Genomic DNA, 57,350 nt, shown 5'->3' with positions numbered 1-57,350 from the left:
TTTGCAAACGAATAAAATCGACTTCGTGGCGCATCAGATGGAAGTAAACGATGAGCGGAAGGAGAAGTTTTTATTTAATAAGGAGCCGTATAATGTTTTTCCGTTGCAAGTGGCGGTGAACGAGAAGAATACGGACATAAAATCGGTCGCGGATTTGGCTGGTAAAACGGCAATTGTGAGTGCCACGAGTAATTCGGCGGTGTATTTGGAGAAGTACAACAAGGAACATGGCGACAAAATTAATATCGTGTATTCGGGAACTGGAAACAATGATGCGACGAATCAAATTAGAACTGGTCGCGCGGATGCTACGATTACAACACCGTTCGCGGTGAAATTGCTGAATGAGCAAGCGGACGCCCAGCAAAAAGTAGTTGGGGAACCTGTGCTGAATTCGAAAGTATATTTCTTATTGCGCAAAAATGAGTCGCAGTTATCGGACGATCTTGACGGGGCACTCAAGGAGTTGAAAGAAGAAGGCGTTGTGAGTAAGCTGAGCAAGAAATGGCTTGGTGCGGATTATTCGGTTGATTTTTAAAGTGAGGTGAGGTGCGAATGGGGAAGGCGTTTGATTGGCATTTGATTTTTGATTTCATTCCGACATTGTTGGAATATTTGATGGTAACGTTGCAAGTGTTGGTGTATGCGACGGTGATTGGGCTGATTTTGGGCATGATTTTGGCAGTCATTCGACTGTTTCGGGTGCCTGTGCTTAGCCAGCTCGTCGTCGTGTTCCTTTCGTTCATTCGCGGAACACCGATGTTGATTCAGTTATTTTTAGTATTTTACGGTTTACCGGCGTTGTTACTTGTGTTTGGTGTTGATATTTCGCGGATGGCACCGGCGTATTTCGTGATTATTACGTATGCGTTGCGGGATGGCGCGATTTTTTCAGAGATTTTCCGAAGTGCGATTAAGGGCGTGGATTATGGGCAAACGGAGGCTGCGATGTCGGTTGGCATGAGTCAGGCGCAGGGCTTTTTCCGGATTGTGTTGCCGCAGAGTGCGAGTATTGCTTTTCCGAATGTGGCGAACTCGGTCATTAGTTCATTGAAGGACACGTCGCTTGCGTTTACGATTGGGATTATGGATATGATGGGGCGCGGAGAAGCGTTGATTGCGGCTACAGCTCATGCGCTGGAAGTCTACATCGCGATGTCGATTATTTATTACGCGGTCGTTCTCATCTTGGAACAACTGGCAAAAGTATTTGAAAAACGTGCCAACCGTCATAAGGCGCCAGTCGTTGCGCTAGATTAAGAGAAAAGGAGGCGAAGTACGCGATGCAACTGGATTTTCCGTTTATTTGGGAGGCTTTTAAAGAGATTTTGACGGCGTTACCGCTCACGTTATTGCTCACATTTGTGCCGTTAGTTGTCGGTTTTCTCATTGGGCTTGGCGTTGCTTTGGCGCGAATTTACCGTACGCCGGGCGTGTATCATGTGGCGAATGGCTATGTGTCCTTTGTTCGGGGGACGCCGATTGTGATGCATATTATGCTGATTTATTTTGGTTTACCGCTCTTGCTTGATACGCTTTCAAAACGGTACGACTGGACGTTCAATATTAACAGTGTGCCAATTACTATTTTTGTACTGATTGCGTTGTCGCTTAGCGCGGGAGCTTATCTTTCTGAAATTATCCGTTCTGGCATTGTTGCTGTACCAAGTGGCCAAATGGAGGCAGGTTATTCCGTCGGGATGACGAAATTCCAAGTGATGACGCGGATTATTTTACCGCAGGCGCTAGCGCAGTCGATTCCGAATTTGACGAATATCGTGGTTGGCTTTTTGCAAGCTTCGTCGATTGCTTTTCTCGTCTCGGTCAAAGAAATTACGGGAACGGCGCAAATCGTGGCTTCTAGCAATTTGAAGTTTCTCGAAGCATTTATCGCGGCAGGCTTGCTTTATTGGGGCGTCACCATCATTATCGAGCTCGCCGCGTCACTGATTGACCGCAAAGCCACGGCCTATAATCGAGGAGGGATTGGATGATCCGCTTACAAGGAATAAAAAAACAGTTCGGAAAACAAGAAGTGCTAAAAGGCATTGACTTAACGATAAACAAAGGCGAGGTAATCACGATTCTAGGCCCCAGCGGCTCTGGCAAAACGACCTTACTTCGCTGCCTCAATTACTTAGAAAAACCAAACGGTGGCACAATCGAAATCGGTCATGTGACGGTAGCCACCGAAAAAGCGACTAAAAAAGACATCATTGCGCTACGGAAACAAACAGCGATGGTATTCCAACATTATAATTTATTCGCCCATAAAACGGTCATCCAAAACGTGATGGAAGGCTTAATCGTCGCTCAAAAAGTGAAAAAAGCAGAGGCTAGAGCTAGAAGTGAAGCCATTTTAGCAAAAGTTGGACTTGGTGATAAATTAGATTTTTATCCGAGTCAGCTTTCAGGTGGACAGCAGCAACGCGTTGGTATTGCTCGTGCGTTAGTTTTGAATCCAGAGGTTATTCTTTTTGATGAGCCTACTTCAGCGCTTGATCCCGAGCTTGTCGGTGAGGTTTTGGCGGTTATTAAAGCGATTGCGGAGGAAGGAATGACGATGGTTGTGGTGACACATGAAATGCAATTTGCAAAAGAAGTGTCGGATCATGTGTTGTTTATGGCGGATGGTGTTGTGGTAGAAGAAGGAAGTCCGGCTGAACTATTTGGAGCACCGAAGCAAGAACGAACACGCCAATTTTTGCGTCGGATTTCTGGGGACGTCTCTGTCACGCCAGTTGTTGTTCCAGTACCAGAAGAATGGCCGAAAGCATCGACAGCCTACTAAAAGTCGCTTTTTTACTCTTTACCTTTACTAGGAAATATGCTATCATAAAAGGTAGTCAAAAAGAGGACGGTTTTAGGAGGAAAGAGCATGAATACAGCGTTAACAGTTTTACTTGTTATTGTATCTATATTGTTAATCATCGTAGTTGTTCTTCAGCCAGGTAAGAGTAACGGGTTATCCGGAGCAATCTCTGGTGGAGCAGAAGAGCTATTTGGTAAACAAAAAGCAAGAGGTTTAGAACGTATCTTGCATCGCACAACGATTGTTTTAGCAGTAATATTCTTTGCAATCTTAATTGCTTTAGGATTTTTCTTGTAATTATAAACGTGATGACTCCACCTTAATTCTTTGGGTGGGGTTTTTTTATTTGGAGATAAGCGCTTATTCAAGTATGGTCAGGTGAACTTCAATTCCTTCTTTTTGAAATTTGGGTCTATAGAAGGTACACTAGTAACAATGATATTTTATAGAACGAAGGGGATTTTTGATATGAAGATGAAGGCGCCACAGCCATTTTTATTTGAGACAGGGAAACGGGCGGTATTGTTGCTGCACGGGTTTACGGGAAGTTCGGCGGATGTGCGGATGTTAGGGCGATTTTTGCAGGATAATCATTATACGTGTTACGCGCCGCAGTACAAAGGGCACGGTGTTTCGCCGGATGTATTGTTGACGACGGGGCCGGATGATTGGTGGCAGGATGTGCTCGATGCGTATGACCATTTGAAATCGCTTGGTTATGAGGAGATTGCAGTGGCTGGGTTGTCGCTTGGTGGGTTGTTCTCGCTGAAACTGGGATATAATCGGCCGCTCAAAGGGATTGTGGCGATGAGTACGCCGACGCGGATGGATAGTTCTTCGCCGATTATTCAAGGATTCTTAGACTATGTGCGAAATTATAAGAAGTATGAAGGCAAAACGCCAGAGCAGATTGATGCGGAAATGCTTGCTTATGCGGATGCACCGATGGACACGATTGCGAAGCTAAAAGATGAGATTAATGAGGTTATTCCGCAAATTGATCTGATTTATGCGCCGATTATGGTTGTTCAAGGAAAAAAAGATCAGATGGTAGATGTAAATGGTGCGGAATTGATTTATAATAAGGTAGAGTCAGAACAAAAGGAACTGAATTGGTACGAGAATTCTGGACATGTAATTACGATTGATAAGGAAAAGGCGCAGTTGCAAGATGATATTTTAGCCTTTTTAAATACGCTCGATTGGCATGTTTAAGTTTTTGAAAGAGAGAGGAGGGAAACAATGAAGAAAATTGAAGAGAGATTATTAGATTTTATGAAGGAATCGCCGAAAACGACATTTTCATTAGATGATTTAGAAGCGGAAATGGCGTTGCAAGATGCGGACGATTTTAAGGCGATGGTGAAGTCGCTTGTTGCGATGGAGGATCGTGGGGATGTGATTCGGACGAAGAAGAATCGCTATGCGTTGCCGAAGGAACTGGATTTTGTGAAGGGGACTTTCCGGGCGCATGAGAAGGGATTTGGATTTGTTCTTCCTGAAGAGCAGGATATGGATGATATTTTTATTCCGCCGACGCAAGTGAATAATGCGATGAACGGGGACGTTGTTTTTGCGAATATCACGAAGATTAAGGGTGATAATTTAGCAGAAGGAACGATTCACAAAATTGTGGAACGCAAAACGTCGCAAATTGTTGGTACGTATATGGAGGATTTGATTGGAGAACCGATTGTGATTCCTGATGATAAACGGACATTTGGCGAGGTGGAAATTGATCTTGATAATGGTTTGAAACCTGTCGATGGCCATAAGGTTATCGTTGAATTGACGGACTATCCGAAGAACCATAGCCGTGCGCGTGGTATTGTGAAAATGATTATTGGGCATCGGAATGATCCGGGTGTCGATATTTTATCGATTATTCATAAACATGGGATTCCGATTGCTTTTCCGGATGATGTGATGGAGCAGGCGAATGCGGTTCCAGCGGAGATTGCGGAAAGTGAAATCGGTGAGCGCCGCGACTTGCGTGATGAAGTGATTATTACGATTGATGGCGCGGATGCGAAAGATTTGGATGATGCGGTAACGGTGACGAAATTGCCAAATGGTAATTATAAGCTTGGCGTGCATATTGCGGATGTAAGTTCGTATGTGACGGAGGGCTCGGCGCTGGATCGTGAGGCATTTGAGCGTGGCACGAGTGTGTATTTAGTGGATCGGGTTATTCCGATGATTCCGCATCGTTTGTCGAACGGGATTTGTTCGTTAAATCCGCATGTGGACCGCTTTACGATGTCTTGTGAAATGGAAATTGATGAGACGGGTACTGTTGTTTCGCATGAGATTTTTGAAAGTGTGATTAAAACAACGGAGCGTATGACGTATTCGGATGTTAATGATATTTTAGTGCAGGAAGATGCCGTACTACGTGAGAAATATGCGGCGATTGTGCCGATGTTAGAGGAAATGCATGCGTTGTCGCGGATTTTGCATAAGAAACGGGACGCGCGTGGGGCTATTGATTTTGATTTTAAAGAAGCGCGTATTGTGGTGGATGATGACGGGCATCCGACGGGCGTTGTGACGCGGGAACGGTCTGCTGGTGAGCGCTTGATTGAAGAGTTCATGTTGGCGGCCAATGAGAGCGTTGCGGAGCATTTTTATTGGATGCAAGTGCCGTTTATTTACCGTATCCATGAAAATCCGCGTGAAGAGAAGTTGCAGCGTTTCTTTGAATTTATTACGAATTTTGGCTTGATTGTGAAGGGAACGGCGAATGATGTGCATCCGCGGGCTTTGCAGCAAGTTTTGGATGAGGTAAAAGGTAAACCGGAAGAAATGGTTGTGTCAACGATTATGTTGCGTTCGATGCAACAAGCGAAATATGATACGGCGAACATGGGTCACTTTGGCTTGTCAACGGAGTATTATACGCATTTCACATCTCCGATTCGTCGTTATCCGGATTTGATTGTCCATCGTTTAATTCGTGAGTATTTGATACATGGCAACATTGATGATGCGACGCTTGCGAAATGGGGCGAACGTCTTCCAGAAATCGCCGAGCATACATCAAAAATGGAACGTCGCGCTGTGGAGGCAGAACGTGAAACGGATGAACTGAAGAAAACGGAATACATGGTGCAACATGTGGGTGAAATTTTCAAAGGTATTATTAGTTCGGTGACGAATTTTGGCTTGTTTATTGAATTGCCAAATACGATTGAAGGGCTTGTACATGTGAGCACGATGAAGGGCGACTACTTCCAGTTTCATCAGAACCAGTTAGCGATGATTGGGGAGCGAACAGGGCAGGTTTACCGGATTGGCGATGAAGTCGAAGTTGAGGTAACGAAGGTCGATGTAGACCACCGCGAAATCGATTTTGCTTTGCGCAGTCTTGGTAAAGAATCGCCAGGCTTTAAACGGAACAAGAAAACCGTGGAAGTCTCCAAATCATTTAAGAAAAATAAAGGTCGTCCAGGTGGCGGCGATAAGAAACGAAATGACGGACCATCGCGTAAGAAAGAAAAAGACGAGGGCGAATGGTACGCAAAACCGAAGAAGAAAAAGAAAAAACCATTTTACCAAGGTGTGGCAAAAGGTACGAAATCGAAGAAGCCGCGCCGTTAGAAGGGAAGATGTACGATGCCTAAAGGTGAAGGACGTTTAGTAGCACAAAATAAGAAAGCGCGTCATGACTATGCGATTGAAGAAACGTTTGAAGCAGGAATTGTGCTCCAAGGAACGGAGATTAAATCGGTTCGTAATGCGCGCGTGAACTTGAAAGATGCGTATGCCAGAGTGGATCGTGGCGAAGTTTTTCTGCATAATATGCATATTAGTCCGTATGAGCAGGGCAACCGCTACAATCATGATCCGCTTAGAACGCGCAAATTATTGCTGCACAAGAAGCAGATTAGCAAGCTGATCGGCGAGACAAAAGAGGCAGGTTACTCGATTGTTCCGCTGAAAATGTATATTAAAGACGGCTATGCAAAAGTGCTAATCGGTGTGGCAAAAGGTAAAAAGAAATATGATAAACGTGAAGATTTGAAACGCAAAGAAGCCAAGCGTGATGTGGAACGAGCGTTTAAAGAAAGACAGCGTTAAGAGCGAGAAAGCCAAATAGATATGTGTGGGAAATGCATATTTATTTGGCTTTTTTAACATCAGAAAATGGGAGTGTAGACAATGATTTCAACTAGAGTGATGAAGTTTGAGGCGTTGATGAAACTTGTGGACAATGGGGAGTTGGAAGAAGCAAGGGAAATCGCGCAAAGTTATGTGGAAGCGCAACCACGAAATTTTGTAGGATATTTGTGTTTGGCGTATGTGGCGTTTGCGGGAGATAAAGATAAGGTTGCCGCAGAGGCTTATGTGGAGGAGACGTTACGGCATGATCCGCGCTGTGAAGAAGCGATGCGACTTGGCGTGATGATTTGGACGGGTAGTGACAATGCTGCTAAAGAGAAATATTATATTGAGCAAGGCATGCGCTATGCGTCGCGGGAGGCTTTTTATCCGTATCGGATGGGGATTTTGCTTGAAGCTCAGAGTTTGACAGAAGCCGCACCTTATTTTGAAAAAGCCGCTGGGTTGGACGCGCGCAATGCGGATTATGTCGGGAAGTACAGCAACGTGATGTATCAGCTCGGAAAGAAGAAGGTAGCGCGTGATTACATGCAGCGAGCGCTTGGTCTAGATCCAAATCACACGGAAAATGTGCGGAATTTTGCGCAGTGGAGTTTTGAAGATGGTCATTTTAAAATGGCACGGGATTTATCCGAACGGGCACTACAAACGAAGCATGACGCGGAGTCGGCACGATTAGTTCGCCAAGCCGCTCCAACTAGTAATTGGCTTGTCGCAATGGTTCTGCGGATTGGTCTTCTTTTTATAGCCCCGTTCAAAGGACGCAAAACATCTGCAAAAATGATGCTGGGCTTCGTGTTAGGCCTCTGGATTTTGTGCATACCACTGTTCTTCATTAGCAATTTAGTCGGAATTATTGGCGTCACGGTCGTGCTAGCTCTAGTCGTGGTGGCAGGCCTAATCAGCAATGGAATACGCGCAAAACGACAACTAGGCGTAGAAGCCCCGAAAACCCCAGTAAAACAAGTCGCAAAGCCAGTCATACAAGCACCACCAGCTAAAAAAGTAACGGAAACCAAGCCGCCAAAACCAATAACGCGGGAACAAAATCGGGAAGTAAACCCGCCGCTAGCCAAGAAAGCTACGCAACCAACTAAAATCAATCCTAAAATCTTTATTGTCCCGGCGATTATTTTGGCAGTCATTGGTTTTGGTTTAATGGAAGACAATTCTGCCGATGACTACGATTCGAGTTCGTACAATGACATGTCCGGTGCTGAAGAAGCAGATTATTTTTTTACGATCCGAAATAGTCTCGAAAACGAAGAAGACATCGCGCAAGATGATATCATTGACGACAGCTTCTATCCAGTTTTCGAAAAACTAATGAGTCAGCCTAAATTGAAAGAACAGTTCAGCAGTGCCTACACAACAGGAGAATATCTTGACGATGGCGAGTTGCAATATCTTAAAATCGAGGATTATTCCGGAGATTTACTATTCCTAACCGAATTTAAAGACTATAAACTGCACGGCATTTACGGCACTGGCTGGGACGACACAGAAGCTGGAAAAGCCCGCTATACCGAGTTATTACAAGCATTTGAAGAAGAGTTAGGCATTAGCGACGGCGTTTTAGAAGAAGCACATATGAAGCTTATCCAAGCCAGTTTTGTGTCAAATGATAACAATCATGCGGTAGCACTCACAATGGTTGGCGAAGATTTTCAAGATACCTTCACAGACATGATGAATGACGATGCAGTGAAAAAGCAATTTATCGCCAGCACGAATTTCGTTTTCATAGACGATAGCGACTACCAGTACCTCAAAATGACTGATAATAATGATGGAGAGCCCCTTATCGCGCAATTTGAAGATAAAAATTTGGTCTACATGTATGGCGCAGATTGGAGTGAAGATGCCGAGGATCAAGCAAGATACGAAGAAATACTGAGTGATTTAGATTGGGAAGACTCACTATAACATTTAAAATCACTCGATAATTGGCTTTAACTTGCCATTTGAGAGCAGTTCGTGTATAATATAATTTGCTGTACACGAACCTCGAGGGGACGTTACGGATTCGACAGGGATAGTTCGAGCTTGGATTGCGAGTCGGGGGGATCGGCCTCGTTACAAACGTCAAAGCCAATAATAACTGGCAAAACTAATAACAACCTAGCTTTCGCTGCCTAAGAACAGTCGATAGCTGATCCTCCGTGCATCGCCCATGTGCTACGGTAAGGGTCTCAAATTAAGTGGGATACGATTTTAAGTCTCCGTCTGGGGCTTAAAAGAAGAGCATAATCAGACTAGCTTTGCGAAAGCCTGTTGTCGGGCCGCTGCATATGCGAACCCCTAATACGATGACTACGCTCGTAGAAGTCTAAGTGCCGTTATTTCTGGACGTGGGTTCGACTCCCACCGTCTCCATTAAATAGAGAAAACGCTTGAGAACATTGTCTAACCAATGCTCCCAAGCGTCTTTTTTATCTATCAAAAATGTCCTTTAGTCTTCTTATAGAAATAAATCGGCAATCCAATCAATGTTAAACCAAGCCCAATTCCCGCATTAAGCGGTTGTGTATACAATGTATTTAACACAATAAACACCCCGCCGCAAATCGCGATAATCGGAATCACAGGATACAGTGGCACTTTATACGGCCGTTTCAGTTCTGGTTCTCGTTTTCGTAAAACAAATACGGCGATAAATGTGAGCGTGTAGAAAATCCAAATTACGAATATTAGCATATCTGTTAATTGATTGAATCCTCCGGTAAATATCATGATAACTGAGATGATTAAAATAATGATCCCGCCGTTGTACGGAACGCTGCTCTTTTTACCAAGTTTCTGAAACCAGTTACTAAATGGTAGTTGATTATCTAATGCCATTGCGTAAGGAATACGGATTCCTGTCATTGTATAACCGTTGATTGTCCCGAAAACCGAGATTAAAATACCAATTGTTATTAGCTTCCCGCCGATTGAACCGAAAATGACATTGGCTACATCGGATGCTGGCGTTGCTGTAGCTGCAAGTGACGCGGCTGGCATAACGAAAAGGTACGCGATATTGATAAGTAGGTAAACTAACATAACCCCTGTTAACCCAAATACAATCGCTTTTGGCAAGTCTTTCTTCGGATTTTTCATCTCGCCTGCGATGTTTCCAACGTGAATCCAACCGTCATACGCAAACATCGTTGCAACAAGTCCTGAACCGAGGCTAGTTAAGAATGGGTGCTCTTCTACGCTAATCGGAAATAGCCGAAACGCCACATCACCTTGATGGAACAGGCCAAAAACAATGATTAAAATGAGCGGTATGAGCTTACAAATCGTCGTGATAGCTTGGAATGAACCCGCTACTTTGGCTCCGATAAAATTCATTAACATAACGAATGCTGCTGCCGCAATGGCCACTGGTACGATGATGTCATCGCTTGTTTGAAATAAATTCGCGACTTGTGTGGCAAAGATGATGGACAATGCTGCAATATTAGCCGGGAAGTAAATAACCGTTTGTGCCCAGCCGAGAAGGTAGGCAGTTAGCTTGCCGTATGTTTTTTGTAGATAAATCATCATTCCGCCAGTTTGTGGGATGGCTGCTGAAAGTTCTGCTGCCGTTAATCCACCGCAAATAGTAATGACGCCGCCTAGAATCCAAGCTAAAAGCCCAAGTCCTGCTGTTCCGGTAGCTGAATAAACTGCTTCTGGTTTGAAAAATACCCCTGAACCGATAACAGTTCCCATTACGACGGTGAGCGCGGTGAAAAAACCAATTTCTTTTCTTAGTTTCTGATTTTCCATATGTCTCCCCTTACTTGTCAATTGTGTCATATGAGACTTTAGTCATTGTACTGTGACTGACAATTTTTTTATGCAAAAAAGATTAGTGCCTTACTACTGTATCATTTTTAAGCTTATTTGTCAGCTTTTCCAACATATCTTTTGTCATTTTGTCTAGGTCGTATTGCGGATTGAAATCCCATTCATTTCTAGCGCAAGTTGTATCCAGGGAATCTGGCCACGAGTCCGCAATTTGTTGACGAACTGGGTCAACGTCGTATTTCATTTCAAAATCAGGAATGAACTTGCGAATCGAAGCTGCGATTTGTTCGGGTTCGAAGCTCATTGCGGTAATATTAAAGGCATTGCGATGCACCAACTGACTTGGTTCCGCTTTCATTAATTTGATAATCGCGTCGATTGCGTCAGGCATATACATCATGTCCATATACGTTCCAGGCGCGATGAAAGAGGTGTAGCTTTTGTGTTTGATTGCTTCATAATAAATATCAACGGCATAATCGGTTGTGCCACCGCCAGGCTCGGTCTTGTAGGAAATCAGACCAGGGAAGCGAACACCACGGGTATCTACGCCAAATTTTTGATAGTAGTAGTCGCATAATAATTCGCCGCTTACTTTCGTTACACCGTACATCGTCGTTGGGCGCTGAAGCGTGTCTTGTGGCGTGTTTACAGCAGGTGTGCCAGGACCAAATGATCCGATGGAACTTGGTGTGAAGAATTTCAAATCAAGCTCGCGAGCGACTTCTAGCGCATTTACGAGACCGCCCATATTCAAATCCCACGCCAGTTGTGGTTTTTCCTCGGCAACAGCAGAAAGCAGGGCCGCAAGATGAATAATCGTATCAACTTCATATTTACGCGCCAAAACCATCATCCGTGCTTTATTCGTTACATCTAAAATTTCAAAAGGTCCGCTTTCAATAACTTCGTTTCCAGCAACATGACGAATATCCGTTGCAATGACACTGTCACGCCCATTTTCCTCACGTAGTCGCAGCGTTAATTCAGAACCAATTTGGCCTAAACAACCTGTAATAAGTACTCTTTTCATTTAAAAAACCTCCATTTTAGTCAAAATCATATCTATATATTCAATCAAAATAATGGTATAATTAAGTTTGGTTTATAACTTGAGTTTGGCTGTGCGAGCATTGGGAAGAATGTGAACGCAGCCGCTCTTTTTTTATTTAATAACGTTTAGTTCTTTGCCGACTTTTTCATAAATCGCTAAGACTTCATCGAGCATTTCTTTGGTGTGCGCAGCGGTTGGCATATTACGAACGCGTCCCGTTCCTTTTGGTACCGTAGGGAAGACAATAGATTTTGCATAAACGCCTTCTTCAAGTAAACGACGTGAAAATTGCTGCGTCAAATTCTCATCACCAATGATACAAGGTGTAATCGGTGTTTCAGAATGACCAATATCAAAACCTAGATCGGCAAGTCCTTTTTTTAAATAAGTGCCGTTGTCCCAAAGTTTTGTCATGCGTTCTGGGTCATGTTCCATAATGTCGATTGCTTCGATACAAGCTGCGGCTGTGGCTGGTGTTAGGGAAGTGGAGAATAGGAATGGTCTTGCGCGAACTTTTAGCCAGTCAATCAGTTGTTGGGAGCCTGCAACGTAACCGCCTACAGCGCCAATGGCTTTGGACAGTGTGCCCATTTGCAGGTCGATTTTGTCAGATAGTCCGAAATGTTTGACTGTACCAGCGCCGCCGCCCATTACGCCAGAACCATGCGCATCATCGACATACGTAATGAGGCCGAATTCTTCAGCGATTTCAACGATTTCTGGGATTTTAGCAACATCGCCATCCATTGAGAAAACGCCGTCTGTGATATACATAATTTTTTCGTAGCTGCCGCTTTCGGTGGCTTCTTTTGCGACGCGACGTAAGTCATCCATGTCTTGGTGTTTGGCACGCAAGACTTTGGCGCCTGATAAACGGCAACCGTCAATGATGGACGCGTGATTGAGTTCGTCGGAAATAATCGCGTCGTTTTTCGTCATAATCGCTGAAATTGCGCCCATGTTGCAGTTGAATCCAGATTGGAAAGCGATTGCAGCTTCGGTGTGTTTAAACTCGGCAAGTTTGGTCTCCAGTTCATTGTGGATTGTCATTGTGCCGTTGATGGTACGCACAGCGCCAGCGCCAACACCGTATGTTTCTGTCGCGGCAATGGCTTTTTCTTTTAGGCGAGCGTCGTTGGAAAAGCCTAAGTAATTATTGGACGATAAGTTGATGAGATCCGCGCCGTTGATTTTGACAATCGCGCCGTTTGGACCTTCAATCGTATCAATCGTGTTGTAAAGCCCTTGTTCTCGCAAAGCTTGCAACTGTGGTTCTAAAAATGCGTGTAAAACTTTGTTTGTCATCTGGTATTGCCTCCTATTTTATGATTTATCATTATAGTTATCGCGCTTGCGGTGGGCTCGGATGGGGTTGGAGCATGGCGCAAGCACGGTGTTACCTAAGGTCAGTAGCCAATTGTGCGAATATGTCGGATGTTTTTTTGTTCTAAAAATTCTTGAAGGATTGCAAGAATCATGTTACGCATTTTTTCAAGTTGGCTAGATTCGATTATGGTTGTTGCGGTTTCATCTTCTGCAAGCATTGTTACGAGGTACGTAAAAATCTCGATTTCTTCGCTTGTCAGTGTTGTTGGGAGTAGAAAAACAATGATGTTCGAAATATTGGTTTTGCCTTCGTTCGCAATGTGTAGTTCGATATTGTGCTTCGAGCTGAAAATATGAATCGAAGCCGCTGCAACATCGGTGTTAATGAGGAACATCGCGGTATTGGAACCACAGGCTAACACTTTGCGTTTATGTTCGTGCTGATTTAATTGTTGATAAAGATTGTCCGCAGTGAAATCGGTATGTTGCGCCATTTCCTGACTAAATGCGCGTAAATTATCTTCACGATTCCGCGTCATCACACTACTTGTCGTTAAATACGTCGCCTGAATCAGCGCAATAATCAAGTCATAATACCGTTGCATGGCGGTCAAACTGGATAACGCCGTTTCAAAATCTGTCGTGGATGTGATTTCCGCAGGGAAGGCTTCACTTTGTTTGCGGCTGGCGATGTTTTCAAGCTTTGCGTCAATCGCGTTCACTTCATTATCCGTAAAGAAAATGCTAATAAATTGATAGTCATGCGTGAAATTTTCCAAGTGAGATGTCGAGAGAATCAAGTCGTATTTATCCAAATTGCTCTCTTTCATCAAATCAATCGGTGTAATAAACTTCATCTTATTCAATTTGGGTAAGCGCTTTCTAAATCTCGCTTGTAGCCACGTATTAATACCGCTACTGCGCGAAGTCACAATCAATGCGCTATACGGGCGAATGTTCTCCGAATGAATAATCGCAGCTTCAAAATGAAGAACGATAAAACCAGTTTCTTCTTCCGGAATTTGCGAGAAAGGATAAACCTCACTTGCGGCCCGATGCACGATTTGGAAAAGCTCAGGAAACTCAGCTTTAATCATTTCTAAAAGCGGGTTACTCATCGGCATCTTCTTCTTCAAACGAATAATCGAATATTGAATATGCTCCGTCAAACCTTTTAAAATGGCGATTTGCGATAGCGGCGTATCAATTTCTTTGGCGACACGGGAAATCAGTTTTTTGGCGATCCGAATTGCTTGGACTTTTTCATTGCGATAAAAAACATCTTGGCCAGTACGAATTTCTGATTCCAGCACGAGCATTGTCAGCTCGGTAACTTCACTCTCAGGAATCTCGGGAAGATCAGGCAAACAATCACGCAAAATACGTTCGGCAATATCAAACTCGGGATATTCTTGTAAGAAAATATGATTTCCACTGTTATTTCCGACGATTTTGCCTTTTGAAATTTGTTGCACCGTGATAGTTAGGTAAGTAAGTAGGTTTATGTAGGAGTCGTTGCTGATTTCGTAGGACAGTTTTTTCATCCATTTGCTAATAATCGGGTCGCACATTTGTAACAATGTGATGTCGATAAAATCGGTTAGCTTTTCGTTGATTGTGTCGTATTTCTCGTCAAGGATGTCTCGGAACATGCGGTATAGCTTGACTTTCGGGATGGTCATGAGAAGCAGTTCCCACAACAATTCGCGCTTTTCAAGGATGCTAGCTTCTAAAACAACACCGATTCCGCGTTTGCGAGCAATGTGGATTTTGCCGTTCCAATCTTCTTCTAACCGCGTCAAATCACTGCTCACCGTTGCTACTGTTACCGATAGTTTGTTAGCCAGCGCAATCAGTTTCACCGGTTCAGAGGCATTTAAAAGGACGCGTAACAACGTTTGTTGACGTTCGGCAGGTGTGAAATCGTTTGTTGTCAGTTCTAGGATGTTGCGTTTAATATGTTCGCGGTGTGTCGCTAGCCCTTTGACAGTGAGTCGGCCGCCTTGTTTGACGAGTGTTAATTGGAATTCTTGTAACGTTCCAGCGACTTCTTTCAAATCGCGCCGGACCGTTCGTTCGCTGACGTCAAGTGACGAGGCTAATTGCGCAATCGAGATGTCACCTTGTACCGCCAAGATTTTTTCTAAAATGATTCGTGAACGTGCAGATAGGTACATTATGCTTCTTCCTTTCGCGAAAAATTCCTATGAAAGCAGTGCGCCTTTCCTCTCCTTTATCTTATGACTCGCTCTACATTTAAGCAATATAAACAAATAGCTAATTTGTCCAGATTTAAAAATGGAAAGTTGGACAAAGTTATATCAAGCCACAAAATGAGTGCATCAGTTTTAGGTGATATCGATTGGCAGGCAATGGGTTATAGGTGATTAGGTAATAGAAATATTGTGAAATTAATATCAAACTCGTTATGAGTGTATTCATTAGTACATTCTTTATTCTACTAAAACGGGCAAGAGAGAAGCAAATTTAGGCAGTTATGTATTTTTGTTTTTGGCAGAATCGGGTATACTAGAGAGAAAAGGAGGGACGCATGATGAAAGTTCAATGGCAAGTAATCGTCGGTATTATTATTGCAATTTTAATTATTGTTTTCGGTACGACAAATATGGGAACGGTGGATGTACAACTCATGTTTTGGACTGTGCAGTGGCCGCTAATCATTGTTATTCTAGGCTCGGTTGTGGCAGGTGCGCTACTCGTGATTTGCTTTAATTATTACCGCACACGGAAAAAACGCAAATTGGCAACTGGTGGACAACAAAAAATCTCCAAAAGCCAAAAATAAGCGACTTTCGGAGATTACCGATTATTTTAAAATTTTACGATGGAACTGTTGATGGGAATCGTGTGTTTGTTGATGCGGCTTCCCATGAATGTTCTCCGCGAATGGTTTCTTCTCTTTTTCGTGTGGCAGAGCGTCACTTATTTTCGGGGTGTGAATCGCTTGTGAGGTCTGACTTTTCTTAGAATTGGTCATTTTTTAAAACCTCCTTTCTTGTTCCTTACCCCAAATCGGTAAATTAAAACAAGACTGGGACAAAACTCAAGCTAAAGCAAAACCGCCGAGCCATTTACTTTGGGTAGGATGAAAAGTTTGGCTTTACACAAATCGAGCGAAAGCGTTTGTATTCCGAGAGTTTGGTGGAAGCCGGAAGCGGAGCATACTTGTGTATGTGAGAACCGGAAGTCCGCCAAACTCTCGGAATGCGAGCGCTTGTCGCCGATTTATTTAGGTTATGCCCCAAACACTTTTTATTTGCTCAAATGGCAACATGTTATTGACATCTGATTTTTTATCCTTTAGAATGGATTTATAAACGATAATGAAAATCATTCTCAATTATAAAAGGTGGGTGATTGCTTGAAGAGGGCGATTCTTCTTGTTGTTTTTGTGATACTGGCGCTATTATCGGTATTTGTTGGCGTACAGAAGATTTCTATCATACATATATTTACGTTGACGAGCGAACAATGGGATATTATTTGGATAAGTAGAATCCCGCGGTTAGTGAGTATTATATTAGCAGGTGCTGGCATTAGTATTTGCGGCATGATTATGCAAAGTTTAACGCAAAATAAATTCGTTTCGCCGACGACAGCAGGGACGATGGATGCGGCACGGCTTGGAATATTGGTATCGTTGCTTGTGTTTACGACGGCGAGTCCGTTAGTGAAAATGGGTGTGGCATTTTTATTTGCATTATTGGGAACATTTATTTTTATGCAAATATTAGAACGGATTCCGTTTAAAGATACGATTTTTATTCCGCTTGTTGGTTTGATGTTTGGCGGGATTTTGAGTTCGATTACGACATTTTTTGCGTATAAATTCGATTTGATTCAGAACATTTCTTCTTGGTTGCAAGGCGATTTCTCGATGGTTCTAAAAGGGCGGTATGAGCTGCTTTATGTGGCGGTGCCGTTGCTGGTAATTGCGTATTTGTATGCGAATCAGTTTACGGTTGCTGGTATGGGCGAGACGTTTTCGCGGAATTTAGGACTTTCTTATAAGGCGATTATGCGGATTGGTTTAGTAATTGTGGCGTTTATTACGGCTTCGGTTGTTCTGACGGTTGGTATGATTCCGTTTTTGGGGCTGATTGTGCCGAATATTGTTTCGATTTATCGGGGCGATAACATGAAGAAGACGCTTTTTGATACGGCGGTTTTTGGCGCGACATTTTTGCTTTTTTGCGATGTGCTGGGGCGGGTCATTATTTACCCTTACGAGGTGTCGATTAGCCTGATGGTCGGGATTATCGGGAGCGCGATTTTTATTTATCTGCTAATGAGGAGAAAAGCGTATGCGTAAAAATTGGATTTTAGCAGGTATTGTTGTGATTTTGATGGCTAGTTATTTGTTTTTGTTTATGGGCGGAAATCCCGCGTTCGCGCTTACACTCCGGTCGACGAAACTAGTAGCGATTGTGTTTACAGGTGTGGCGATTGCGGTTTCGACGGTTGTGTTTCAAACTATCACGCAAAATAAGATTTTAACACCGTCGATCATGGGACTGGATTCGCTGTACATGTTGTTGCAAACATCACTTGTTTTTATTTTTGGCTCGCAGGCGTTGATGCGGCTTGGAAGTGGGCGTTGGAATTTCTTTTTGTCAGTACTGCTAATGATGGGTTTTGCATTTGTTTTGTACTGGTTGATGTTTAAGCGGAATGGACGGAACATTTATTTCTTGTTGTTAGTCGGTATTGTTTGTGGGACGTTGTTTTCGAGTTTTGCGTCGTTTATGGAGATGTTGATTGATCCGAATGAATTCCAGATTGTGCAGGATAAGATGTTTGCTAGTTTTAACAATGTGAATACGTCGATTTTAGTTGTGGCGATTGTGATTTTTATAGCAGCGATTGGGTATTTATGGCCGTTCGTGAAGTATTTGGATGTATTGGCGCTGGGCAAGGATCAAGCGGTGAATCTAGGCATTCCGTATAACAAAATGGTGAAGCGACTATTGATGGTGATTGTGGTGCTCGTTTCTGTGGCGACTGCACTCGTTGGACCGATTACGTTTCTCGGTTTGATTGTAGCGAATGTGGCGTATCAGTTCTTGCGGACACATCGGCATGCAGAGTTGTTGATTGGAGCGAGTCTGATTAGCTTAGTGGCGCTCGTGGGTGGGCAGCTTTTGGCGGAGCGGATTTTCCATTTTAATACGCCAATCAGTGTCATTATTAACTTGTGCGGCGGTGTTTATTTCTTGTATTTGCTTTTGAGGGGGGCGAAATTATGATTGAAGTGCGAAATATCGGCAAAAATTACGGGGCAAAAGCGGTGCTTCAAAACATTGATTTGGCGATTCCAGAAAAACAAATTGTGTCTTTCATCGGCGCGAATGGTGCAGGAAAAAGTACACTGCTTTCGATTATGGCGAGGCTGATGAAGGCGGACGGTGGAACGGTGCATGTGGATGGTGTGGCGCTGGATGATTGGAAATCGGATGAGCTGGCAAAACGGTTGTCGATCCTGAAGCAAAGCAATCATGTGACAATGCGCTTAACGGTGCGGGATTTGGTGGCATTTGGTCGTTTTCCGCATTCGAAGGGACGTCTTCAGAAAGAAGATGAGGCGTTTATTGAGATGGCGCTGGAATACATGGAACTCACTAGTTTAGCTGGACGATATATTGATGAACTAAGTGGTGGTCAGCAACAGCGCGCTTATATTGCGATGGTTATTGCGCAGAATACAGATTATATTTTGCTAGATGAGCCGCTTAATAATTTAGATATGAAACATTCCGTGCAGATTATGCAACTTTTGCGGCGGTTGGTCGATGAGTTAGATAAAACGGTGTTGCTTGTTTTGCACGATATTAATTTTGCTTCGTGTTATTCCGATTCCATTGTGGCGCTTAAAAATGGTGAAGTCATTGCGCACGGTGCGACTACAGAGATGATTCAAGAAGAGGTATTGCAGGAAGTTTTTGATATGCCGATTCCGATTGCGCTTATAAACGATAATCGAATTGGCGTGTATTTCAAATAAAGGAGGTGAAATTAGCACAGTAAGGGGTTAAAAAATAGATAAGGGTGGTTAAAGTAGATGAAGAAATTACTAATGGCAGCAATGTTGATGCTTTTAGCGGTATTTGCCGTTGCATGTGGCACGGATGAGAAAACAAAGGCGGACGAGGAAACGACAGCGAAGGAACTAACAATTAAACACGAGCTTGGCGAAACGAAAGTCAAACAAAATCCAGAAAAAGTCGTTGTTTTTGACTTTGGAACATTGGATACGTTGCAAGCACTAGGTTTATCTAACAACGTAGCAGGCTTGCCGAAACAATCTTTACCGAAATACCTCAATGATTTTGCGGCGGATAAATACGCAGATCTTGGCGGTTTAAAAGAACCTGACTTTGAAAAAATAAACGAGGCGGCACCAGACTTAAACATTATTTCCGGTCGCCAATCCGATTCTTACGATAAATTTTCCGATATTGCACCAACGATTTATCAAGGCGTGGACGCAAAAGATTACATGAAGTCTTTCCAAACGAACGTCAACACTATCGCGAGCATTTTTGGAAAAGAAGACGAGGCGAAGAAGCAATTAGATGCGATTGATAAACAAGTCGCTGACGTCAAAGCAAGCGTTCCAGAAGGCAAAACAGGTCTTATCCTACTAGCCAATGATGGCAAAATGAGTGCTTACGGTCCTGGATCGCGCTTCGGCCTGATTCACGATGTACTTGGCGTTACACCAGCAGATCCTAATATCGAAGCATCAACACATGGTCAAAGCGTTTCGTCTGAATACATCGCAGAAAAAAATCCAGATTATATCTACGTTGTTGATCGCGGCGCGGCAGTAGGCGGCGAATCCTCAGCGAAATCTGTAGTAGAAAATGAACTTGTGAAGAAGACAAATGCGTATAAAAACGATCATATTGTGTATTTAAATCCGGAATACTGGTATTTGTCAGGTGGCGGATTAGAATCTGTTGCTGAAATGGTGAAAGAAGTTGGCGATAGTTTGAAATAAAAAAAGAGCTGTAGCGCGAAGCTATGGCTCTTTTATTTGGCTATATATTCCTCTTTTAAAATGGAATAATACGCATCGTCCACCAGTACTTTTTTCGCTAATCGGCTCTTCCGCAATGTTCCTTCGTATGTCATACCAAGGCGTTGCATCACTTTTCCAGACGCTGGATTGCAAACATCATGTGTCGCAAAAACGCGTTCTAATTCTAGCTTGTTAAAAGACAAGTCCAGCAACGCGAATCCTGCTTCGGTCATGTAGCCGTTGCCCCAAAATGCTTTATTTAGCGCATAGCCTAGGCAGCCACTTTTTGCTGTTGTATCAATTCGCAAGTCAATGGTGCCAATAAGTTTGCCCGTTTCAGCGAGCGTAATACCGTATTTTCCAAGCGGTGTAGCTACGAAGTATTCGGCGATTTGCTTGCGCGTATGATCAATATCAGGATGTGTATCAAAAACAAATTTCGTATTATCTTCATCCGAGGCGTATTCAAAAATATCTCGTGCATCGGTTAAAGTAATTGGACGCAAAATAAGGCGTTCCGTTTGAATCGTTTGGTGCTCTGCTAACACGTATGAGTAGCTTTCCATAAATCCTCACTCCTTCTTGGTTTGTTGCTCATTTTAGCATAGATGTAAGGGCTTTTAAACCCTATTTTGAAAATTTTCTGCAATATGCTATGATGAGCTTATAAAATAAGGGTGGAGGGCTTTGAAATGTTGAGAGATGAACTGGAGAAACTAGTAACGCCTGAAATTGTGAAACAGATTCTTGCGACGGAACAAGAACGGATATCGCTTACGGTTGAGAAAGAGGCTGGGCTTGGTTTGACGGTGAGTAAAGCTGGTGGCCGTGGCTATTTACCGAAAACGATGGATTATCCGCGGAATAAGGATGGCGGGCCATTGTCGCTTTTGGCACAGGTGAATTTCGCGGAGATGCCGGACTTGGCTGATTTTCCGACGACGGGATTGTTAGCGTTTTATATTGATTATTTGGATGATTTGACGGGGCTTGATTTTGATGATCAGACGAAGCAGAATGGTTTTCGCGTGTTGTATTTTGAGACGATGGATGCGGATAGTTATTCTGAGGAGGAGCAGGATGCTTTGTTTGAAGCGGTGAGCGATGAATTTTATCCGGTTGTAGACGGCGTGTTTCGTTTGCGCGGGGAGATCACGAAGCAGGTGATTTTGGAGGAAAGTTATGATTTTGAACGGGCGTATGGCGCGACTTTTTATGAGGTGACGGATAAATGGACAAATGAGGACTCGGCGAAATTCGATAAATTATATGAATTGGTCAGTAGTTCAAGTAGTCAGCTCGGTGGCTCGCCGTTTTTCACGCAGGAAGATCCGCGACTTGGTGAGGAGACGGCGCATCATGATACATTGTTGTTTCAATTGGATTCGGGAGATGAGATTATGTGGGGCGACATGGGCGTCGGTAATTTCTTTATTCATCGCGAGGATTTGAAGCAAAGAGATTTCACGAATGTGATGTATAATTGGGACTGTTATTGATTTTTGAAGAGCTTAGAGACTTTTTGATGGGTTTCTAAGCTTTTTTGATATGCGAAAACTTAACATTTCTTTAAAAAGTATTTAGTAAGCCTTGATTCTTGGATGGTATGCTATAAAAAACGAAATGGAGGAGATAGAAATGAAAAAGCTAACGATTTGGACGGTGTTACCTGTGCTATCTCTTTGTATAGCAGTCATGATGTATTATTTCTGGTTTCAAGGATGGTTACAATTTTATTTAGCAGATGTGATGGCGACAGTGAATCACATGGGATATATAACAGTTGGTGTGACGGCGTTATTGCTTTACTTTACAGCAGTGCAACTTGTCAACTGGAAACTTAATAAAGGATTATTAGTACTTACTTACGCGATTTATTTTGCGATAATGCTTGTTTTACTTTTTGGAAAAGCGTCTGGTGCGCAAGGTTTTTCGAGTGACACATTCGGGTTTATCGATACGTTTATGGCTGGAAACTTGCGGGTGATTACGATTGGGAATGTGCTAGCTTTTGCGCCAATTGGATTCTTGTTATTTAGAAAATCACCACTTACTGCACTATTTTTAGCAGGGATGATGATTTTTGCAGTAGAAAGTTTGCAATTTATCATGCATGTAGGGTATTTTGATACTGGAGATGTATTTTTGAACGTATCAGGAATTATGTTTGGCTACGCAATCATGCGGATTTTTACGGTGAAACAAACGACCACAGAACAGAAATGAGTGGATGAGTCATGCGGATATGGAAGAAGATAATACTTGCGATAATTGGAATTGGAATCGTGTATGTTGGCGTTGTGCTCGGCTTTATATACAGCGGCACGCAATCCGAACCCGCAGCAAATCCAGATACGATATTAATCTTAGGTGCAAAAGTAAAAGGCGATCCCGCAACACCAATGCCAGTTTTGCAAGAACGATTGGACGCGGCGATACCTTTTATTCAAAAAAATAAAGAGGCGCAAGTTGTTGTTTCTGGCGGGCAAGGAACGGATGAAACGGCAACAGAAGCCAGTGTGATGAAGGAATATCTAATTGATAAGGGTGTCGAAGCGTCGCGAATCAAAGTCGAAGATAAGTCGATGCGCACCGAAGAAAATCTGCAATATAGCAAAGAAAAATTCGATTTAGGCAAAACCGTCATTGTGACAAGTGAATATCACGTATACCGCGCGCTCATGCTGGCAGGACGCCAAAATATTGACGCTACCGGCTTACCTTCACAGACGGATAAATTCGCCCTTTTAAAAGGAGTACCACGCGAAATTCTATCCGTCACGTATGCTTGGATTTTTGATTGGTAAAAAAATTTTTATAAAAGTTATTGACATTCACGTTACGTCAAGGTGTAAAGTGTAGTTATCAAGGAGGTGGCGCACATGGAATACACGGTGCAAAAATTAGCAAAGCTTGCAGGAGTCAGTACACGAACGTTGCGATATTATGATGAGATTGAGATTCTCAAGCCGGCACGAATCAACTCGTCGGGATACCGCATTTATGGACAAAACGAAGTGGACCGCTTGCAGCAAATTTTATTTTATCGTGAAATGAATGTGGGTTTGGACAAAATCAAGGCGATTCTAGAACAACCTGATTTTGACGAGACAGAAGCGCTGAAAACGCATCGCGCGCAACTGCTTGATAAACGCAAACAATTAGACGAACTGATTCGCAATGTGGAGAAATCCATCGCGCATTCAGAAAGGAGAATAACAATGACGAACCAAGAAAAATTCGAAGGCTTCAAGCAGAAAATGATAGATGAGAACGAAGAAAAGTATGGCACGGAAATTCGTGAGAAGTACGGCGATGACAAGATAAACAAGTCTAACGCGAAATTAAAAGGCATGAGTGAGGCCGAGATGGAGCGCGTCAATCGTTTAGCAGAAACTATTTTAGTGGAATTGGCTGAGGCGTTTGAGACGGGAGACCCAGCTGGTGAAAAAGCGCAGGAAGTCGCGGCGATGCACAAAGAATGGCTGTCCACTTATTGGGACACGTACAGCAAAGAAGCGCACGCAGGACTAGCACAAATGTTTGTGGACGACGAGCGCTTCACGGCATACTACGACAAAGATCAACCAGGACTTGCCGCCTTTTTACGAGATGCTATCGTGATTTTCACTAGCAAGTAAGCACTAGAAAAGTTATAATAGAAAAGTAGCCTCCAAACATTGATGCGGAGGCCTTTTTGTAGTTTGGAGGGATTTTAATTGATAGAGACAGAACGACTTATTTTCCGCGAGTTAGATCAGCAGGATTATGCGGATTTATGCGACATATTGCAAGATGAAGAGACAATGACGGCGTACGAAGGTGTTTTCTCGGATGCGCAAGTACAAGAGTGGCTCAATAAGCAACAAGATAATTACGAACGTTGGGGATTTGGCTTGTGGGCGGTAATCGAGAAGGCAACTGGGGATTTTGTCGGGCAAGTTGGCTTAACAATGCAGCGCGTGGAAGACGAAGAAGTCCTTGAAATCGGCTATTTATTAAAGCGTAAGTTTTGGCATCAAGGTTTTGCCACAGAAGCAGCGCTTGCCTGTAAGAAGTATGCGTTAGAAACGATGAAAGCAGAGCAGGTCACATGCACGATTCGCGACACGAATATAGCTTCACAAAAAGTCGCAGAACGCCTTGGTATGACTAGACATAAGCGCTATGTGAAATACTATCGCTGTGTCGACATGCCACACTATCTTTATTACTAAAAAAGCAAGACATTCCTATGTATCTTTAGTACAATAGAGGTAGCGCAAAAAAGGAGGAAAGCATGAAAAAGATTATTTTTATAAGCATGATGTCGTTACTTCTTGTTCTCGTAACTGCTTGCGGCCCAAAAGATGTCGCTTCTTCTAACACCACAAATGAAACAAGTAACAAACAAAAAGTCGCAAAAGAAGACGCCGTGTTAAGCTTAACCGACATGGCTGGCAGAACGGTTCATTTTACGAAGAAACCAGAAAGAATCATTACACTTACCAATTCCGATATGGGGATTGTTTATGCACTTGGCGGGTCCGTTGTTGGACGCCAAACGATGGATGCGAGTGGCGTGGAACCAAGCGCTGCGCTAAAAGCAACCGAAGTCGGCAATACCCACGATCTTAACCTAGAAAAAATCGCATCATTAACTCCGGACGTCATTGTCGCAAGCTCAGAGCAGAACTTAAAAGATGTCCCAGCGTTAGAAAGCATCGGCGCCCAAGTCGTTTTAACAGGCGCCAACTCGATTGCGGATATAAAAAAACAAGAAGCCATTTTGGCTCAGTTACTCGGAAAAGATGCAACGAAATTACAACAAGAAATCGATACGAAAGTTGCTGAAATAAAGCAAGAACAAAAAGGAAAGGCAGTTCGCGCGCTACTCATACTTGGCGCACCAGGAAGTAATTATGCAGCATTACCGAATTCTTTAAGCGGAGATATCCTCGAAAAAGCAGGCGGAGTCAATGTTGCCAAGGATTTTAAAGGCGTCGAGAATTTCCCACAATACGCATCACTCAATATCGAGAAAATCGTGCAAGCAGACCCAGAAGTCATTTTCTTGATGATCCACGGTGGTGACGAGAAGGAAACCGAAATCGCTTTTCAAAAAGAAATGAAACAAAATGACGCATGGAATTCCACAACCGCTGTGAAGAATAACAACATTGTGGTGCTTCCCGCAGATCTTTTTGGTACGAATCCTGGAATTAGAATTACAAAAGCCTTGGACTTCATGGCGAATGAACTGAATCAGGTTCAGAAGTAATGCACGATCCACGAAAAAAAAGAAGAATCATCACATTTAGCGTCACGATTTTGCTATTAATCGTTGTCTTTTTCTACGGCCTAACAACCGGCTCGGTCAAAGTAAGCTATAGCGAAGTCTGGCAAACATTGACGGGTGGCGGAAATGACATGGCGATTCAACTCGTCTGGAATTTGCGCTTACCACGAATGCTCATTGCCTTTCTCGTCGGAGCAGCACTAGCCATCGCAGGTTGCCTATTACAAGGCGTCATGCGCAATCCACTCGCAGACCCCGGCGTTATCGGCGTTTCAGCAGGTGGCGGACTTGTAGCCATTATCTTAACTATCGTCTTACCATCGCTCAGCCAATTTGTCCCGTTAGGCGCGTTCCTTGGGGCATTCGGCACAGCATTACTTATTTATTTGGTCGCTTGGGACAAAGGCGTAGCGCCACTTCGCGTTATTTTATCCGGTGTCGCCATCAATGCCTTTATCGGCGCGATGACATCAGGAATCATGGTCCTCTACAGCAACCGCGTGCAGAGTATCATCTCATGGATGACAGGAACGCTATCCGGAAAAAGCTGGTACCATCTAAATCTTATTTTGCCATACATGCTTGTCGGTTTCGTTCTCAGCATTTTCGCGATTCGCTCATCCAACGTACTACTACTAGGAGACGATGCCGCAAAACTACTCGGTTATTCCGTTGAAAAACATCGCTTTTTCATCATCATGTTAGCCGCGTTTCTAAGCGGTGTCGCCGTCAGCGTCGCAGGCCTCATTGGCTTTGTTGGCCTTGTCGTGCCACACATTTTCCGACTTATCATCGGCAATGACTACCGGTTCTTACTACCAATGTCAGCAATCGGTGGCGCACTTCTCGTTGGCTTCGCGGACACAGCTGCACGTAGCTGGTTTGGCTCCATCGAATTACCCGTCGGCATCCTACTCGCCATGATTGGCGCACCGTTCTTCCTATTCCTACTACAACGAGGGAGGGTTGCCTCATGACCGCGATCACATCACTAACCAATGTCAGTTTCACCCGCCGCCGCTCGTTCGCCATTAACAACCTAGACCTAGAAATCCCCGAAGGCAAAATTACAACCATCATTGGCCCGAACGGTTCAGGGAAGTCAACCATACTGCGCCTCATCATGCGCTTACTCGCACCAAATGACGGCAAAATCATGCTTCACGGCACAGACATCCACACTATTAGCGCCAAAAAACTAGCTCGCGAAATGACGATGCTATCCCAATCACCAGACGGCCTCATCGATGTTGTCGTCCGCGACCTAGTCAGCTATGGCCGCATGCCTTACAAATCATGGCTCGGCACAATGGAAAAAGAAGACGAAGAAGCAGTCGACTGGGCAATGGAAGTTTGTAACCTAGAAGCCTTAGCGTACAGGCCACTCCACACCTTATCTGGCGGCGAGAAACAACGCGCATGGTTAGCCATGGCTCTAGCACAAAAAACACCGATTCTCTTACTTGACGAGCCAACAACATACCTCGATATCTCGCATCAACTAGAATTACTCGACCTGCTTCGCAAATTAAATCGTGATTTCAACATGTCAATCATCCTTGTCCTCCACGACTTAAACCAAGCGGCAGGCTACAGCGATCACGTCGTGGTATGCGAAGACGGCACCATTCAAAAAGTCGGCACACCAGAAGAAGTTTTCACACACACACTATTACGCGACATTTTCAAAATCGAAGCAGAAATTCACCAAACCCAAAATGGTTTGCGTGTTTTGCCGATTGCTTCAACGAAATTTCACACGCAAAGTTAAAGATAATTTAAAGATTTATAAAGACGGTTTTGGATAAGTGAGACAGTACCTTGTTTTGCTAGCCAAAGCCGTTTTTTGCTAGATTAGAATTCGCTAAAAAAGCTTCCTAAATAACACAAAATTTTATATAATAAAACAGCTGACATAACTTAGAATGACAGGGGGAAAGCGCATGAATCAGGAAGAGACAAAAATAGATTATTCGATTATACTTTTAGTGATGTGTTTATGTCTTATCGGTATTGCGGCGATTTATATCGCGAGTTTAACTAATAATCAATATGCGTCAAACTTTCTTATTCGGCAACTTATTTGGCTAGGTGCTGGAGCAGGATTAATTGTTATTATTATGAAGTATTTCGACTACGATAGACTCCAGTATTTTGCCTATTATTTATATGCAGCAGGCCTGTTCCTACTAGTATTAGTTTTTGCGCCAGTCATTGGAATTGAGCGAAATGGTGCACACAGTTGGCTTGGCACGCAAAGTATCAATATCCAACCGTCAGAGCTGATGAAAAGCTTCCTCATCGTGGCACTTGCAAAGCTGATCTGGGACAATATAAAAAAGCAACAAGTTCGAACTTTAAAAAGCGACTTTATCTTGTTTATAAAAATCGGTCTCATGGCCTTAGCGCCGATAGCTTTAATTATGTTACAATCGGATTTGGGAACTGCACTTGTGCTAGTCTCGATTACCGTCGGGATGATTTTCATATCAGGGATTACTTGGCGTTTATTATTACCTATATTCGGCTCTATTGCCGTGCTTGGAACGAGTCTCGTCTTATTAGTTATTTATAATCCAGCCATCCTAACATCACTTGGCTTTGAGAAATATCAATTTAACCGCATTACTTCTTGGCTCCAACCAGAAAAAGACCCGCTAAACACAGGCATGCAATTACTGTATTCCATACGGGCAATAGGTTCTGGAGAGTTGACAGGAAGTGGCATTGGATACGAAGCAATTCAAATTCCGGAAAACCATAATGATTTTATTTTTACCGTTATTGGCGGCGATTTTGGCTTTGTTGGTGCATGCGCCTTACTTGTGGTATACTTCTTATTAGTCTATCAAATTATTCGAGTTGCACTGGATATCGGCATGCCTTTTTATTCGTATATTTGTACGGGTGTGGTGTCGATGATTTTTTTCCATGTGTTGCAAAATATCGGGATGACCATTGGGATGTTACCGATTACGGGGATTCCGCTACTATTTATTAGTTATGGCGGGAGTGCGATGCTCGGAAGTTTAATGGCGATTGGACTTGTCTTATCTGCACGATACAATGCGCCTAAGATGGCTGCTAGTCTTGTGTAAATTTTTTATAACTGTATGGGGAAACAGTGGGAGTATTGCTGAAGGCTTATTCGAAATAGAACCGTTATTCCATCCAGTAAGGAGCGTAAAGAATGAATTCGCGAAATAAAATATCTGCGAGAATTGATTATGGCATCGTCTTATCTTTGATGCTATTATGTTTGATTAGTATGATTTCGATCTACAGCGCGCAATTGACGAATGAGCAATACACTGCCAACTTCGTAGTGAAGCAAGCCGTTTGGTTTGTGGTGAGTGGCTTTGCGATTTTTGTTATCATGCAGCTGGATTACGAACGACTAACGAAATGGGCCTACTATTTTTATGGTTTAGGTTTATTGATGTTGGTTTTCGTATTGTTTTTTGGGAAAGTAGTAAATGGGGCGAGAAGTTGGATTATCATTCCGTTTTTAGGAAATCTGCAACCTTCTGAGGTCGTGAAAGTAATCCTAATTGTCGTACTTGCAAAAGTTATTTGGGATCACAATCGGAAATTCCGAACGCATACCGTCAAATATGATTTTTGGCTACTCGTTAAAATGGGGATGTTCACACTCGTACCGATTGGATTGATTATGTTGCAACCCGATTTAGGTACTGGACTTGTATTTATCGCGATAATGTCTGGGATGATTTTGGTTTCAGGGATTACGTGGAAGTTGATTGTGCCGATTTATGGTTCGATTGTAGCGATTGGCGGATCTTTGCTATATCTCGTGTTGTATCATGAGAGTTGGCTTGTGAAACTGGGCTTTAAATCGTATCAGTTTGAGCGGATTCATACGTGGATTAATCCAGAGTCTGATCCTCAAGGCGGCGGTTATCAGGTGCTTCGAGCGATGACGGCGATTGGTTCTGGTCAAATTAGCGGAAACGGTGCTGGTTATAATGCCATCGCGATTCCTGAAAACCATAATGACTTTATTTTTACGGTTATCGGTGGTGATTTTGGTTTTGTCGGTGCTAGTATTTTGCTGGCGATTTATTTCTTGTTGATTTACCAAATTATTCGTGTGGCGCTGGATGTCGGTATTCCGTTTTATTCGTATATTTGTACGGGCGTTGTCATGATGATTATGTTCCACGTTCTTGAAAATGTTGGTATGAACATCGGCTTGCTACCGATTACGGGTATTCCGTTGCCGTTTATTAGTTACGGAGGGAGTGCGCTCCTGGGGAACATGATGGCAATTGGTCTGGTCCTCGGAATCAGGTACAATTACCAGAAATCGATGTTTACGGTGAAAGAAGAGAAACTCGCAGAATAATAGAAGAATCGCCTTGTCTGACTGGATGGGGTGATTTTTTTTACGTTTTTTTTAGGGAACTATTTGTGATTACATTGGAAATCTATTATGATAGAGATAGCATTACATGAATTGGAGGGGAAATAACGGGATGATAACTTTTTACTGGTATCCGAAATGTTCGACGTGTAAGAAAGCAAAACAGTGGCTTGATGACAACAAGGTGGACTATAATCAAATTGACATGATTGAAACGCCACCAACGAAAGAAGAATTGCAGCAGTGGTGGAAAAACAGTGGACTAGGAATTCGCCGTTTCTTTAATACAAGTGGCATTAAATACCGCGAATTGGGCTTGAAAGATAAAGTGGACCAAATGACAGAGGATGAAGCGTTTACATTACTCGCAACAGATGGTAAACTAATAAAGAGACCAATCGTTACAAATGGTGAAAAAGTGACGCTGGGCTTCAAAGAAAGTGAATTTGTAGAAAACTGGAAGTAAATACTGACTTGAAGGGGGATTAGTAAAATGAGTTTACCAAAGGATTTACGTTATTCAGAAGAGCATGAATGGGTGAAAGATGACAGTGGCAAATTCGTGATTGGCATTACGGATTTTGCGCAAGATCAATTAGGTGATATCGTTTTCGTTGAATTACCAGAAGTTGGCGATACGATTACACAAGGCGATTCTATCGGAAGCATTGAGTCTGTTAAAACAGTATCTGATTTCTACGCACCAATCACTGGGAAAGTCGTAGCAATCAATGAAGAGCTAGAAGACGCGCCAGAATTGATTAACTCAGCACCATATGAAGGCGGCTGGTTACTAAAAGTAGAAGACGTGGATGCAGCACAAATCGATGCATTACTTTCTGCGGATGATTACGAGAAAACATTAGACTAATACGTTGTACATAGAAGACCCTCTTCGTTTGGCAAGAGGGTTTTCTTTTCTTATGAAGTGAGGAGTATATAGAATGGTAGCAATTTGGAATAAAGAACAATTAACGCAAAACTTGGCAGAACAAGCTGATTTTGCGCTTTATTTTTTCACGCCAATGTGTTTAGGTTGTCAGCAAGCGATGAAACTTGTTGATTTGGCGGACGAGACGCTGGAAAACACGTTGATTGGAAAAATGGATTTGAATTATGTGCCAGAGTTGGCGGAGCAGTGGGAAATTACGAATGTGCCTGTTTTGCTGTCTTTTAAAGACGGTGAACTTGCGGAAGTCAGTTATAAATTAGGAAATTTGATAGACGTTTATGAGTTTTTGAAAAAATGACATGTCTCGATTTTTGACTTTTTATGTAGTATAATGAGGACGAGGACGGATGAGGAGGTGTAATAATTGGGAATACGAGATGTTTTGCTACGAGAGTTTGGTTATGAAGAGCCGATAGTAGCAAACAACATGGGGGAGCAAGCATTTGGGATGTCTAGAGATAGTTTGAGACGTAGCATGAATCGACTGGTAGCCAGAAAAGAGTTGGCACGTTTTGCAGAAGGTATTTACTATTTTCCGAAGTGGAGTGAGTTGCTTCAGCAGGAGACATTGCTTAGTGAACGTGTTGTGATTGAGCGTAAGTATGTCAAGGACAAGAATAAGCGATACGGCTATTTCTCGGGTGGCACATTTGCTAATCAGATTCAGCTGACGACGCAAGTGCCGTACGTACAAGAAATTGTGACGATGAAATGTGCGAGTAAGAAGCGAAATGTGACGCTTAAAGTAACACAATTGTTGTTGCGCAAACCACGTGTCCCAGTTACGCCAGGTAACTATAAAGTGTTGCAGGTTCTTGATTTGTTAACTGAACACCTTGCTTTTGTAGAGGTGGGTCGTAAAGAAATGAACGAGAAGGTGCGCAAGTATCTAGCCGATGTAACACTATCTAACGATGAAGTGATACGAATTATTTCAGAATATCCCAGTAAGACATCAAAAGAACTATTAGAATCGGGGTTATTGGATGCACTTATACGAAAATAAGGAAGTTTTTAACCAGCTTATTGTTGCGACTAGTCAAGTGAAGCATTTGCCGGAAGCTGTTGTCGAGAAGGATTATTATGTATCGTTACTTCTGAGGTGCTTACGTGATGAGTTGCCTAATTTAGTTTTTAAAGGCGGGACATCGTTGTCAAAAGCGTATCATGTGATTCAACGTTTTTCGGAAGATATTGATTTAACTTTTTCTGTTAGGTTGCAGAATACGGAGTTGAAGAAGGCAAAGAACACGATTTTAGAAACAATCACGTTATTAGATTTGCGAATAGAGAATCTGGATAAAATTATGTCTAGAAGGCGTTTTAATCGGTATGAGGTAGCTTTTGATCCTATGTATGTTAGTACTACGTTGAAGAATCATCTGTTAGTGGAAACTTTTGCACATTATACACCATATCCGGTTGAAGAGCGGGCCATCTCGAACTATATTTATGAGTATTTGGAGTCGATTCAAAGGGAGGATGTCATTGTGCAGTTCCCGGAATTGGCTCCTTTTTTGATGCGGGTACAGTCGCTTGAACGGACGTTTGTGGATAAAATTTTTGCGGTGCTGGATCGATATTTGGAAGGGGAAAGTGAGGGCTTTTCCAGGCATTTGTATGATCTTTATAAGATGAGTAGTGGGTCTGCGTTGGCTTTGGATGGGGTGAGAGCGCTGTTTGAAGAGGTGCGACGGGAATTGGCTGGTGATTTAAAGCAGAATCCATCGGCGATACTTGGTTTTCCTGTGAGGGCGCGATTGTTACAGTTGTTAACGACGGATTTCTATCGGAAAGATTATGAGCGAATTACGGAACAGCTTGTGCAAGAGGATGTGCCGTATGCGGTGGTGAAGGAAAAACTAATTGGATTGCTAGAGGACCAGTTGCCAGTTGGTTAATTTTTTGGTGCTGACCAACTTTGTTTCGCGTCCGATATAGAAATGAGTACTCCTAACAAGATTGCTATAGACCCACACGAATGTGTTGTGGTACTATACTTGAGGTACTTATTTATGTTTTTAACGGGGGTTTATGATGAGCAGTTCGAATTTGACGATTCTGTCGGTAATTAGTAATTTTGTGATTGTGGTTTTAAAATTTATTGTTGGGTTTTTGACGGGATCGGTGGCGGTTATTTCAGAGGCGGTGCATTCGTCGATGGACTTGTTTGCGTCGGTGATTACGTTTTTCTCGGTTCGAATTTCGAATAAACCTGCGGACGCGGATCATCCTTATGGGCATGGGAAGGCGGAGAATATTGCGGGGACGATTGAGACGTTGCTGATTTTTGTGGCCGGGATTTGGATTATTATCGAGTCGATGAACAAGTTTTTTAATCCACATGAAATTAGGTTTCCTGCGCTTGGAATTGCGGTGATGCTGTTTGGGGCTGCGGTGAATATTATTGTGTCGCGTGTCATTAAGAAGGCGGCGGATAAAGAGAATTCGGTAGCTATGAAGTCGAACGCGCTGCATTTATATACAGATGTTTTTACGTCGCTTGGTATTGCGTTTAGTTTGTTGCTTGTTTATTTGACTGGTTGGCTGTGGCTTGATCCGGTGATTGCGATTTTGACGGCGTTTTATATTATGTATGAGGCGTGGAAGTTGTTGAAAGAATCGTTTCCACCACTTATGGATAAGCGTTTATCGCCTAGTGAAGAGGCAGAAATTAAGCGGATTATTTTGACGCATAAGGCGAATTTTATTGAGTTTCATGATTTTCGTTCGCGTCGTGCTGGAGCGGAGGAGTATATTGATTTTCACTTAGTTGTGGCCAATGATTTGACGATTGAGAAGGCGCATTCGCTTTGTGATGATATAGAGAAAGAGATTTATGATTTTTATTCGAAGGCGCAAGTGTTGATTCATTTAGAGCCAGAGGAAGAACGGATATTGACGAGAGAATCATAAGTTTTGTGATACAATAGGGGCAATAACTTGAAGTGAGGTGCCGGAAAATGACATCGATATTAATTGCGGATGATGAGAAAGAAATTGTAGATTTAGTGAAATTATATCTTCAGAATGAGGGCTATACGATTCTTCAGGCTTATGATGGTGCGCAAGTATGGGAAATGGTGCAGAAAGAGGCGCTTGATTTAGTCGTGTTGGATATTATGATGCCAGAAATGGATGGCTTGGAAGTATGTCGCTTGATGCGTCAGGAGGGCATTACGACGCCGATTTTGATGCTGAGTGCGAAGGCGGAGGATAATGATAAGATTATGGGCTTGTTAACGGGCGCGGATGATTATATGGTGAAGCCGTTTAATCCGTTAGAGTTGTCGGTGCGTGTGAAGGCGATTTTGCGTCGGGTGCAGATGATGAACAAGGAACAGCTTGGAAGTACGCAGGGAAATCAGCTTGTGCTTGGGCCCATCGTGGTTGACCGGGAACTGCATACCGTGATGGTTCACGAGAAGGAACTGCATTTGACGACGTCTGAATTCGATATTTTATTTTTACTTGCAAATGAGCCTGGACGGGTATTTAGTTCGGAGCTTATTTTTGAACGTATTTGGCAGGAGAAAGCGCTTGGTGCGAGCAAGACGGTGATGGTGCATATTAGTAATTTACGCGATAAATTGAAGGATGCGATGGATGGCGAGAATGTAATCAAAACCATTTGGGGAGTAGGTTATAAAATTGAAATTTAAGCAGTTTCTATGGCGGATTTGGCGGCAAATGCATCCACTACAAATTATTGTTTTAGCCGGTTTGTCATGGTTTGCAAGCTTTGTTACGCTTCGTAGTATTGGCTTGTGGCTTGTTTCGTTGACGAGTAATTCGATTGTGTTGACGGGGACGACGAGCCGTTTTATCGATTTGTTCGGATATGGTCGTTATGACAAATTGCTGAACTCGCCGTGGCTCATCACATTGAAATACCTCGGTATTTTGGCGGTTGCGTTTGTTTTTTTCCTATTTTTCTATTGGCTTTTTAAACAAAATTTATTGCGAAAACAGTTGCGGCAAGTCAATTTAGCGATTGTTCAAGATCAGCCGATGGAGCAGGAGAGCTTGATTCCTGAGATTGTGCAGTTGGAAGAAAGTATTGACAAAATGCGGGCGCACCAAGCGGAGTTAATTGAGCAAGAGCAAGAAGCGCAGCAGGCCAAAAACGACTTGATTACGAATGTGTCGCATGATTTGCGGACTCCGCTGACATCGATTTTAGGGTATTTGAGTTATATTCACGAAGATCGTTATCGTGATGAGGTGGAATTGCGTCATTATACGGAATTGGTATACGGGAAGGCACGCCGATTGCATAAACTAATAGATGATTTGTTTGATTATACACGTCTAGAAAGCGCTGAATTTCACATTAAGGAAGACGCTCTTGATATGGTAGAACTGCTTCGCCAGCTTGTTTCGGAGTATGAACGTTCAGCTTCTGAGAAGGACGTACAAATTATTGAAATGTATACGGTCGACGATTTGAAAGTAACGGGTGACGGCATGCAAATTATGCGTTTATTCGAGAATTTGTTTTCCAATGCCTTGCGCTATGGCGCTAGTGGTAAAAAAATCGAAATTAGTGCCAAAAAAGAAGCAGGAATGGCGATTATTGAAGTATCCAATTATGGTGCCGAAATTCCAGCCAGCGACATCCCGCAACTTTTCGATCGGTTTTATAAAGTGGACAAAAATCGGACAACAACAGGGACAGGACTAGGTCTAGCTATTGCCAAATCGATTGTAGAACGCCATGGCGGGCAGGTTTTTGCAACAAGCCGCAAAGGAAAAACAACGTTCACTGTACAACTGCCGCTAATCGTGCGTTAATCTTTAAGATTTCTTTCTGTTTTCTTACTTCCTAGTTAATTATTTTACTATAAAGTGATTACTAGGAGGGGAGAGCATGAAGAAACAGAGTGTTATTTTGCTTGTAGCTATGTTGACGATTATTGCTATTTTAGTGTTAGTTTTTTGGAATAAAGGGATGAATGCGGCGCCGACGGTGAACGCCAATAGTGCGCTACTTGTTAGTTTGAAACATGACAAGACGTTATTTGAAGAAAATACAGATCAGAAAGTACCCATTGCAAGTTTGACAAAGTTGATGACGGCGTACTTAGTTCTGGAATCGATACATAATAAACAGCTTTCTTGGGACGAAGGCTTAACTTTAAAAAGATTAGATGACCCGCGGGCAGTGAGTTTACAAGCCAGGACGGGGAAGACTTATTATTCGGTACAAGATTTATTTGCAACAATGATGATTATGTCTGCAAATGATGCGGCGGAAGCACTTGCCGAAAGGGTGAATGCGACTGATTTTGTAGGAGAAATGAACGCGAAAGCAAAAGAATTAGGCTTGAAAAAAACGAAATACGTGAATGCGACTGGTCTAGACAGTAACGGTGAAGAATCGATGTCGACGGCGGGCGATTTGCTGATTTTGGCGAAAGAGTTAATATCTGATTATCCTGAAATTTTAGAAACGACTTCGCGGACAAGTTATGTTACGAAGGATGGCAATACAGTCCACACAACAAACGACCTGTTGCAAGAAAATGAAGTTGACGGCTTGGATGGCCTCAAAACAGGATTTACTGATCAAGCGGGTTATTGCCTTATCGCGACGGCTGTGCAGAATGGTGACCGACTGATTGCGGTAGTTCTTGGTAGCCGGACGGACAATAATCGAATGAAAAGCGCGGAAACATTGCTTGATTATGGTTTTTCAAAATAAATTTCGGCTGTATCTTGACAAATCCGACTAAAAACATGTAATATTAATAAAACACGAGGCGCAAGGGATGCGCCACAATATAATCTTATCAAGAGTGGTGGAGGGATATGCCCGAAGAAACCCGGCAACCTAAGTGGATGAACGTGTCCATTGCAAGGTGCTAAATCATACAGAGCGACAAAGCTTTGAGAGATGAGAGAAAAGCGTAAATTATGTATGTAATTACACCTTTTCTGCTCTTGGGCGGAAGAGGTTTTTTGTTTCATAAAAACAGCAGTAACGAGGGTGGAGTTTATTTTGATAAGGCTTAAAAGTGTTGTGAAAGACTACAAAACACGTAAAAACAATGTACGAGCAGTCGATGATGTCAACCTATCCATTGAAAAAGGTGAAATATTTGGCGTCGTAGGGTATTCTGGCGCAGGAAAAAGTACGCTAATCCGAATGTTTAATGGCTTAGAATTGCCGACAGAAGGTAGCGTCGAAGTCGATGAACTATTTATTTCTGAAATTAGAGGTAGCAAGCTACGCAAAGCTCGTCAGCAAATCGGTATGATTTTTCAGCATTTTAATTTGTTGTGGTCGCGTACGGTGTATGACAATATTGCGTTCCCGTTAGAAATTGCCGGTGTACGCGGAGAAAAGCGCCGTTTTCGAGTGAATGAGTTGATTCGACTTGTTGGCTTGGAAGGTAAAGAAGATGCTTACCCATCTGAATTGAGTGGTGGACAGAAGCAGCGTGTTGGGATTGCGCGTGCTTTAGCGAATAACCCGAAAGTATTGCTTTGTGATGAAGCAACATCTGCACTTGATCCACAAACGACCGATGAAGTATTGGAATTATTGCTAGACATCAATCGCCGACTAAACCTCACGATTATCGTTATCACCCACGAAATGCATGTCATCCGCAAAATTTGTAACCGCGTGGCCGTGATGGAAGCAGGACGCGTAGTCGAGCTAGGCGACGTTATCGACGTTTTCCAACATCCGCAAGAATGCGTAACGAAGCGCTTTGTTCGCCAAGTGACCGAATCGGACGAAACAGAAGAGTTGATTCACATGTTGCTTGAGAATTATTCGGACGGCAAACTTGTCAAATTACTTTTTGTTGGTGGAAAAGCAACGCAGCCGATTATTTCACAAGTGGCACAAGAAAATCATGTGTTACTGAATATACTCCACGGGAACTTGACACAAACGCAAAACGGCGCCTACGGGACGCTATATATTCAAATTCAAGGAGAAGTTGCGCAAGTGGATGCAACAATCACACGGTTACGCGAGCTTGAAATAGAAACGGAAGTGATTGAAGCATGAACGAATCTACAGGATATTTCGCAAATGTCGATTGGGACATGATGAAAACAGCGACCGAAGAAACGCTTTATATGACGATCGTCTCTTTATTCGCCGTCTTTTTCTTAGGTTTAGCGCTAGGTCTGATTCTTTTTCTAACCAACCGCAAAAAAGATAGTGGTTCGCGAATCGCTTACTGGATTACGGCGATATTAGTCAACGTTTTCCGCTCGATTCCGTTTATCATATTGATTGTGTTACTCTTGCCAATGACAAAAACGCTCGTCGGAACTATTATTGGGCCGAAAGCCGCGTTACCTGCTTTAATCATCTCCGCTGCACCATTTTATGCACGGATGGTTGAAATTGCGTTCCGCGAAGTAGATAAAGGCGTTATCGAAGCTGCAAAAGCGATGGGGGCAAATCTTTTCACGATTATTGGGAAAGTATTGATTCCCGAAGCATTGCCAGCGATTATTTCAGGAATTACCGTGACAGCAATCTCACTTGTTGGTTTTACCGCAATGGCCGGAGTTATTGGTGCAGGCGGACTTGGAAATGCCGCGTATCTAGAAGGCTTCCAACGAAATCAACCAGCAGTCACATTAGTAGCGACTATTATTATTTTAATTATAGTATTTGTTTTCCAATTTATTGGAGACATCTTGACCAAATGGGTCGACAAACGATAAAGAAGGGGAGATGTTAGATGAAAAAGGTTTTACTTGGATTATTTACACTGACTTTAGTATTAGTTTTAGCGGCTTGTGGCGGAGGTTCAAAAGATGACGCGAGCGGAGATAAAGGAACGACGCTTGTTATTGGGGCGTCCAACTCACCTCACGCAGTCATTTTAGAGAAAGCCAAACCGATTTTAGCGAAAAAAGGTATTAACTTAGATATTAAGAAATATACAGATTACGTAATGCCAAACGTGGCGCTTGATGAAGGCGATTTGGACGCGAACTATTTCCAAACGATTCCTTACATGGAGCTTGAAATGAAAGAAAAAGGCTATAAATTTGTCAACATGGGCGGTATTCATATCGAACCGATGGGCATCTATTCGAAGAAATACAAATCATTAGACGACCTACCAAAAAATGCAGAGGTTATCATGTCTAACAGTAAATCTGACTGGCCACGTGTGCTTGGAATTCTAGCGGATGCCGGCGTAATTAAATTGAAAGACGGCGTGAAACGTCAAGACGTGACATTTGATGACATCACAGAGAATCCAAAAAACATTAAATTCAAATACGATGTGGACGCAGGTTACTTGATGACTGCTTACAATAACGAAGAAGGCGATGTTGTTGCAATCAACTCGAACTTCGTAGTAGATCAAGGCATGAACCCGAAAAAAGACGCAATCGCTATTGAAAAAACGGATTCACCATACGTAAATATCGTGGCAGCACAAGAGAAAAATAAAGATAACAAAGATATCAAAGAACTTGTAAAAGTGCTACAATCTAAAGAAATCCAAGACTTCATTACAAAAGAATGGAAAGGTGCAGTAGTTCCTGTATCTAACTAAAAACAAAAAATGCACGGTGCCAAGAAAGCAGGCGCCGTGCATTTTGCTGTAATAGCAGGTAATTTATTGTTTTCGTTGTTCGCGAATCACGTCTGTCATTAACTTATCGATTTCCCGTTTCGAAATGATTTTGTCATTGCTAGGTGCTGCGGGAATTTTTTCAACAGGAAGTAGTTCCATGGTGAAGTCGAAGTCCAGTTGTTGTTTTGTCGCTTTGTTTTGGTAGTGGAAGGTCATGAGTAGCTGCTTCATGCCTTTATCCGCATCGGGATGAACGGTTATCTTTGTATTTAAGTCAATAGCTTTATTTTGTTGTATGTCAGAAAGCCATTGTTGTGTTTTCTTCAAGTTCTGTGACCACGATTTTTTAGCCCCATCTGCCGTAAGCCCCATTACTTCACTGTACAAATTCAAAAAATCTTCATCGCTTTGAAATTCGTCAAGGAGCGCATCGCCGAGATGAACGAGTTCCTGCTTGTCCAATGTTAGTGTAATCGCATCGTCTTTCGTTTGGTAGTGCGTTTTGTCTAGGTCGTTTAGTTCTTTGTAGAGACGGAATGCGGTTTTCTTCTCAATCGCGCTTAGTTGTTCGGATTGATCGTCAACCATTTTCTGATCGATGACTTGGTTTGTTGCGTTTTGTAATGTTTGCAATACGTCGAAATGCTTCTCTTTCAGATTCTTGTTACTAGCAAGAACGCTAGAATATACGGAATTTGTCGTTAAATCCAAGATATTTCGAACTGGAGCTTGCATCTGGAAAAAATCAGCTGCTGGGACGAAAATTTTCCCGGTATTGCCGTTTTCATAGGAGTGAGCAGTGATGTCCATAGCCGGAGCGCCACCAATGTGTAGCCCGTAAGTGTTATACGTTAAATCACGTGGTGTATCACGCGATGTTTTGACGGTTAAGTAACTTTCTTTTAGTGCGTCTGGATTGAGCATCGCAAGTTCAGAAAAACCAGAAATCACCGTTGGGTTTAACTTAAATTCTGCGGTATATTGCTCGTTTTTAATAATATCTCGGAAAGACGACATGAACGCTGATTTTGGCGAACTGCAAGCCGTTAGAAATAATATAATCGCGATTACAATCATCGTAAGTATTAATATTGCCTTCTTCATAAAAAGGTTCCTCCATAAATGTTTCGAAAATATTACGCTATTATAACAGTAACATATCTCACCAAATTCGACAATGCTTCTCTTGCCTAAAAATAAAATCGTATTGAGTGTTTCAAAGCGTGTATTTTGGTACAATGGAGGGGAACGCATCATGCTTGTTTTCTCAACTATGAAATGACTAGTGATAATTAAAAAGGGAGTGAAATACGGGGCTATACTTCACAAATCGGTAATCTTAAAAATTAGTTCATTTCGGATAGTTGTAATTAGATTAGAATTATACTAAACTAGAAACATGCGTAGTGAAAATAATGCGAAAAACTTAGGAGGTAATTTTTAATGTCAACGTTGAAAATTCAAGATTTACATGTTGAAATAGAAGGCAAAGAGATTTTAAAAGGGGTAAACCTAGAAATTTCTACAGGGGAAATCCATGCAATTATGGGACCTAATGGAACTGGTAAATCGACACTATCCTCAGCAATTATGGGGCATCCTAAATATGAAGTAACACAAGGAACAATCGAGTTTGATGGCGAAGACGTTCTAGAAATGGAAGTGGATGAACGCGCTCGTATCGGACTTTTCTTGGCAATGCAATATCCGAGTGAAATTAGTGGGGTAACGAATGCGGAATTCATGCGTGCTGCGATTAACAGCCGTCGTGAAGAAGGTAAAGAAATCCCATTGATGCAATTCATTCGTAAATTAGATGAAAAAATGGCTATTTTGGAAATGGATGAAGAAATGGCTGAGCGTTACCTAAATGAAGGCTTCTCTGGTGGGGAGAAGAAACGTAATGAAATCTTGCAATTACTAATGATCGAACCTAAAATCGCGATTCTTGATGAAATCGATTCTGGTTTGGACATTGATGCGCTTAAAGTTGTATCTAAAGGGATTAACGAAATGCGCGGCGAAGGATTCGGTTGCTTGATTATCACCCATTACCAACGCCTGCTTAACTACATCGAACCTGATTTCGTACACGTGATGATGCAAGGTAAAGTTGTGAAAAGCGGTGGTTCTGAACTTGCGAAACGTCTAGAGCTTGAAGGTTATGACTGGATTAAGCAAGAACTTGGAATTGAATTGGAAGAAGAAGAAACAGTTGACCAACAATAAGAAAGTGAGGAATTAAATCATGACAGAAAATTTAGCTGTAAAAGATGATTTTATCCGTGCTTTTTCAGGCGATTTAGGTGAGCCTAGCTGGTTAACAGAGCTACGGATAAACGCATGGCAACAAGCTTCAGAATTAGCTTTGCCATTTGTAGATAAAACGAAAATTGATCGTTGGAATTTCACGAAGTTTGAGAAGTATGAAGCGTTTCAAGCTGGTGTGACGAACGAAGCATTACCAGAGAGCGTGCAAGCGTTAATTAATGAAGATGCGAATGTGTATGTTCAGATTGATAATCGCCCGGCACGACTTCATTTAAGTCAAGATTTAATCGATGCAGGCGTGATTTTTACAGATATTATTACGGCGGCTGTGAAGCATCCTGAATTGGTTCAGAAGTATTTCATGAAAGAAGCGGTGAAAGTGGATGAAAGTCGCTTAACTGCTTTCCATACAGCGCTTGTAAACGGTGGGCTTTTCTTGTATGTTCCGAAGAATGTAGAAGTAAAAGAGCCAATGCAAGCTGTGTTTGCTCATAAAAACGCGGCGTCTCCATTGGTGAATCATGTGTTAATCGTGGCGGATGATAATAGCGCGGTGACTTATGTGGAGAACTATGTGACGCTTGACGCGGACAATAAAGGCATTGTGAACATTGTGGCGGAAGTTATCGCAGAAAACAATGCACAAATTAAATTCGGTGCGGTGGACAACTTAGGAAGCGGTGCGGTAGCTTATGTGAACCGTCGCGGGCATGTTGGCAACGACAGCCGTTTGGAGTGGGCGCTTGGTTTGATGAATGACGGCGACACGATTAATGAGAATACGACGAACTTGATGGGTAACGGCTCTGTAAGTGACGTGAAAACTGTGACGGTTGGTCGTGGCAAACAAACGCAAAATATTACGACGCGCGTGACGCATTATGGCCTAGCTTCTTTAGGTACGATTTTGTCACACGGTGTTATGAAAGATAGCGCAACAACGATTTTTAACGGTATTGGGCATATTAAGCACGGTGCGTCGAAATCGGATGCGCAACAAGAATCTCGCGTGTTAATGCTTAGTCCAAAAGCGCGTGGGGATGCGAATCCAATTCTTTTGATTGACGAGAACGATGTAGTGGCAGGACATGCGGCGTCTGTTGGTCGTGTTGATCCGCTACAACTGTTTTACTTGATGAGTCGCGGGGTTTCTAAAGAAGAAGCTGAACGCCTTGTTATTCATGGTTTCTTAGACCCAGTTGTGCGCCAACTACCAATCGAAAGCGTGAAACTTCAACTAAAAGAAGTTATCGAAGGGAAAGTGCGCTAAATGATCGATACGCCAAAATTGCAAGCTGATTTTCCGATTTTAAAGCAAGAGGTCAATGAAAAACCGCTCGCTTATCTGGATAATGCGGCTACTTCCCAAAAACCGAAGCAAGTCTTGGATGCTGTCATGAAATATTATGAATGGGATAATGCGAATGTTCATCGGGGCGTGCATACATTGGCGGCTCGTGCGACGGATGCGTATGAAGGAAGCCGTGAGAAGGTTGCCCGCTTTATTGGGGCACGTGCGACGGCGGAAGTTATTTTTACGCGGGGGACGACGACGGCGATTAATATCGTGGCAAATAGTTACGGTACGGCGAACTTAGAACCTGGCGATGAGATTGTGATTTCTTATTTGGAACATCATAGTAATTTGATTCCGTGGCAACAACTAGCGAAGCGGACGGGAGCCAAGTTGGTATATATCGATTTGGACGCGGACGCGACGGTTACGGTGGAAGCTGCGCGCAAAGTTATCAATACCAAAACGAAGATTGTGGCGATTGCCCATGTGTCAAACGTGATTGGCTCAATTGCACCGGTTCGCGAGATTGCGGACTTGGCGCATGCGGTAGGCGCGGTGATTCTTGTGGACGGTGCGCAGGCTGTGCCTCACATGAAAGTTGACGTCGTTGCGCTGGATGCTGATTTCTATGCGTTTTCGGGGCATAAGATGATGGCTCCGACGGGAATTGGTGTGTTGTACGGGAAGCAAGAAGTGCTTGATGCGATGGCACCTAGCGAATTTGGCGGGGAAATGATTGATTTTGTGGAACTGTACGATTCGACTTGGAAGCCGTTGCCGTGGAAATTCGAAGCGGGGACGCCAAATATTGCGGGAGCGATTGGTTTAGGCGTTGCGGTAGATTATTTGGAGTCGCTTGGTTTGGATGCGGTACATGCGCATGAGCAAGTTTTGACGGCGTATGCGTTGGAAGAGATGCAGAAGCTAGATGGCATTACGATATATGGTCCACTTGATGCAGCTAAGCGTTGCGGATTGATTACATTTAACTTAGAAGGCGCGCATCCGCATGATATTGCGACCGTTTTGGATGAGGAAGGCGTAGCTATTCGTGCAGGACATCACTGTGCGCAACCGCTAATGAAATGGCTAGATGTTTCTTCAACGGCGCGCGTCAGTTTTTACGTCTATAATACAAAGCAAGAGGTTGACCAATTCATTGAAGGCCTCAAGCTAACAAAGGAGTATTTCGGATTATGAGTAGTCGCAAATTAGACCAATTGTATCGCCAAGTCATAATGGATCATTACAAAAATCCGCGTAACAACGGCACATTAGACGACGAAAGTGTGACGATTGACCTCAACAACCCAACATGCGGTGACGAAATTCATCTCCATCTCAAAATGGAAGACCAAATTATCACCGATGCAAAATTTACAGGTAGCGGATGCTCGATTTCGATGGCCAGTGCTTCGATGATGACTGAAAGCATTATTGGCAAATCTGAAAAAGAGGCACTCAAAATGTCGCGTGATTTTTCCGAAATGGTACAAGGTCACGAACACGATATCGTGGATGAAAATGGCGATGTCGAGGCATTAGCTGGTGTTGCTAAATTTCCAGCCCGAATCAAATGCGCCACACTTTCTTGGAAAGCAATGGAGCGCGCGATTTTTGAATTCGAAGGATCGAAATAAGCTTTAAGGAGGAATGAACAATGACTGAAATTCCAGAAATTGGAGAATACCAGTATGGTTTTCACGATAAAGATACATCTGTTTTCCGTACAGAACGCGGCCTAACAGAAGATATAGTAAGAGAAATTTCCGGCATTAAAGAAGAACCAGAATGGATGTTAGATTTCCGTTTGAAGTCTTTAGAACAATTTTACAAAATGCCGATGCCGCAATGGGGTGGCGACCTGTCCGAACTGAAATTTGAAGACATTCGTTATTACGTGAAGCCTTCAGATCACACCGTTCGCGATTGGGACGAGGTTCCTGAAGAAATCAAGCGTACGTTTGATAAACTAGGAATTCCTGAAGCCGAGCAGAAATATTTAGCCGGTGCTTCCGCGCAGTACGAATCCGAAGTTGTGTATCACAACATGAAGCAAGACCTAGAAGACATGGGAATTGTTTTTAAAGATACAGACTCTGCTTTAAAAGAAAACGAAGACTTGTTCCGCGAATATTTTTCAAAAGTTATCCCGCCAAGTGATAACAAATTCGCAGCGCTAAACTCAGCAGTATGGTCCGGTGGTTCATTCATTTACGTTCCAAAAGGAATCAAAGTGGATACGCCGCTTCAAGCTTACTTCCGTATTAACTCCGAGAACATGGGGCAATTCGAGCGTACACTAATCATAGTTGACGAAGGCGGCAGTGTAAACTACGTAGAAGGCTGTACAGCACCGGTTTACACGACAAACTCGCTTCACTCAGCAGTTGTTGAAATCATTGTTAAACGCGATGCTTATTGCCGTTACACAACGATTCAAAACTGGGCAAACAACGTCTACAATCTCGTAACAAAACGTACTTTCTGTGATGAAAATGCGACAATGGAATGGATTGACGGAAATATCGGTTCGAAATTAACGATGAAATACCCAGCCGTTCATTTACGCGGTGAAGGTGCTCGTGGTATGACACTATCCATCGCGATTGCTGGTAAAGGACAACGCCAAGACGCCGGAGCAAAAATGCTTCACTTAGCGCCAAACACGTCGTCTACCATCGTTTCTAAATCGATTTCCAAACAAGGCGGTAACGTAACCTATCGCGGTATCGTGCACTTTGGCCGTAATTCAGCAGGATCGCGCTCTAACATTGAGTGTGACACGCTAATTATGGACAACGCGTCGACATCAGATACTATTCCATACAACGAAATTTTAAATAGCGACATCTCATTAGAGCATGAAGCAAAAGTTTCGAAAGTATCCGAAGAGCAATTGTTCTACTTGATGAGCCGTGGTGTTAGTGAAGAAGAAGCGACAGAAATGATTGTTATGGGCTTCATTGAGCCATTTACAAAAGAATTACCAATGGAATATGCAGTAGAAATGAACCGCTTGATTAAGTTTGAGATGGAAGGTTCTATTGGTTAATAAAATATCAGACAGGGATTCCTATTATTGGAGTTCCTGTTTTTCTTTACAAATCTTGTTGTAGAGATTAAAATAAAAGACGAACATATGTTTTTTGGAGGGCTTGATCGTGGAAACTGAGCTGAAGCAGAAATTAAAAACGTTGCCAGAGCGGCCGGGATGTTATATTTACCGGGATAGAAAAGGCGAGATTTTATATATTGGCAAGTCCAAAAATCTTAAAAAGCGTGTAAAGTCTTATTTCACCAAAACGCAGGTTGGAAAGACGGCACGCTTAGTTCGTCATATTTATGATTATGAGTTGATTATTACGGATTCGGAGCAAGAGGCGTTGTTGCTTGAAATGACGCTGATTATGAAGTATCAGCCTCCGTATAATGTGATGTTGAAAGATGAAATTCGTTATTCGTATTTGAAGATTACGAACGAAGAAAATCCGCATTTGGAAGTGACGAAAGATATTGAAAAGGACGGAGCGCTTTATTTTGGCCCGTATGCTAGCCGTTATCTTGTCGCGGAAACGCAGGAATTTTTGCAGAAGATTTATCCGCTTTGTCATTGTTCGGGGAAGAAGGGGCGGCCTTGTTTTTACTATCATTTGGGGATGTGTATTGGTCCTTGTGCGCGCGATGTGACGAAAGGGGAGTATGATGCGCAGATTAAGCGGATTAGCAGTTTCTTGAATGGTGGGCAGAAAGATGTGAAGCGCGATCTTGAAAAACGGATGCAGCTACAGATGGATAATCTAGAATTTGAGCGTGCGAAAGAAACGCATGAGCTGATGCATGTGTTAGATCGCGTGACGGAGAAGCAAAAAGTGATTATGCGTGATTCAGGGCATCGTGATGTTGTTCATTTTGCGGTAAGCGGGCAGTTTTGTGCGATTCAGGTTTTCTTTGTGCGGAATGGAGCGATTGTCGGTAGGAGCGCCAATGTGTTCGAATTTGTGAGTGATGTGAACAATATGATTGAGAGTTTTTTACTGACTTTTTATCATCATCCGAATCATTTATTGCCGAAAGAATTGCTCGTTCCGGAGCAGCTGGACACGAAATTGTTGGCGAATGCGCTTGGTATTAAAGTGCGGGTGCCAAGAAAAGGCGAGAAGAAGGCATTGCTTGAACTCGTACATGAGAATGCGAAAAGTGCGCTGGCGGCTCATTTTAAAATGTTGGATTATGCGGATGAGCTGGAGGATTAGGCTGTTTTGTTTCGCTTGACTTTCGGTAGCGTCATCGGCTATAATTCAGAGCTGGGCTGATTTTTAGAGAAATCGGTCTAAACGTATCTAATAAGGAGGAGTTTCATGGAACAGGAATACATCGAATTAGTAGGTGCAAGAGAAAATAACTTGAAAAATGTCTCATTACGCATCCCAAAACGCAAAATCACAATCTTTACAGGGGTGTCAGGTTCTGGTAAGTCATCGATTGTGTTCGGCACGATTGCCACAGAATCACAAAGACAACTGAATGAAACATATAGTAGCTTTATTCGAACTTTTCTACCAAAGTATCGGCAACCAGATGCAGACAAAATTGAAAATCTTTCGACATCTGTAATTATCGATCAAAAACGACTTGGCGGGAATTCCCGTTCGACATTAGGAACGATTACTGATATTAATCCGATTATTCGCTTATTATTCTCACGTATCGGCAAGCCTGAAATCGGCGGCTCTAACTTGTTTTCTTTCAATGATCCAGGCGGTATGTGTCCGGATTGTCATGGTGTTGGTCGCAAAATTGCTTTAGATTTGGATAAAGTTTTAGATAAAACGAAGTCACTGAATGAAGGTGCGATTCTTTTTCCGACTTTTTCGGTAGGTTCTTGGTATTGGAATCTGTATGCGTTGTCAGGGTTCTTTGATAATGATAAGAAGCTTGAGGATTATACGGAAGATGAGTGGGAGAAGTTTTTGTATGGAAAAGATATTAAGATTATGATGGAACTACCAACGGGTCAGATGAACACGGCGTATGAGGGTTTGGTGGAGAAGTTTGATCGATTATATATTAATAAAGATGGCGACATGGCGGAATCTACGAAGAAGCGAGTAGCTTTGTTTACGTCTGATGTGCATTGTCCGACTTGTGATGGAACGCGTCTGTCGCAACAAGCCCTTTCTTGCAAAATTGATGGTCAAAATATCGCGGATTATACGGCGATGCAAATTGATGAATTGATTCCAGTTGTGAAAGCGATTAAAGATGTAGAGGCGCAATCGATGACTACTAGTATTGCAGAGCGTTTGCAGCATCTCGTTGATATCGGGCTTGATTATGTAAGCTTGGATCGTGAGACGACGACGCTTTCTGGTGGGGAATCGCAACGTGTGAAGATGGTTCGCCATTTGACCAGTAGTTTGACAGACTTGCTCTATATTTTTGATGAGCCGAGTGTTGGCTTGCATCCGCGCGATGTCCATCGATTAAACGAACTTTTGCAGAAGTTGCGAGACAAGGGGAATACGGTTATTGTCGTGGAGCATGATCCGGACGTGATTAAGATTGCTGACCATATTGTTGATGTTGGCCCGCATGCTGGGAAACAGGGCGGCGAAATCATGTTTGAAGGCACATTTGAGGATCTTTTGAAGTCTGATACGCTAACTGGAAATCATATGAACAACAAGATTGAGCTAAAAGATAAAGTGCGCCAAGCAAGTGGAAAACTGCCTGAGGTGCATACTTCTTTGCATAATTTGAAAGACGTTCGGGTGGAAATCCCAGAAGGAATTTTGTCGGTAGTGACTGGTGTTGCAGGTTCTGGGAAAAGTACGCTAATTAATCAAGTGTTCTTAAAGCAAAATCCAGATGCGATTGTGATTGATCAGTCGGCTGCTCATGCCAATGTTCGCTCCAACTCGGCGACGTATACAGGCATTATGGACACCGTTCGTAAACTGTTTGGGGATGCCAATGGTGTTAGCCCGTCGATGTTTAGTTACAATTCAAAAGGTGCTTGCCCAGAATGTAAAGGGCTAGGCGTGATTTCGATGGATTTAGCATTCATGGAAGCGATTCGAACACCTTGTGAAGCCTGTGGCGGCAAACGATTCCAAGAAGAAGTTTTGCAATATACGTTAAGTGATAAGTCGATTAGCGATGTTTTGGAAATGAATGTTACGGAAGCTTTGGCGTTTTTCGAAAATAAGAAAATTACGAAGAAGCTGCAGGCGATGGAGGACGTGGGACTTGGCTATATTGCGCTAGGTCAGTCGCTAAATACATTGTCTGGCGGGGAATGCCAACGCTTGAAGCTGGCAAACGAGCTGCATAAAAAGGGCAGTATTTATGTGATGGACGAGCCAACGACAGGACTGCACATGTCTGATATTACGCACATTCTTGAAATCATGAATCGTCTGGTGGACAAAGGAAATACAGTCATCATCATCGAGCATAATTTGGACATCATCCGCAACGCCGACTGGATTATCGATCTCGGCCCTGAAGGCGGAAGTAAAGGCGGCCAAATCCTCTTTGAAGGAACGCCGGCCGATCTAAAAGCAAACAAGGTTTCATTAACAGCACAGTATATATAATGCAAGAACTTGAGGGCTAACGCGAGCTCTCAAGTTTTTTTATACTATATAATTCGTGTAAAGTGCTTCACTTTGGGGAAAGGGTTATAATAGTGGTGTAGCAACCGTTTCCACTCAAGGTAGGCATCGGATTGACGGAAGCCTTCTGTGTGGGCTTCGAGCGTTTCCCAACGAACAAGCAATAAATAATCTGTCTCGTTTTCTAGGCATTTATGCAATTCGTGGTCGATATAGCCGGGAATCGAGGTAATATATGCAGAAGCTACCTTGAAATCTTGTTCAAAGGAATCTGTATCACCTTGCGTTACTTGCAACATAGCGCTTTCCAAAATCATTGTTAGCCCTCATTTCTAAAAATTAAAAGTAGGTGTAAAAAATGAATTTAAACTACTATAATACATTTATTCTTGTAGCAGAAGATAGCTCAGCGAATTATGGCGAAATTCCAAATATAAAACGAGCGAAAAAAACAATAGGTGAGATTCAATTTGAGCTTTTGTATCGAAATGATTATAAATATACGCAAGAAGAGGTTCTTTTTGAGACACATATGCGGCATAAAGAAATTCCAGAGAGTGAACGAGCGGCGGAAAAAGAGGCGTTTTTTGCGAAGAGTCAAGCGTGTATGCGGACTTCGCCACTTGGGAAAAAATATGGTTGGGGACTACATTTTAATGAAGACGGGTATGTGAAATTGGTTGCGGTGGAAAGTGATGAATATCAAGATTTTGCTAATCAAAAAGACTTAACGATTACGCGTGCTATGAAATCTAAAAGATAGAGAGGAGTCGGTTTTTGATGATAACAATCGGATTAACGGGTTGGAGTGACCATGATACGTTATATGCGAGTGCAAGTAAACACAAATTAGAGGACTATGCGGGGAATTTTCCGATGGTTGAGGTGGATACGAGTTTTTATGCGATTCCATCTCCTTCGACAACGGAGCGTTGGGTAGAGCGGACACCAGAAGAGTTTTCTTTTGTTGTGAAGGCTTTTCAAGCGATGACCAAACATAAGGAATGGCAACAATATTATGATTCAGAAACAGAGATGTACCGCCGTTTTATGGATGCTATTGCGCCGATGAGTGAGCAGGGTCGGTTGAAAGCTATCTTGTTTCAGTTTCCGCCTTATTTCGGTTGCACCCGAGAAAATGTGAACTATTTACGGATGCTTCGTGAAAAAATGGGAGACTTACCGCTTTCTATCGAATTTCGTAACAAAACGTGGTATACCGAAAATACAACGACAAAAACGCTCGAATTATTGCGGGAGTTAGGATTTATTCACACGGTTGTCGATGAGCCACAAGTGGGGAATGGAAGTGTCCCTATCGTGTTGAAAGCGACGAATGATGCGATGACATTAATTAGACTGCATGGAAGAAATAGTGCGGGTTGGATGAAAGCGAACAGTCCAGAATGGCGCGAAGTCCGAACTTTGTATCGATATAATGAAGAAGAAATTAATTACTGGGCGGAAAATATTCGTTACTTGCAAAAACAATCAAAAGAAATTATTGTGATTTTCAATAATAATTCTGGTGGGGATGCTGCAGATAATGCGAAACATTTGCAGCAGGCATTGAATATTTCCTATGAAGGATTAGCGCCGATGCAGATGAATTTGTTTGATATATGATTTTTAGGCGGGTGGGAATGGATTTCCTGCCCTTATTTTGATTTCTTTAAGAGCTTTTTGGATAGAATAACACGAATTGGTTTCTAGTTTGCTTTTATTGGTGTTTAAAGTTGAAAAAAATACTTAATGTGTTATAATAGATAAAAATGAACGAAGGAGAGATTCAGATGACAAGAAATAATACAACATTACCCGTTCCCCCAAGCCTCGAAAGAATTACAGTTACAAACGAAGCAGAAATAATGGAGAAACTCCGAGAGTCCGAATTAGATAAACAACAAGGACGTGTGATGTCTTCAAACGATGGATGGGCGATGCTCGGGATGCCTGCCGTTAAGCGAGTATAAGCCTATGAGAAGCACACCACAGATTGAATGGACAATGGCTTTTCAAGAAGATGTAGCAGAAGTTTTTCATTTTTTAGAGTATCAGTATTGTAGTGAGAGTCAGAAGAATAAATTGTGGGAGAAGCTGAACCGGACGCAAGAGAAGCTCGCTTTATTTCCTGGAGTGGGAATTCTTTTAGATGATCGCGAGTATACAAGAGCGTATCGGCGAGTTCGGATGGGCTCCACATACTATATTTTTTATGAAGTCGATGCGTTCGCCGAGAAGGTGATTTTGCATCGGCTTTTAGCACAAGCGCGGAATTATGAGGTGCTTATACGTGAAGCAGTAGCGGAATATGTTGATGTAGATTAAAAAACAGTAGGTTCTCCTCGTGAAATAGGAGGAAAATACCTACTGTTGTTTTTTAACCTGTTGTTCCAATTAAGAAACTGATTGTTAAGATGATAAGAACAATGGCGGTAATAGCTACGTACAAATAATCTTTTTCTTTTAGGAAGGTGACGAAGGATACGAGTACGCGCAGGACTGGTGTTAGAATTAAGCAGAACAGGCCGAACATGACAATCGCGTATGGTTTGAATTGGGCGATGCCGTCAAAGATAGCGGTGAGCGTTGTTGGATAGGTTGTTCCTGGGTAGCCGCTTGTTCCTGTGAACATGAGGAGTAATAAGCCGATGAGAATGATTGCTGCGCTTAGTAAGACACCGATGCGAAGTAAGGTACTGACAATGGCTTCGACGCGGTGCATTTCTTCGTCTGTCGTTGATTTGTTATCTACCATCTATATCCACCCCAATCCTTCTAAAATCATTTGCAACGCGACATAAATCAGTACCGGAATGAAGACGAGACGGATGACTTTGCTTTTTAGTCGTTGCATAATGCGAGTGCCTATTGTCGCGCCGATTAGGACGCCGATTGCGACGGGGCCTGCGATCATTGGATCAATGTCCCCTCTGAACAGGTAGACCATGGCACTGGCTGCTGCTGTTACGCCCATCATTAAATTACTTGTTGCGCTGGACACTTTTAGTGGCATTTTCATGAAGACGTCAAGTGCCATTACTTTGAACGCGCCGCTACCGATGCCGAGCAATCCACTGGCAATACCCGCGCCGTACATAACGCCGAATCCAGCTGGGACATTAGCTACTTGATAGTCGATGTTTTTTCGAAGTGCTTTGTCATAATAGGAATCGTGTAGCCGTAATTTTGTCGCAATTGGGTCGGGTTTCACGTTTGTTGGGAATTCTGAGCCGACTTTTTTAATCATGGTAATCGCAGAATAAAGTAGAAGTAGACCGAAAATCATGTAGAGTGCGGTGGCTGAGAGTAGTCCGCCGACGAAAGCCCCTGTAATTGCTCCGAGCGTGGTGGCGATTTCTAAAAACATGCCAACACGTAGGTTTGTAATTCGATCTTTTATGTATGCGATAGCTGAGCCGCTACTTGTCGCAATGACAGAGATGATACTTGCGCCAATCGCGTACTTGATATCAATGCCAAAAAGCAAGGTAAGTGCTGGCGTTACAATGATTCCCCCGCCTAATCCAAGGACGGAACCCAATATCCCTGCAAAAATAGCAATCAATAATAACGCAAAAATTTGATAGATATCCACGAAGTTATCCCTCCTTTATTTCGTATACTTTCCATCATACGCTTTTTTTTAGTTGTTGAAAAGGTAAACAGTGGACAAATCCCAGCTTTGTTACGTGTCAAAATGCACGGATTAGGCTACAATAGAAGAAGACAAAGGAAGGGGATGTTACCATGGAACGCTTAACAATTTGGCATACGAACGATATTCATAGCCATCTCGATAAATGGCCGCGGATTTTTACATTTTTACGGGAAAAGCGATTGGCGGCAAAAGATGATTTATTTTTTGATATTGGTGATTTTATTGATCGGGTACATCCTTTTACGGAAGGTTCGATGGGGCAAGGAAATGTGGATTTGCTCAATGCGCTTCCTTTTGATGCGGTGACGATTGGGAATAATGAGGGGGCGGCGTTAGGGCATGAGGAGTTAGAGCATTTGTATGACCGCGCAGAGTTTCCGGTTGTTTGTTGTAATATTTACGAAGATAAGGCGCAAACAGAGCTAGCAAAGTTCGCGAAGTCCTCGATTTATATAACGAAAGCTAATAAAAAAATTGCAGTGATCGGCGCTACGGCGTGTTTTACAGAATATTATGAAGCGCTTGGTTGGGGAATTGAAGAACCAATTCGTGCGATAAAACGGGAAGTTGCGAAGATTTCGGCGGATGTGATTATTTTGCTAAGTCATCTGGGCTTGCCTACGGACGAAAAAATAGCCGAGGAAATCCCAGAAATTGATTTGATTCTTGGCGGGCATACGCATCATTTATTGGAAGAAGGCAAAGTCGTGAATAATACGTTGCTTGCAGCGGCTGGGCGTTGGGGTGAGTATGTTGGCGAAGTGACGGTCGAATTTGATGAAAATACGGGACATATTACGGCAAAACAGGCGCGTGTGTATAAAACAGAGGATTTACCGGCGCCTCCAAATGAGGAGGATCAAGTAGAAGCCTTTTTAGCGCAAGGCAAGGCCGAACTTAGTCAAAAAGTGGTTGCACTTCCGCATCAATTAGAGCATAATTGGTTTAAACGTTCTGCGGTTTCGGATTTGTTTCACGAGGCGGCTTGTGAGTGGACGAAAGCTGATACTTTTTTGACGAATGCAGGAATTTATATGACGGATTTGCCACGCGGTGTTGTGACGGCGTATGATATTCACCAGTTGTTGCCGCATCCGCTTAATTTTATTGTGTTGTCGATGACGGGGATTGAGCTGGATGTTCTGATTCGCGAAATTGCGCAGAAAGAGGCAGAGTTACGAGATATTCCATTACGGGGATTTGGTTTCCGCGGGGAGATTTTTGGCGCTATTTTAACGTCTAGGATGTCTTTTGATGCGGATAATGACATCGCTTTGTGGGATGAAAAGGCGATTAATCCTGAGAAAATTTATCGGATCGCGACACATGATACGTTTGTGTATGCACCGTTTTTCCCAATTATAAAACGGGTAACGCAAAAGGAAGTATACACGCCAGAGTTATTGCGTGATGTGATGACTTGGAAGTTAAAAGAAAAATATGGTGGGGGGCAAGACCAATGATTACGATTCAAAACCAGACATACGAATTAATTGAAGACAACCGTGAAGCTTTTGATGAGGAGGCTTTTACAGAACGGTATAGCGATATTTTGTCGCGTTATGATTATATTGTGGGCGATTGGGGCTACGACCAGCTTCGATTAAAAGGTTTTTTTGATGATGATAATCGCAAGGCCACATACGACACGAAAATCAGTACGTTAAAGGAATACTTGTATGAGTATTGCAATTTTGGTTGTAAGTATTTTGTGATTAAAAAAGTAGCGAAATAGAAAGAGGTTAGGATTTTGAAATATGATGGCTATTTGATTGATTTAGATGGAACGATGTATCTTGGAAGTGAGCCGATTAAAGAGGCGCAGGGCTTTATTGAGAAATTGGATCAGGCGCATATTCCGTATTTATATGTGACGAATAATTCTTCGAAGACGCCAGAACAAGTGGCGGCAACCTTGCGGAAATTCGATATTCCTGCGACGACGAACCAAGTGTTTACAACATCGCAAGCGACAGTAGCTTTCATGGAGAAACAAGAGGGGCGCGATAAAACGGTATTTCTTATTGGCGAGGAAGGTGTGCGGCACGAGATTGAAAAAGCGGGATTCACGATTACTTCTGAAAATCCGGATTTTGTCGTGATGGGAATTGATCGCGATATTAACTATGAGAAGCTAGCGACGGCGACGATGGCTGTTCGTGCGGGCGCGATGTTTATTTCGACAAATGGGGATGCGGCAATTCCGACGGAGCGTGGTTTGTTACCTGGAAATGGCTCGATTACGTCTGTTGTGACGGTGGCTACGGGTGTGCAACCGATTTTTATTGGAAAGCCAGAAGCGATAATTATGGAGCAGGCAATTGTGCGTTTAGGCGTGGATAAATCGCGAGTGATTATGGTTGGCGATAATTATGAGACGGATATTTTAGCGGGGATTCGTTTTGGTATCGATACGCTGATTGTGCATACTGGTTTTACTTCTCCGGAACAATTGGCAACGAAGGAAATTCAACCGATACACCGTGTGATGAATTTGGCGGAATGGGAATTATAAAGCAGTGGCTGTGAGTGGGAAGGGATGACGTAGATGGCTGTATTTAATGATTTTTTTGTTGTTTTTTTGATTGTCATGACGGCGTTTTTTGTGGCGAGTGAATTTGCGATTGTGGCCATTCGGAAACCTACTGTATTGCAGCTACTGGAGAGCGGGAAACCTGGTGCCAAGTATGTGGCGCAAGTAACATCAAATATGAATGATTATTTGGCGGCGTGCCAACTCGGAAACACGCTCGCGGCACTTGCCATGGGGTGGGTCGGCGAGGCGACGATGCGGAGTTGGTTACAGCCTTTATTTGATTTGTTACCGATTCCTGCATCAATTGAAGGACCGATTGCGGTTTTTGTTGCCTTTATTTTGGTCACGTTTTTGAATGTGGTACTGGGAGAGCTTGCTCCGAAGACATTTACGATTCATAGCACGGAAAAAGTAGCGATGTTTATTGCGCGACCACTTGTTTGGTGGTATTACATAACTTTTCCGCTTAATTGGTTGCTCAATCATTCGGCGAACTTGATTACGCGGATGTTTGGTGTGAAGTCGGACGCGGACTTGGACCGGATGACGCCAACGGAACTCAAAATTATATTTGAAGATAGTTACCGTCAAGGTCTGCTAAATCCGCAAGAGTTTCGCTATATGCAGAATATTTTCAAATTAGACGATGTTCCAGCGCAGGAAGTGATGATTCCACGAACGAAGATGGTGACGATTAGTAAGGCTAGCACAGTGCAGGATTTACTGGCATTGACGGCCGATGAGACGTATCATATTTTTCCAGTGACGGAAGAGCGCGATAAGGATCATATCGTTGGGATGCTTCAAGTTAGTGCGGTGATGGCGGGGCTAGGACGCGATTTAGCGATTTTAGATCAGCCGATAGAGAAATTTATGACGCCGATTATGCAAGTTTTTGAAGGGATGAAATTGCAGGAGTTGCTTTTTAGAATGCAGCAGGAAGGGCAGACTTTTGTTATTTTAATGGACGAATATGGTGGCACTTCGGGGCTTGTGACGCTGGAAGATGTGATGGAAGTCATTGTCGGGGATATGGAAGAGGTGAACGGGGCACAAGGGATTCGTAAGGTCGCTGACGGGCATTTTATTGTGCAGGGTCATGAACCGCTCGTTTCTGTAGAGGAAGCGCTTGGCATTGAACTAAGCAGTCCAGGCGTCCACACGCTTTCCGGCTGGCTTCTTTATCAAAAATTCAACCTTGAGGCAGGCGATTATTTGGAAGAGGAGAATTGGCGTTTTGTGGTTCGTAGCATGAATAAGAATTCGATTCGCCAAGTGGAAATTATACGTCAACATACAAAAGAAACATCGCAACCGTAATCATGGGAGCGATGTTTTCGTATTATTGGACAATATCATCGTGGTAACTATGTGCTAAACGACTGGCAGCTGCTGCGGCAATAGCCCCAACGATATCATCAAGAAATGTATGCACTTGTATGCCGTCATGCTCGTTCAACTTAGCCAGAATGCCGGGTTTCACTTTATCAATATAACCATAATTCGTAAATCCGATAGAACCGTACACGTTTACAATCGAAAGCGCCAAAATTTCATCAACGCCATATAGCCCCTCGTCTGCGCCAATAATGTTTTGTAACGGTTGCACTAATTTTCCTTCTTCGGCTAACACATCCAACTGAATCCCCGT

At 42.9% G+C, this 57,350-nt stretch carries 62 protein-coding genes, 1 other RNA gene and 1 riboswitch (2 of these 64 running past the window's edge); of the genes, 52 read left to right on the top strand and 11 right to left on the bottom strand.

Features of this window, described 5'->3' with window-relative positions:
- The 10 genes from EP57_RS12590 to ssrA form a co-directional block, all read left to right on the top strand.
- Positions 1-538, top strand: the 3' portion of a protein-coding gene (locus EP57_RS12590) for an amino acid ABC transporter substrate-binding protein (RefSeq protein WP_036087219.1). 290 nt of this gene lie to the left of the window's left edge; 538 of the gene's 828 nt are visible here — the last part of the coding sequence; its start codon lies beyond the left edge, outside the window; it ends in the stop codon at positions 536-538.
- Between the two features lie 17 nt (positions 539-555).
- Positions 556-1,260: an amino acid ABC transporter permease gene (locus tag EP57_RS12585; RefSeq protein ID WP_036087218.1), complete on the top strand. Its 705-nt coding sequence runs from the start codon at positions 556-558 to the stop codon at positions 1,258-1,260.
- 23 nt (positions 1,261-1,283) lie between these two features.
- A complete protein-coding gene (locus EP57_RS12580; RefSeq protein ID WP_036087217.1) occupies positions 1,284-1,994 on the top strand; it encodes an amino acid ABC transporter permease in 711 nt (236 codons plus the stop codon).
- The gene (locus EP57_RS12575; RefSeq protein ID WP_052167681.1) at positions 1,991-2,791 is read left to right on the top strand and encodes an amino acid ABC transporter ATP-binding protein; all 801 of its coding nucleotides are present in this window, start codon (positions 1,991-1,993) and stop codon (positions 2,789-2,791) included. Before EP57_RS12580 ends, EP57_RS12575 begins: the two co-directional genes overlap by 4 nt.
- A gap of 87 nt (positions 2,792-2,878) precedes the next feature.
- A complete protein-coding gene (gene secG, locus EP57_RS12570; protein WP_036087216.1) occupies positions 2,879-3,109 on the top strand; it encodes a preprotein translocase subunit SecG in 231 nt (76 codons plus the stop codon).
- Between the two features lie 171 nt (positions 3,110-3,280).
- Positions 3,281-4,027 carry an alpha/beta hydrolase gene (locus tag EP57_RS12565; protein WP_036087215.1) on the top strand — a complete coding sequence of 249 codons (747 nt, stop codon included), beginning with the start codon at positions 3,281-3,283 and terminating at the stop codon, positions 4,025-4,027.
- A 27-nt stretch (positions 4,028-4,054) separates the two neighbouring features.
- Positions 4,055-6,412 (top strand): ribonuclease R, encoded by a 2,358-nt coding sequence (gene rnr / locus EP57_RS12560; RefSeq protein WP_036087214.1) that lies wholly within the window; start codon positions 4,055-4,057, stop codon positions 6,410-6,412.
- 15 nt (positions 6,413-6,427) lie between these two features.
- Complete coding sequence (smpB, locus tag EP57_RS12555; RefSeq protein ID WP_036087213.1) at positions 6,428-6,892, top strand: SsrA-binding protein SmpB; 465 nt, start codon at positions 6,428-6,430, stop codon at positions 6,890-6,892.
- An 81-nt stretch (positions 6,893-6,973) separates the two neighbouring features.
- Positions 6,974-8,860 (top strand): tetratricopeptide repeat protein, encoded by a 1,887-nt coding sequence (locus tag EP57_RS12550; protein WP_036087212.1) that lies wholly within the window; start codon positions 6,974-6,976, stop codon positions 8,858-8,860.
- Between the two features lie 85 nt (positions 8,861-8,945).
- Positions 8,946-9,313, top strand: a transfer-messenger RNA (tmRNA) gene (gene ssrA / locus EP57_RS16710).
- A 60-nt stretch (positions 9,314-9,373) separates the two neighbouring features.
- Here the strand turns inward: ssrA and EP57_RS12545 are convergent.
- The 4 genes from EP57_RS12545 to EP57_RS12530 form a co-directional block, all read right to left on the bottom strand.
- Positions 9,374-10,693, bottom strand: coding sequence for an APC family permease (locus EP57_RS12545; protein WP_036087211.1), 1,320 nt, complete (start codon positions 10,691-10,693; stop codon positions 9,374-9,376).
- An 82-nt stretch (positions 10,694-10,775) separates the two neighbouring features.
- Positions 10,776-11,747: an L-threonine 3-dehydrogenase gene (locus EP57_RS12540; protein WP_036087210.1), complete on the bottom strand. Its 972-nt coding sequence runs from the start codon at positions 11,745-11,747 to the stop codon at positions 10,776-10,778.
- Positions 11,748-11,879: 132 nt separating this feature from the next.
- Complete coding sequence (locus EP57_RS12535) at positions 11,880-13,073, bottom strand: glycine C-acetyltransferase (RefSeq protein ID WP_036087209.1); 1,194 nt, start codon at positions 13,071-13,073, stop codon at positions 11,880-11,882.
- Between the two features lie 101 nt (positions 13,074-13,174).
- Complete coding sequence (locus EP57_RS12530) at positions 13,175-15,271, bottom strand: BglG family transcription antiterminator (protein WP_036087208.1); 2,097 nt, start codon at positions 15,269-15,271, stop codon at positions 13,175-13,177.
- A 374-nt stretch (positions 15,272-15,645) separates the two neighbouring features.
- Here EP57_RS12530 and EP57_RS12525 point away from each other — a divergent pair, with 374 nt between their 5' ends.
- Positions 15,646-15,900: a lipopolysaccharide assembly protein LapA domain-containing protein gene (locus EP57_RS12525; protein WP_077916861.1), complete on the top strand. Its 255-nt coding sequence runs from the start codon at positions 15,646-15,648 to the stop codon at positions 15,898-15,900.
- 21 nt (positions 15,901-15,921) lie between these two features.
- Here the strand turns inward: EP57_RS12525 and EP57_RS16995 are convergent, their stop codons facing one another.
- Positions 15,922-16,092 carry a hypothetical protein gene (locus tag EP57_RS16995; protein WP_159101533.1) on the bottom strand — a complete coding sequence of 57 codons (171 nt, stop codon included), beginning with the start codon at positions 16,090-16,092 and terminating at the stop codon, positions 15,922-15,924.
- Positions 16,093-16,476: 384 nt separating this feature from the next.
- Between EP57_RS16995 and EP57_RS12520 the strand changes: the two genes are divergently transcribed.
- From EP57_RS12520 to EP57_RS12505, 4 genes are read left to right on the top strand one after another with little or no spacing between them, the layout of a single operon-like run.
- Positions 16,477-17,427 carry an ABC transporter permease gene (locus tag EP57_RS12520; RefSeq protein ID WP_036087207.1) on the top strand — a complete coding sequence of 317 codons (951 nt, stop codon included), beginning with the start codon at positions 16,477-16,479 and terminating at the stop codon, positions 17,425-17,427.
- Entirely contained in the window at positions 17,420-18,361 is a 942-nt protein-coding gene (locus EP57_RS12515) for an iron chelate uptake ABC transporter family permease subunit (RefSeq protein WP_036087206.1), read from the top strand. Before EP57_RS12520 ends, EP57_RS12515 begins: the two co-directional genes overlap by 8 nt.
- Positions 18,358-19,116, top strand: a complete 759-nt coding sequence (locus tag EP57_RS12510; RefSeq protein WP_036087205.1) for an iron ABC transporter ATP-binding protein — start codon at positions 18,358-18,360, stop codon at positions 19,114-19,116. Before EP57_RS12515 ends, EP57_RS12510 begins: the two co-directional genes overlap by 4 nt.
- A 57-nt stretch (positions 19,117-19,173) precedes the next feature.
- Positions 19,174-20,115, top strand: a complete 942-nt coding sequence (locus EP57_RS12505) for a siderophore ABC transporter substrate-binding protein (RefSeq protein ID WP_052167679.1) — start codon at positions 19,174-19,176, stop codon at positions 20,113-20,115.
- 32 nt (positions 20,116-20,147) lie between these two features.
- Here EP57_RS12505 and EP57_RS12500 read toward each other — a convergent pair whose 3' ends face one another.
- Positions 20,148-20,702 (bottom strand): GNAT family N-acetyltransferase, encoded by a 555-nt coding sequence (locus EP57_RS12500; RefSeq protein ID WP_036087204.1) that lies wholly within the window; start codon positions 20,700-20,702, stop codon positions 20,148-20,150.
- A gap of 126 nt (positions 20,703-20,828) precedes the next feature.
- On the opposite strand from EP57_RS12500, the gene EP57_RS12495 reads away from it, so the two are divergent.
- The 22 genes from EP57_RS12495 (at position 20,829) to EP57_RS12390 (ending at position 39,293) form a co-directional block, all read left to right on the top strand.
- Positions 20,829-21,635: a YwqG family protein gene (locus EP57_RS12495; RefSeq protein WP_052167678.1), complete on the top strand. Its 807-nt coding sequence runs from the start codon at positions 20,829-20,831 to the stop codon at positions 21,633-21,635.
- 139 nt (positions 21,636-21,774) lie between these two features.
- Positions 21,775-22,362 carry a VanZ family protein gene (locus tag EP57_RS12490; RefSeq protein ID WP_052167677.1) on the top strand — a complete coding sequence of 196 codons (588 nt, stop codon included), beginning with the start codon at positions 21,775-21,777 and terminating at the stop codon, positions 22,360-22,362.
- Positions 22,363-22,373: 11 nt separating this feature from the next.
- Positions 22,374-22,943 (top strand): YdcF family protein, encoded by a 570-nt coding sequence (locus EP57_RS12485; RefSeq protein WP_036087203.1) that lies wholly within the window; start codon positions 22,374-22,376, stop codon positions 22,941-22,943.
- A gap of 75 nt (positions 22,944-23,018) precedes the next feature.
- Positions 23,019-23,777: a MerR family transcriptional regulator gene (locus EP57_RS12480; RefSeq protein ID WP_036087202.1), complete on the top strand. Its 759-nt coding sequence runs from the start codon at positions 23,019-23,021 to the stop codon at positions 23,775-23,777.
- A gap of 78 nt (positions 23,778-23,855) precedes the next feature.
- Positions 23,856-24,353 (top strand): GNAT family N-acetyltransferase, encoded by a 498-nt coding sequence (locus EP57_RS12475; protein ID WP_036087201.1) that lies wholly within the window; start codon positions 23,856-23,858, stop codon positions 24,351-24,353.
- Positions 24,354-24,415: 62 nt separating this feature from the next.
- Positions 24,416-25,396, top strand: a complete 981-nt coding sequence (locus EP57_RS12470; protein WP_036087200.1) for an ABC transporter substrate-binding protein — start codon at positions 24,416-24,418, stop codon at positions 25,394-25,396.
- Positions 25,396-26,391, top strand: a complete 996-nt coding sequence (locus EP57_RS12465; protein WP_036087199.1) for a FecCD family ABC transporter permease — start codon at positions 25,396-25,398, stop codon at positions 26,389-26,391. The genes EP57_RS12470 and EP57_RS12465 overlap by 1 nt, the downstream gene beginning before the upstream one ends.
- Positions 26,388-27,185, top strand: coding sequence for an ABC transporter ATP-binding protein (locus tag EP57_RS12460; RefSeq protein ID WP_036087196.1), 798 nt, complete (start codon positions 26,388-26,390; stop codon positions 27,183-27,185). The genes EP57_RS12465 and EP57_RS12460 overlap by 4 nt, the downstream gene beginning before the upstream one ends.
- A gap of 172 nt (positions 27,186-27,357) precedes the next feature.
- Positions 27,358-28,512, top strand: a complete 1,155-nt coding sequence (locus tag EP57_RS12455; RefSeq protein ID WP_036087194.1) for an FtsW/RodA/SpoVE family cell cycle protein — start codon at positions 27,358-27,360, stop codon at positions 28,510-28,512.
- Between the two features lie 92 nt (positions 28,513-28,604).
- Positions 28,605-29,780, top strand: a complete 1,176-nt coding sequence (rodA, locus tag EP57_RS12450) for a rod shape-determining protein RodA (RefSeq protein ID WP_036087192.1) — start codon at positions 28,605-28,607, stop codon at positions 29,778-29,780.
- A gap of 130 nt (positions 29,781-29,910) precedes the next feature.
- On the top strand, positions 29,911-30,264 hold the full coding sequence (locus EP57_RS12445; RefSeq protein ID WP_036087189.1) for an arsenate reductase family protein: 354 nt from the start codon (positions 29,911-29,913) through the stop codon (positions 30,262-30,264).
- 27 nt (positions 30,265-30,291) lie between these two features.
- Positions 30,292-30,669 (top strand): glycine cleavage system protein GcvH, encoded by a 378-nt coding sequence (gcvH, locus tag EP57_RS12440; RefSeq protein WP_036087188.1) that lies wholly within the window; start codon positions 30,292-30,294, stop codon positions 30,667-30,669.
- Positions 30,670-30,742: 73 nt separating this feature from the next.
- Positions 30,743-31,048: a thioredoxin family protein gene (locus EP57_RS12435; protein ID WP_052167676.1), complete on the top strand. Its 306-nt coding sequence runs from the start codon at positions 30,743-30,745 to the stop codon at positions 31,046-31,048.
- A gap of 66 nt (positions 31,049-31,114) precedes the next feature.
- Complete coding sequence (locus EP57_RS12430; RefSeq protein ID WP_036087186.1) at positions 31,115-31,756, top strand: DUF6088 family protein; 642 nt, start codon at positions 31,115-31,117, stop codon at positions 31,754-31,756.
- The gene (locus EP57_RS12425) at positions 31,737-32,651 is read left to right on the top strand and encodes a nucleotidyl transferase AbiEii/AbiGii toxin family protein (RefSeq protein WP_052167675.1); all 915 of its coding nucleotides are present in this window, start codon (positions 31,737-31,739) and stop codon (positions 32,649-32,651) included. Before EP57_RS12430 ends, EP57_RS12425 begins: the two co-directional genes overlap by 20 nt.
- A gap of 136 nt (positions 32,652-32,787) precedes the next feature.
- Entirely contained in the window at positions 32,788-33,666 is an 879-nt protein-coding gene (locus EP57_RS12420) for a cation diffusion facilitator family transporter (RefSeq protein WP_036087185.1), read from the top strand.
- 47 nt (positions 33,667-33,713) lie between these two features.
- Complete coding sequence (locus EP57_RS12415) at positions 33,714-34,412, top strand: response regulator transcription factor (protein WP_036087183.1); 699 nt, start codon at positions 33,714-33,716, stop codon at positions 34,410-34,412.
- Positions 34,396-35,544 (top strand): sensor histidine kinase, encoded by a 1,149-nt coding sequence (locus EP57_RS12410; protein ID WP_375379801.1) that lies wholly within the window; start codon positions 34,396-34,398, stop codon positions 35,542-35,544. Before EP57_RS12415 ends, EP57_RS12410 begins: the two co-directional genes overlap by 17 nt.
- 76 nt (positions 35,545-35,620) lie before the next feature.
- The gene (locus EP57_RS12405; protein WP_114982782.1) at positions 35,621-36,454 is read left to right on the top strand and encodes a D-alanyl-D-alanine carboxypeptidase family protein; all 834 of its coding nucleotides are present in this window, start codon (positions 35,621-35,623) and stop codon (positions 36,452-36,454) included.
- 82 nt (positions 36,455-36,536) lie between these two features.
- A riboswitch (SAM riboswitch) is annotated at positions 36,537-36,653 on the top strand.
- 98 nt (positions 36,654-36,751) lie between these two features.
- On the top strand, positions 36,752-37,774 hold the full coding sequence (locus tag EP57_RS12400; RefSeq protein ID WP_036087268.1) for a methionine ABC transporter ATP-binding protein: 1,023 nt from the start codon (positions 36,752-36,754) through the stop codon (positions 37,772-37,774).
- Positions 37,771-38,445, top strand: a complete 675-nt coding sequence (locus EP57_RS12395; RefSeq protein WP_036087181.1) for a methionine ABC transporter permease — start codon at positions 37,771-37,773, stop codon at positions 38,443-38,445. Before EP57_RS12400 ends, EP57_RS12395 begins: the two co-directional genes overlap by 4 nt.
- A gap of 17 nt (positions 38,446-38,462) precedes the next feature.
- Complete coding sequence (locus tag EP57_RS12390) at positions 38,463-39,293, top strand: MetQ/NlpA family ABC transporter substrate-binding protein (RefSeq protein WP_036087180.1); 831 nt, start codon at positions 38,463-38,465, stop codon at positions 39,291-39,293.
- A 63-nt stretch (positions 39,294-39,356) separates the two neighbouring features.
- On the opposite strand, the gene EP57_RS12385 is transcribed toward EP57_RS12390, so the two are convergent.
- On the bottom strand, positions 39,357-40,418 hold the full coding sequence (locus EP57_RS12385) for an Lmo2079 family surface lipoprotein (RefSeq protein ID WP_036087177.1): 1,062 nt from the start codon (positions 40,416-40,418) through the stop codon (positions 39,357-39,359).
- 339 nt (positions 40,419-40,757) lie between these two features.
- Here EP57_RS12385 and sufC point away from each other — a divergent pair, with 339 nt between their 5' ends.
- The 7 genes from sufC to EP57_RS12350 all read left to right on the top strand — a co-directional run bounded on the left by sufC (position 40,758) and on the right by EP57_RS12350 (position 49,484).
- Entirely contained in the window at positions 40,758-41,543 is a 786-nt protein-coding gene (sufC, locus tag EP57_RS12380) for a Fe-S cluster assembly ATPase SufC (protein WP_036087176.1), read from the top strand.
- 19 nt (positions 41,544-41,562) lie between these two features.
- Positions 41,563-42,855: a Fe-S cluster assembly protein SufD gene (gene sufD / locus EP57_RS12375; RefSeq protein ID WP_036087175.1), complete on the top strand. Its 1,293-nt coding sequence runs from the start codon at positions 41,563-41,565 to the stop codon at positions 42,853-42,855.
- A complete protein-coding gene (locus tag EP57_RS12370; protein WP_036087173.1) occupies positions 42,856-44,082 on the top strand; it encodes a cysteine desulfurase in 1,227 nt (408 codons plus the stop codon).
- On the top strand, positions 44,079-44,522 hold the full coding sequence (sufU, locus tag EP57_RS12365; protein ID WP_036087171.1) for a Fe-S cluster assembly sulfur transfer protein SufU: 444 nt from the start codon (positions 44,079-44,081) through the stop codon (positions 44,520-44,522). The genes EP57_RS12370 and sufU overlap by 4 nt, the downstream gene beginning before the upstream one ends.
- A 20-nt stretch (positions 44,523-44,542) precedes the next feature.
- Positions 44,543-45,937 (top strand): Fe-S cluster assembly protein SufB, encoded by a 1,395-nt coding sequence (gene sufB, locus EP57_RS12360; protein ID WP_036087170.1) that lies wholly within the window; start codon positions 44,543-44,545, stop codon positions 45,935-45,937.
- Between the two features lie 109 nt (positions 45,938-46,046).
- The gene (gene uvrC / locus EP57_RS12355) at positions 46,047-47,138 is read left to right on the top strand and encodes an excinuclease ABC subunit UvrC (protein WP_036087169.1); all 1,092 of its coding nucleotides are present in this window, start codon (positions 46,047-46,049) and stop codon (positions 47,136-47,138) included.
- A gap of 105 nt (positions 47,139-47,243) precedes the next feature.
- Positions 47,244-49,484: an ATP-binding cassette domain-containing protein gene (locus tag EP57_RS12350; protein ID WP_036087168.1), complete on the top strand. Its 2,241-nt coding sequence runs from the start codon at positions 47,244-47,246 to the stop codon at positions 49,482-49,484.
- 44 nt (positions 49,485-49,528) lie between these two features.
- On the opposite strand, the gene EP57_RS12345 is transcribed toward EP57_RS12350, so the two are convergent.
- Positions 49,529-49,819, bottom strand: coding sequence for an antibiotic biosynthesis monooxygenase family protein (locus EP57_RS12345; protein WP_036087166.1), 291 nt, complete (start codon positions 49,817-49,819; stop codon positions 49,529-49,531).
- Between the two features lie 41 nt (positions 49,820-49,860).
- On the opposite strand from EP57_RS12345, the gene EP57_RS12340 reads away from it, so the two are divergent.
- From EP57_RS12340 to EP57_RS12325, 4 genes are all read left to right on the top strand, one after another.
- A complete protein-coding gene (locus EP57_RS12340; protein ID WP_036087165.1) occupies positions 49,861-50,265 on the top strand; it encodes a DUF6157 family protein in 405 nt (134 codons plus the stop codon).
- Between the two features lie 17 nt (positions 50,266-50,282).
- Positions 50,283-51,128, top strand: a complete 846-nt coding sequence (locus EP57_RS12335; protein ID WP_036087163.1) for a DUF72 domain-containing protein — start codon at positions 50,283-50,285, stop codon at positions 51,126-51,128.
- Positions 51,129-51,295: 167 nt separating this feature from the next.
- Positions 51,296-51,475 carry a hypothetical protein gene (locus tag EP57_RS16990; RefSeq protein WP_036087160.1) on the top strand — a complete coding sequence of 60 codons (180 nt, stop codon included), beginning with the start codon at positions 51,296-51,298 and terminating at the stop codon, positions 51,473-51,475.
- 4 nt (positions 51,476-51,479) lie between these two features.
- The gene (locus tag EP57_RS12325) at positions 51,480-51,830 is read left to right on the top strand and encodes a type II toxin-antitoxin system RelE/ParE family toxin (RefSeq protein ID WP_036087158.1); all 351 of its coding nucleotides are present in this window, start codon (positions 51,480-51,482) and stop codon (positions 51,828-51,830) included.
- 52 nt (positions 51,831-51,882) lie between these two features.
- Here EP57_RS12325 and EP57_RS12320 read toward each other — a convergent pair whose 3' ends face one another.
- Together EP57_RS12320 and EP57_RS12315 are read right to left on the bottom strand one after the other, a co-directional pair.
- Positions 51,883-52,260, bottom strand: coding sequence for a DUF1634 domain-containing protein (locus tag EP57_RS12320; RefSeq protein ID WP_036087156.1), 378 nt, complete (start codon positions 52,258-52,260; stop codon positions 51,883-51,885).
- A complete protein-coding gene (locus EP57_RS12315) occupies positions 52,261-53,100 on the bottom strand; it encodes a sulfite exporter TauE/SafE family protein (protein WP_036087154.1) in 840 nt (279 codons plus the stop codon).
- 152 nt (positions 53,101-53,252) lie between these two features.
- On the opposite strand from EP57_RS12315, the gene EP57_RS12310 reads away from it, so the two are divergent.
- Genes EP57_RS12310 through EP57_RS12295 form a run of 4 tightly spaced genes read left to right on the top strand, consistent with a single transcriptional unit; the run spans position 53,253 to position 57,019 of the window.
- A complete protein-coding gene (locus EP57_RS12310; protein WP_036087151.1) occupies positions 53,253-54,626 on the top strand; it encodes a bifunctional metallophosphatase/5'-nucleotidase in 1,374 nt (457 codons plus the stop codon).
- Entirely contained in the window at positions 54,623-54,898 is a 276-nt protein-coding gene (locus EP57_RS12305; protein ID WP_036087149.1) for a YutD family protein, read from the top strand. The genes EP57_RS12310 and EP57_RS12305 overlap by 4 nt, the downstream gene beginning before the upstream one ends.
- Positions 54,899-54,910: 12 nt before the next feature.
- Positions 54,911-55,678, top strand: a complete 768-nt coding sequence (locus tag EP57_RS12300) for a TIGR01457 family HAD-type hydrolase (RefSeq protein WP_036087148.1) — start codon at positions 54,911-54,913, stop codon at positions 55,676-55,678.
- Between the two features lie 33 nt (positions 55,679-55,711).
- On the top strand, positions 55,712-57,019 hold the full coding sequence (locus EP57_RS12295) for a hemolysin family protein (RefSeq protein WP_036087145.1): 1,308 nt from the start codon (positions 55,712-55,714) through the stop codon (positions 57,017-57,019).
- 22 nt (positions 57,020-57,041) lie between these two features.
- Here the strand turns inward: EP57_RS12295 and EP57_RS12290 are convergent, their stop codons facing one another.
- On the bottom strand, positions 57,042-57,350 hold the 3' portion of the coding sequence (locus EP57_RS12290) for a phosphatidylglycerophosphatase A family protein (protein WP_036087142.1). It continues 192 nt past the right edge of the window; only the last 309 of its 501 coding nucleotides appear in the window; its start codon lies off the right edge, out of view; it ends in the stop codon at positions 57,042-57,044.

The organism is Listeria booriae (assembly GCF_000766865.1).
Classification (GTDB): Bacteria; Bacillota; Bacilli; order Lactobacillales; family Listeriaceae; genus Listeria_A; species Listeria_A booriae.
The sequence above is the reverse complement of the archived record's forward strand: the minus strand, read 5'-3'. Positions and strand labels throughout refer to the sequence as shown.

What these genes read in the sequence shown, in the direction of transcription:
- EP57_RS12340 (WP_036087165.1), top strand. Translation starts at nt 49,861, where the DNA reads ATGAATTTAAACTACTATAATACATTTATTCTTGTAGCAGAAGATAGC.
- EP57_RS12585 (WP_036087218.1), top strand. Translation starts at nt 556, where the DNA reads ATGGGGAAGGCGTTTGATTGGCATTTGATTTTTGATTTCATTCCGACA.
- sufB (WP_036087170.1), top strand. Translation starts at nt 44,543, where the DNA reads ATGACTGAAATTCCAGAAATTGGAGAATACCAGTATGGTTTTCACGAT.
- sufD (WP_036087175.1), top strand. Translation starts at nt 41,563, where the DNA reads ATGACAGAAAATTTAGCTGTAAAAGATGATTTTATCCGTGCTTTTTCA.
- EP57_RS12550 (WP_036087212.1), top strand. Translation starts at nt 6,974, where the DNA reads ATGATTTCAACTAGAGTGATGAAGTTTGAGGCGTTGATGAAACTTGTG.
- EP57_RS12465 (WP_036087199.1), top strand. Translation starts at nt 25,396, where the DNA reads ATGCACGATCCACGAAAAAAAAGAAGAATCATCACATTTAGCGTCACG.
- EP57_RS12545 (WP_036087211.1), bottom strand. Translation starts at nt 10,693, where the DNA reads ATGGAAAATCAGAAACTAAGAAAAGAAATTGGTTTTTTCACCGCGCTC.
- EP57_RS12350 (WP_036087168.1), top strand. Translation starts at nt 47,244, where the DNA reads ATGGAACAGGAATACATCGAATTAGTAGGTGCAAGAGAAAATAACTTG.
- EP57_RS12390 (WP_036087180.1), top strand. Translation starts at nt 38,463, where the DNA reads ATGAAAAAGGTTTTACTTGGATTATTTACACTGACTTTAGTATTAGTT.
- EP57_RS12455 (WP_036087194.1), top strand. Translation starts at nt 27,358, where the DNA reads ATGAATCAGGAAGAGACAAAAATAGATTATTCGATTATACTTTTAGTG.
- EP57_RS12305 (WP_036087149.1), top strand. Translation starts at nt 54,623, where the DNA reads ATGATTACGATTCAAAACCAGACATACGAATTAATTGAAGACAACCGT.
- EP57_RS12335 (WP_036087163.1), top strand. Translation starts at nt 50,283, where the DNA reads ATGATAACAATCGGATTAACGGGTTGGAGTGACCATGATACGTTATAT.
- EP57_RS12435 (WP_052167676.1), top strand. Translation starts at nt 30,743, where the DNA reads ATGGTAGCAATTTGGAATAAAGAACAATTAACGCAAAACTTGGCAGAA.
- EP57_RS12295 (WP_036087145.1), top strand. Translation starts at nt 55,712, where the DNA reads ATGGCTGTATTTAATGATTTTTTTGTTGTTTTTTTGATTGTCATGACG.
- EP57_RS12525 (WP_077916861.1), top strand. Translation starts at nt 15,646, where the DNA reads ATGATGAAAGTTCAATGGCAAGTAATCGTCGGTATTATTATTGCAATT.
- gcvH (WP_036087188.1), top strand. Translation starts at nt 30,292, where the DNA reads ATGAGTTTACCAAAGGATTTACGTTATTCAGAAGAGCATGAATGGGTG.
- sufC (WP_036087176.1), top strand. Translation starts at nt 40,758, where the DNA reads ATGTCAACGTTGAAAATTCAAGATTTACATGTTGAAATAGAAGGCAAA.
- EP57_RS12425 (WP_052167675.1), top strand. Translation starts at nt 31,737, where the DNA reads ATGCACTTATACGAAAATAAGGAAGTTTTTAACCAGCTTATTGTTGCG.
- EP57_RS12385 (WP_036087177.1), bottom strand. Translation starts at nt 40,418, where the DNA reads ATGAAGAAGGCAATATTAATACTTACGATGATTGTAATCGCGATTATA.
- EP57_RS16995 (WP_159101533.1), bottom strand. Translation starts at nt 16,092, where the DNA reads ATGACCAATTCTAAGAAAAGTCAGACCTCACAAGCGATTCACACCCCG.
- secG (WP_036087216.1), top strand. Translation starts at nt 2,879, where the DNA reads ATGAATACAGCGTTAACAGTTTTACTTGTTATTGTATCTATATTGTTA.
- EP57_RS12485 (WP_036087203.1), top strand. Translation starts at nt 22,374, where the DNA reads ATGCGGATATGGAAGAAGATAATACTTGCGATAATTGGAATTGGAATC.
- EP57_RS12490 (WP_052167677.1), top strand. Translation starts at nt 21,775, where the DNA reads ATGAAAAAGCTAACGATTTGGACGGTGTTACCTGTGCTATCTCTTTGT.
- EP57_RS12310 (WP_036087151.1), top strand. Translation starts at nt 53,253, where the DNA reads ATGGAACGCTTAACAATTTGGCATACGAACGATATTCATAGCCATCTC.
- smpB (WP_036087213.1), top strand. Translation starts at nt 6,428, where the DNA reads ATGCCTAAAGGTGAAGGACGTTTAGTAGCACAAAATAAGAAAGCGCGT.
- EP57_RS12540 (WP_036087210.1), bottom strand. Translation starts at nt 11,747, where the DNA reads ATGAAAAGAGTACTTATTACAGGTTGTTTAGGCCAAATTGGTTCTGAA.
- EP57_RS12345 (WP_036087166.1), bottom strand. Translation starts at nt 49,819, where the DNA reads ATGATTTTGGAAAGCGCTATGTTGCAAGTAACGCAAGGTGATACAGAT.
- rodA (WP_036087192.1), top strand. Translation starts at nt 28,605, where the DNA reads ATGAATTCGCGAAATAAAATATCTGCGAGAATTGATTATGGCATCGTC.
- EP57_RS16990 (WP_036087160.1), top strand. Translation starts at nt 51,296, where the DNA reads ATGACAAGAAATAATACAACATTACCCGTTCCCCCAAGCCTCGAAAGA.
- EP57_RS12325 (WP_036087158.1), top strand. Translation starts at nt 51,480, where the DNA reads ATGAGAAGCACACCACAGATTGAATGGACAATGGCTTTTCAAGAAGAT.
- EP57_RS12370 (WP_036087173.1), top strand. Translation starts at nt 42,856, where the DNA reads ATGATCGATACGCCAAAATTGCAAGCTGATTTTCCGATTTTAAAGCAA.
- EP57_RS12575 (WP_052167681.1), top strand. Translation starts at nt 1,991, where the DNA reads ATGATCCGCTTACAAGGAATAAAAAAACAGTTCGGAAAACAAGAAGTG.
- EP57_RS12515 (WP_036087206.1), top strand. Translation starts at nt 17,420, where the DNA reads ATGCGTAAAAATTGGATTTTAGCAGGTATTGTTGTGATTTTGATGGCT.
- EP57_RS12530 (WP_036087208.1), bottom strand. Translation starts at nt 15,271, where the DNA reads ATGTACCTATCTGCACGTTCACGAATCATTTTAGAAAAAATCTTGGCG.
- EP57_RS12320 (WP_036087156.1), bottom strand. Translation starts at nt 52,260, where the DNA reads ATGGTAGATAACAAATCAACGACAGACGAAGAAATGCACCGCGTCGAA.
- EP57_RS12580 (WP_036087217.1), top strand. Translation starts at nt 1,284, where the DNA reads ATGCAACTGGATTTTCCGTTTATTTGGGAGGCTTTTAAAGAGATTTTG.
- sufU (WP_036087171.1), top strand. Translation starts at nt 44,079, where the DNA reads ATGAGTAGTCGCAAATTAGACCAATTGTATCGCCAAGTCATAATGGAT.
- EP57_RS12445 (WP_036087189.1), top strand. Translation starts at nt 29,911, where the DNA reads ATGATAACTTTTTACTGGTATCCGAAATGTTCGACGTGTAAGAAAGCA.
- EP57_RS12535 (WP_036087209.1), bottom strand. Translation starts at nt 13,073, where the DNA reads ATGACAAACAAAGTTTTACACGCATTTTTAGAACCACAGTTGCAAGCT.
- EP57_RS12500 (WP_036087204.1), bottom strand. Translation starts at nt 20,702, where the DNA reads ATGGAAAGCTACTCATACGTGTTAGCAGAGCACCAAACGATTCAAACG.
- rnr (WP_036087214.1), top strand. Translation starts at nt 4,055, where the DNA reads ATGAAGAAAATTGAAGAGAGATTATTAGATTTTATGAAGGAATCGCCG.
- EP57_RS12460 (WP_036087196.1), top strand. Translation starts at nt 26,388, where the DNA reads ATGACCGCGATCACATCACTAACCAATGTCAGTTTCACCCGCCGCCGC.
- EP57_RS12470 (WP_036087200.1), top strand. Translation starts at nt 24,416, where the DNA reads ATGAAAAAGATTATTTTTATAAGCATGATGTCGTTACTTCTTGTTCTC.
- EP57_RS12395 (WP_036087181.1), top strand. Translation starts at nt 37,771, where the DNA reads ATGAACGAATCTACAGGATATTTCGCAAATGTCGATTGGGACATGATG.
- EP57_RS12420 (WP_036087185.1), top strand. Translation starts at nt 32,788, where the DNA reads ATGAGCAGTTCGAATTTGACGATTCTGTCGGTAATTAGTAATTTTGTG.
- EP57_RS12415 (WP_036087183.1), top strand. Translation starts at nt 33,714, where the DNA reads ATGACATCGATATTAATTGCGGATGATGAGAAAGAAATTGTAGATTTA.
- EP57_RS12505 (WP_052167679.1), top strand. Translation starts at nt 19,174, where the DNA reads ATGAAGAAATTACTAATGGCAGCAATGTTGATGCTTTTAGCGGTATTT.
- EP57_RS12405 (WP_114982782.1), top strand. Translation starts at nt 35,621, where the DNA reads ATGAAGAAACAGAGTGTTATTTTGCTTGTAGCTATGTTGACGATTATT.
- EP57_RS12565 (WP_036087215.1), top strand. Translation starts at nt 3,281, where the DNA reads ATGAAGATGAAGGCGCCACAGCCATTTTTATTTGAGACAGGGAAACGG.
- EP57_RS12495 (WP_052167678.1), top strand. Translation starts at nt 20,829, where the DNA reads ATGTTGAGAGATGAACTGGAGAAACTAGTAACGCCTGAAATTGTGAAA.
- EP57_RS12480 (WP_036087202.1), top strand. Translation starts at nt 23,019, where the DNA reads ATGGAATACACGGTGCAAAAATTAGCAAAGCTTGCAGGAGTCAGTACA.
- EP57_RS12510 (WP_036087205.1), top strand. Translation starts at nt 18,358, where the DNA reads ATGATTGAAGTGCGAAATATCGGCAAAAATTACGGGGCAAAAGCGGTG.